This window comes from Bacillus sp. EB01, assembly GCF_000613125.1.
GTDB lineage: Bacteria > Bacillota > Bacilli > Bacillales > Cytobacillaceae > Bacillus_D.
This window is the reverse complement of sequence record NZ_HG964497.1, coordinates 3308052-3365543: the sequence shown is the minus strand read 5'-3', so window position 1 is coordinate 3365543 and position 57492 is coordinate 3308052. Positions and strand designations below refer to the sequence as shown.

Below are 57492 nucleotides of genomic sequence, written 5' to 3'. Positions count from 1 at the left end.
CAGCGTGCTGGAAAAGGAAGCGGACTTCACCTTTTATATTTTCCTTAAGGCCGCTCAAAACTTTGGCGGCTCCCAGCAGCATTGCTGTATGTCCATCATGTCCGCAGGCATGCATGACACCAGGAGATTTGGAAGCAAAGTCAAAATCGTTCTCTTCCGTAATTGGCAGTGCATCCATATCAGCACGAATTGCAAGCACCTTGCCTGGCTGGCTGCCAATCAGCCTGGCCATTACACTTGTTTTAGTCGGACGGGATAATTCCAGTCCCCCAAAAGACTCCAAAGTTTCATAAACAAACTGAGCGGTTTTTTCTTCCTGAAAAGATAACTCAGGATTGCTATGTAAATACCTTCTCCATTCAATGACCTGGCCTGTAGTGCTTTCTGCCAGCTGATTTAAATTTATCGTTGCATTTGTACCCATATATGAATCTCCTCCAACAATTATTATTTCGCTATTCTAAATACTTATACTTTACAGCAAAGCGTCTTTGTTTTAAAGCATAATCTTTTGCGAAAAAAACATTTAAAAACACCATCCGCTTCAATGAAGCTGGGATGGCGTTTTATTAGGCAGCAAGCTCCTTCCTTCGAAAAACAATGATTGAAAGAATAAGTAAAATTACAATAACAATTGCCGCGAGTATTGCTGCCATTACTGAATGTTGCGGAAAGCTGCCTTCAACAACAAAAGTTCCAGCATAGTCGGATAGCTGCGCCGGGCTCCATTCTAGCACATGGGAAAGAGTACTGCTGACAATTGTAAGTAAAATGACAGAACCAAGCGCCGCAAAGCCAGCTGCTCCGGAAACAAAGAAAATGGAGCTGAAGAAGATTGCCACAGTCACAACAAATGTCAGCCATAAACCTTCAAGGAAAAAGGCGCCAAAAAAGTTGCCCATATTAACCCAGTCGAACAATAGTCCGGTATAATACCAGGAAGCTATAAACCCTATGAAAAACGACACCCACACAAGCAGCAGCACTCCTGCCCATTTTGCAGCGATAAACGACGTATGTGAAACGGGTTTTACAAGTATCATAGCTGCTGTTCCGCTCTTTCGTTCCCCAGCGACTAGTGACATCGTTATAAGGACGACAATGAGTATTCCAAGTGTGTTAAATTGGGACATACTTGCAATTAGTACTTCTGGAGGACTAGGTTTCGGGATACTTATTTCTGCCCCCTCTGGCAAACCGCCAACGGCATTCAGAATATCTTGCATATAATAACTGACTAATGGTTCTTGGACTCCGAGCAGGATGAACGTTATTGGAACCCAAATCCACTTGAAGTTTCTCCACATCTCGAGGATTTCCTTTTCAAAAAGTGTCAGCCACTGTTTCATTTTGCCACCACCTTCATGAAAATGTCCTCTAATGTCATACTGCTCGTTTCGAACTTTGTAAGCGGCAGTTCCTGTTCTGCAGCCTCCTTTAAAAAAACTCTCCTGGCCAGATCAATATCGCTCACGTAAACATTAAGCTGGCTGCCGAGGAAATTAGAATTGTGGACAAATGGATACGAAGTAAAGGATGAGGCAAAAATTTCTGCATTATCTTTGAATTGCAGCTCAATTTTGGACTCGCTGTGGCGCTTCCTCAAATCATCCATTGTTCCTGATTCGACGATTTGCCCATTATGTAAAAAAAGCAACTCGTCACAAACCTCTTCGGCATCATTCAATATATGAGTGGAAAAAAGGATCGTTGTTTCTCTTTTCAGTTTTTCCAATAGTTCAAGGACTTCCCTCCGTCCAAATGGATCCAGGGCTGAAACAGGTTCATCAAGCATGATCAGCTTTGGGCGATGGATAAGTGCCTGTGCTATGCCCAATCTCTGTTTCATGCCCCCGGAATATTTGCCTACTGCCCTTCGGCTGGCGTCTGCTATCCCTACCAATTCCAATAATTCACTCGTCCGCTGTTTCGCTTCTTTCGTCGAGAGACCTGCAAGCCTCCCTGCATAACTAAGAAACTCTGAACCTGTCATCCAGTCATAAAATACTGGATATTGTGGCAGATACCCAATAAACTTTCGGATATCCTCGCCTTTTTGAGCATCGGTGAACACAATCGTTCCAGAAGAAGGTTCCATTAATCCAGACAGCATCCGCAGTGTTGTTGTCTTTCCGGCCCCGTTTGGACCAAGCAAAGCCGTACATTTTCCTTTTTTTAAAACAAAATCAAGGCCCTTGATGACTTCACTACCCTTGAAGTTTTTCCTCAGCCCATCAATTTGGACAAGAGGCATCAGTAATTTCTCCTTCCAAAAACAAAATAAAGAATCGGTCCGAATGTGGTAATAACCACTATAACAATTGCCCAAACCCATTTAGGACCATTCGTCCTCTCTATACGAATCAGATCAACCAACGCCACCACTAGCAACAGTAGTGAAATCAACAGCACCGGAAGCAGCAAACCCCAGCTAATTCCTTCTAAAGCTTCCATAAAACATCCCCCTATTCGTGACTTTTCACCTAATCTAAAATAAGTATATCAAGAGTTTACAAAAAATCTACTCATTATTTTCATTTTTGATAATAAAATTTTCAAAGATTTAGTAATAAGTAGATAACCAAAGTTTATTAAAGGCTCCCTGTTATTTTAGAACTAAAAAAAGAGGGGTCTTACCCCCTCTTAATGCTCTTTCGTTCTATAATGGCAAAACAGTATCTCGGCCACGGTGAGGAGGGCTGCAGCAATTCCAAACAGGAGTACTCCGAACACCTGGCTAATTCCGTCTATTGCAATTTCGAAGAACCACAGATAGGAACATAACAAAAACAGGATTGTATTCATTCCGGTAAAAAATATCCCATTCTTTACGTTTTTGTTTTTAATGCGAATGAATGAGAAAACGATGCCTGCTACAAAAAATAATGTGAGCGCACTGAAAAAAAACACGGTATCTAACATCCTTCCATTCCTCCCCTTAACCTCTATTTAAGTGGAACATAGCCAATTTCACCAACAATGTACTGACCCTCCGGACCTTGCATCCATTCGAGGAAAGGCTTTATGTTCTTATTTGGATTGTCTTTTAAAGTGACAGCGTAAAGGTTTACAACAAACGGGTACTTCCCTGAACGGATGTTTTCCTCACTCGGTTCAATTCCGTCAACAGATATCAGTTTAATCTCCTTACTTGGATTCATGCCGGTTGCGAAAAAACGGAACGAATATCCAAGCGAATTTTTATAATTGCGGTAGTTTGCCACTTCCTCTATCAGGTCCCCCATCCCCATTACTTCTTCCTTCAGCGGATTCATTAAAGGCGTATCACCCATGACCATCTGCATGACCGTTTGCGATCCTGAATCTTCTGGACGCTGAAAGGCTCTAATTTTATCATCATTTCCGCCCGCTTTGCTCCAGTTTGTTATTTTTCCGGAATAAATATCTTTGATTTGATCGATTGTCAGGTTATTTACAGGATTTTTGCTATTTACAAAAAAGACAAATGCTTCCTTGCCGATTGGAGTCGTTACCAGCTCCTTATCAAATCGCTCTGCCAACTCTTTTTGTGCCTGGGATGGCTGAGCACCAAAGAACACATCTACTTCTCCATTCACCAGCCGTTCGAACGCATAAATCGTGTTATAAAAGCTGACAATTTCTACTTGCCGTTTTTTATCATAATTTTCAGCGCTGATACCTGAATACACTTCATTTGCAAAGGCTGAATAGACTGGGAATGCTGCCTCCGCCCCGTCGAGGACGGGCATATCTTCTTTTTTCTCAATTTTAAATGTAGCTGGTGCATCAAGCCTCGGAAGCTTGTTGTCTGGATAATTTACGTAATAGGGTTCCAGGTCAACACTTGAATAGCCATTGCCATATTCAAAGCCGTATGATGGGAGAACTTCCTGGCTCCTTTGCCAGTGGACTATGCCTATCACCGAAAAACAGACTATAAAGGCCGTAGTACCAGAAAAGATAGCATCCACCCTTATAGGGCTTTTCCTTAAAAAGATCATATAGCTTACCAGGAAAGTGGAATAATAGAGGAATGGCGCCAACAATCCCGCTATATGCTGGCCGGTTAAAAAGGTAATAAAACTGTTTGGCAAGAAAGGAAAGAATCCAAAAACATAGACTCCCCACAAATCAGCTCCTAAAAATCCTTTTGTAATAATCATTAACAAAGCAGCCAGGATTGCTGCCAAAAAAGCAGGGATGGCGACCGGTATATACCTTGCAGCCTGCGATATGGATGCTTTATCGTTTTTCGCAAACTGATGCGCGGCAAAAACAGCCCCTGCAATATACAACAAAAGCACAGGGTATCCAATCTCTTTGTTCCGTACCATCATAATTCCAAGTGAACCAAATGAAAGTACAAGTGGTGCAACAACAAAGAACATTAACACTAAAACCGTTTTCCTTTTCAATTTTCCGCCCCCAAACAGTTTCTTTGGTGTAATTTTACACTAAAGGTGAGGGGGAGCGCAATACCTTCTGGCTAAATTTTCCGATAATAAAAAGAGGGCACTAGGCCCCCTTTACTAACAAAATTATAATTTGTAAACGTTTGTGTACTTGTCTTCCAGGTATTCAATCAAATAGCCGGCATTCAACTCTTCGCCAGTAGCGCTGACGATTAGTTCGCTTGGACGATAGAGTGCACCATATTGATGGATTTTTTCCTTTAGCCAGGCATCCACTGATGCAAAGTCGCCCTTTGAAATAGCCGCTTCAAATTTAGGGACATCCTTCTTAATAGCTTTCAGGATTTGGGCAGCATACAGGTTTCCAAGCGAATAAGACGGAAAGTAACCAAATCCGCCGAAGGACCAATGTACATCTTGCAGAACCCCCTCACTATCTGATGCTGGAACAACACCAAGATACTCCTCCATCTTGTTATTCCATACTTGTGGAAGATCAGCGACCTCAAGCTCTCCACCAATCAACGCCTTCTCAATTTCGTAGCGTACCATAATGTGGAGATTATAGGTCAATTCATCCGCTTCTATCCGGATCAGCGATGGCTTAACAGTATTAACAGCCTGGTAGAAATCTTCTTCCATAACATCCCGAAGCTGTTCCGGGAACATTTCAACTAGTCGTGGATAGAAATAATTCCAGAACTCCCTGCTTCGGCCCAGCATGTTCTCTAAAAACCTTGATTGTGATTCATGAATACCAAATGAAGTTCCACTGGCAAGAACGGTGTCTTCGAACTTTTTATCAATATTTTGCTCATATTTACCATGGCCCGCTTCATGGATGGTTCCGAAAAGCGCACTTAGGACGTTTTCTTCAAGATATCTTGTTGTGATTCTGACATCACCTGTATTGATTGCAAGAGCGAAAGGGTGGACTGTTTCATCGAGCCTCCCTGCTTCCAAGTCGTACCCAATAATGGGTAGAATATATCGATTGAATTCCTTTTGTTTTTCAATATCGAACCTTTGATCAAAAATATGTGCTGGTGTTTGTGTTGGCGACTCCTTGATCCGATTCAGCAATTCAACACTCGATTGCCTCAAGGCTGAGAACAGTGAATCAAGTTTTTCGACCGTAAATCCAGGCTCATATTCGTCAAGCAGTGCATCGTATGGATGCTTTTCATATCCATAGATTTCAGCAAATTTCCGTTTGAATGCAACGATTTGCTCAAGATATGGTGCAAAATGTGCAAAATCATTATTTTCTCTGGCAAACTCCCAGGCGTCATTTGCCTCGGCAGTCAAGATGGAATATTCTTTGAACATCTCCTCAGGTATAGCTTTTGAACGTTGATAAAAGTCATTCCGTTCACGCACCTGGGCAGCTGTAACCTCGTCCAGTGCCATTTGTGCCTTTTCACTGGTCAGCTCCTCCAACAATCGTCCCATTTCTTCTGAAATGGAAAGCTTAAATGCCTCAGTCCTGAGAGTCCCAATCGCTTTTGCGAACCTGGCACGCCCTTTCTTCGGAGCCATGACCTTCTGATCCCAATCAGTCAGGCCGGCAATACTTGAAAAATGAGAAATCTTTTCGTCCAGAGCTTTAAAGTGCTGAATCGTTTCCTGAAGTGAAACACTCGCCACGTTCTGTTCCATATGTATGAAATCCCCCTTTGTGCTCAACCAGCATTCTTTTTGTCTTTTTCATGCTGTTGTGGATTAATTAAACCACAACTTACAGTATAATTTCAATTTTCTGTAATTCTTTAAGGAAGAAGTTGATTTTTGAATTTAATGGTTGAGGTTTCATAAGTTTACCTATGGAAATTCCTGATTAACGTTACCTATTAGTTAATTTGGGGTAAAAATAAAGGAAATAGAGACAAGGAGGCAAACATCTATGTTCATCGTTTATGTAAGTATTGCTATTTTTCTGGCTGCAATTTGTTATCTAGGGTTTTCTGCATTTAAAACACTGAAAGCATCAAAGCCAGCCATTAACCAATTGAATGAAACGATTGCCAGGATTCAACGCAAAGTTGATACGATAAGAGTCGAAACTACGTATTTAACTGAAAGCCAGCAGGAGATCAAGGAAGATATCGACTATAAAAAAGAAGCAATTCAATTCACAACAGATGCTGGTAAAAGAACCCTCAATACCTTTAAGAAACTGGTTAAAATCAAACCGCTGTCAAAAGCATCCCAAAAAAAGAAGTCTAGAGGACCTGCATATTAAAACCCGTGGCCACTGTCTGGTTTTAAAGTTTAAATTTAAGAAATAGTGGTCTTTCCATTTAGCACAAGAAACTTACTAGGCAATTCAAAAAAATGAGCGAAGAAAAATGCTTGGAGCAGCTCCAAGCATTTTTTTATAACAATTTTTTATTGAGGATTATCAAAACTATATTGAACCAGTATTTTTTGCTTTCTTATAATCTTCATAGGCTTGTTGTACTTTATCTTTAGCTAGATAAGCTAAAGAAATTCTTTTATGAATATCGTTTAGAAGGTATAGTCCTCTAAAAATACTGCCTACAATAATTCCAAAGGCAATGATACCAGCGATTTCTGGAGGACCAATAGTAAATAAAAAGAACCCTAGGATTGCACTTAAAACAATAGATAGGAACAAAGACATCCAGACACCTCTTACTATATATACCCTACAATTACTATTCCTTCTGGATTACCAATACTCCTTCTTTCAATCATAAAGAAATAGTCCAATCCTGTTGCGAATTGGACTTTTATATGCAGAGTTAGTTGGATTAAGTTCTCTTGCTCAAGATTCAACTCTTTACCCACGGTTATGGTGTTTTTAATATTAATCACTTTGCTATCAATCGCTTTCAAAGTGATAGCAGTTTGATAATCCGCTGAATTTATCCTTTATTATCAAGCTTTTCGGCAGATTTCTTAATTAAATCTGGCAGCCACTGGTGAACGTCGGAAAATTTATATCCTCTTTCCTTCGCTTTTTCATTGCTCATTATCCAGGAGGCTCTAACTCCATATGGAGAGTGATTTTCGTCGGTTGCTTGCTTTGCAAGATGTGCCTTTTTTCCAGTGGCAACTTCAATTAAAGTAATAATTTCTTTCATTTTTACCGTTCCATTGGAACTTCCATTGATCGGGCCAGTAACATCGGATATACCCGCCCAGGCAATAAAGTGACCAGCTTCTTTTGACAGGATATAATCCATTTCTGCTTCTATATCCGGGAAAAAGATATCTTCTCCTGCCAGAACCTTTTTAATATGGAAATCAAGCCGGCCAGTATAATCCTCCGCTCCCATAACAATTGGTATTCTGACTGCAGCCACATCAAACGGGGCCCTTTGGAAGAACACTGCCTCTGCTTGACGCTTTCCTTCCCCATATTCAAGTTCATTATTGCTGTCCACTGCAAAGTTATATGTATATGGGTCAAAGTCTGATTCCACATAAGATGGCTTCGGCTCTAGACTGTCATAAACAGATTTAGTTGAAGTGAAAACATACTTTTTAGTTTTTCCTCCGAAAGTCTCTATTGCTAGAAGAGCTTCATTAGGTGTATAGCAAATTTGATCGAAAACTATATCCCATTTTGTATCATTAAAAGCATGCTTGACGCTTTCTGGTTTTGTACGGTCCACAACGATCGAATCAACTTTTTTAGAAAAGCGCGGTGTCGTGTTACCCCTTGTCGCCACTGTAACTGCAAAATCATTCTCCAGCAACGACTCCACTAAATGCACGCCAAAAAACCGCGTTCCTCCTAAAACTAATGCCTTCTTCATTCATAGTTCCCCCTTCCCCAGCTTACTTCTATTATAAAAGAATTAAGTTCCAGTGACACGAATTAGTAAGAGGAAGTTTTAAATCTTTAAGCCTTGTAAAGCTTCTAGGAAGACTGGGCTGGCCGTTTCCCTTTTTTATATAAGAACCAGCCAATTCCAAGCATCAGAATTGCAATGCCGTCAAAACTTAAATCATAAATAACCGAGTAGGGGCTATATGGCCTTACGTGGTGAATACGGAGCAAATGATGATTTACAATTCCTTCAACCAGGTTGAAGCCTCCGGCACCTAACAAAAAACTGCCCCAAAATGTATATAGGCTTCCCTTTCTCCCTGAGGTATTATCCTGCCACATTAATACACCGGCAATTAAGATGACAACCGTTACAAATAAATGAAATAGTCCATCACTGAAAATCTGGCCTTCACGGTTTGTATGCATATATATACTGTGCCATTGTAAGAGCTGGTGGAGAATAATTCCATCTAGCATACCGATGATGCCAATTCCAAATAGAAACGGTCCCCAAAATGATTTCATTAGAGCTGCCTCCTTCCTTTTTCATACTGCCATTATTGCCGGATTACCAAGGGCATAAACCCAAATTGAACTGGGTATCGGGGGCCAACCAGACCAACATTTCCCAATCAACTTTGGTACAATTTCCCGTTTTTAGTCTTCTCATGAGGGTAATAGATTCTTGTGCATTGATAGCAATCCTTGTGCTTTACCATTGAAAGGAGGAATAAATATGTTTTATCACATTAAAGAACTCCAATTTGAGGCAAAACCGGACAGGCCTGATCCGTTATTCGCAAAAAAGGTTCAGGAACTCATAGGCGGTCAGTTTGGTGAAATGACTGTTGCCATGCAGTACCTATTCCAAGGCTGGAGTACTCGAGGAAATGAAAAGTACAAAGACCTTCTTCTCGACATTGGGACTGAGGAAATCGGCCACGTGGAAATGCTAGCTACCCTGGTGGCCAGACTCCTGGATAAAGCTCCTGTAACCGCACAGGAAGATGCCGCGAAAGATCCGCTGATTGGTGCCGTTATGGGCGGAATGAATCCGCAGCATGTTATAGTATCAGGACTTGGTGCACGACCTAGTGACAGTGTCGGCAATCCATGGATGGGAAGTTACATTACATCAAGCGGAAACCTTCTTGCCGACTTCCGTTCAAATCTTCATGCAGAATCTCAAGGCCGGCTTCAGGCAGTAAGATTGTATGAAATGACCGATGATCGTGGTGTAAAGGATCTCCTGTCTGTATTGATTGCCCGCGATGCCTATCATCAAAATCAATGGATGGCAGCCATTGCCGAGCTTGAGGAGATAGAAGGCAAATTGACACCAAGCACATTCCCACGCGAGAAGGAGCGGCTTGATGTCGCCTACAATCTTTATAACTTCTCTGCAGGTGAACAAAGTGCCACAGGGCGCTGGGCCCAGGGGCCAAGTCTGGACGGCCAGGGCGAGTATCAGTATGTGAGTGAGCCAAAGCCGGAAGGAGTGAAGCCGGAGCTATCTCCTGCACCGCCAAATGTCCATAACACCCTCCCGCTTGATATGGAACAAAGAAAACTTCATAAAGAGTAAAAAAATAGGCTCCCGTCAAAAATGACGGAAGCCTTTATTGTGTTTAAAAAAAATCCAATTCCTTTAATGCTTGCTCCAGATTGCTATGGATTGCGATATTTTCAAGGTTGATTCCGAGGTTTACGAAGGTTTTACTGATTTCTCCCCTCATCCCTGTAATGACCGGTTTGACACCCAGCAAGTTTAGGGAACGGAGCAATTTGAATAACACTTCGATTCCAATCAGGTCTACCTCCACTACTCCGGATAAATCGATAACCAATGTTTCCAGCCTTTTTTTAACACATGTATCCAGAGTATCAACGATCAGGGTTTCCGAGCGCATTTCATTTATTTCACCAATCAGCGGCAAGACAGCCAGCTTTTGTGTAATAGGAACAATGGGTACCGAAATTTTTAGATAAAGATCCCGGGATTCTTTTAACAATTTTTCCGCATTGCTTGTAAAAGCAGTGCTAAAGCCATGAACCATCATATTAAAAATATGGTCTATCTCACTGATTACATGGAGCATGTCGTCAGGTTCAGCGTTAATCTTCTTGCCTTCCTCAAAAATAAACAACCATATTACATTTTTATAAACTGTAGCGCCTTTAATGGTGTTGCCCAGGTCACCATTATTTTCAACAGAATAAAAGCCTATCCCTTCTCCCCATTTAAACGCCTGCTCCTTTACATCTTCATCTTTCAGCCCTTCGGAAACCATCCTGACTAAATCATAGAAGTATCGTGTGGTACGTTCTTTTGCTTCCTCATTTACAAATTCATAATTATAGAATCGGGACATTTCTTTCATTAATGTTTCGGTGAGCGATTCATTATTCTCTTCGATTTTATCGCTAAAATGCTGTTTGAGCTCACTTAGTTTCATGGGCATTTTTTCGCTCCTACTATTGTTGGTTTTAAATCCACAGTATCATGAATAGCCTGCAATGAAAAATTTGAAGTCATTGGTCAATATATGAATATTTTTATAACTTTCTGACAATAACTGTTTATATCAATGATACTGGGAGAATTAAATGGATGCAATAGTATTTGTTAATGAAGATTGCTTGATTGGCTCAATCCAACAAAAGCAATCACTTTACGATTTCCTAAGGATAAAAGGTCTTAAGACAGTTAAATTAAACCCCTGTCAGCTATATATCCATTATACGAATTTCCATGCCCTGCTTTTTGACCTTAGGAAACATTCAAAACACGTCAACATGCTTTTAATCTATTCAAATGTGTGTGCTGAAGATTTTATAAAAACCTATCCTGCTAGATGGCTGCTAATTAAAAGCTTTTTCAAAGAAGTTGTTTTTCTGCAAGATGTTTACATCCCTTCTATCCACGACAACCTTGGATAGCATGTTTGACAGGATTTCCTTTTGGATAAAAGAGGAGGGATACACAAATGCTAGGAGGGATTTCATATGGAAAAGGACCATGCAATGCACAAAGATGGCGATTTTGATGCCTCAAAAGTAGATGAAGTCGTAGACCGCATCGATCAGGATCAAATGTATGATAAACTTCAAGATTTTAACGAATTTAAAAACTATCTTGGCAAACGTGTCGAGCTTGGCAAGCGGCTCGGGATGGATGAGGAGCAGTTAGCCGTTGGGGCCCAAAAGGTCGCAAATTATCTTGCAGATAATGCCCAGCCGCAAAACCGTGAAGAAGCACTGTTATTGGAGCTTTGGAACGCCGGGAATGAAGAAGAACGCCATATGCTTGCACATATGCTTGTAAAATGGGCGGGTAATGAATAAATTAAAACACCGGCAAATATTCGCCGGTGTTTTAATTTTTATATGTTTGGGTATGGAAAACTATCAGGCCTATGCCCTTTTTTTTTTAAAAAGCAGTTCTTGCACCCAAATAACGAGGCTTCCAATAGGAGTTAGACATATCAGTAATCATTACACCTGAGGATGAAGCATGAATGAATTTATTATTTCCTAGATAAATGCCAGCATGGGAAGGGCCTGCCTTATAGGTTGTGTAGAACACGAGATCTCCCGCTTTTAAAGAAGATACTGGTTTTGTTGCATCCCAAATTGTTGCAACTGTACGCGGAATTGTAACGCCAACCTTTGCGAACACATATTTCAGATAGCCGCTGCAGTCAAATCCAGCAGGAGTATTTCCGCCCCAAAGATATGGTGAGCCAAGATGTTTTTTCGCTTCCGCGATCAATGCATCAACAGTGGATGAAGTTTGTACAGTTGCTGTTCTAACTGGAGTATATGATGCTGTTCCAGAAACCTTCAAAGTTTGCCCAACATAAATGATATCACTCGTAAGGTTGTTGAGAGATTTAATTGCGGATACAGTCGTTTTAAAATCTACCGCGATCTCTGACAATGTATCGCCTGATTTTACTGTATACGTTGATGTTGATGTTGAAGTGCTTGTAACTGTCTGTGCTGAAGCAACTGAAGCTGTACCTTCAACTTTTAATACCTGGCCAACATAGATTGTGTCACCGGAAAGGCCATTTAGAGATTTTAACTTGCTGACAGTTGTGTTATAGTCTCTCGAAATTTCCCATAATGTATCACCAGATTTAACTGTATAAGTAGCTGGAGAGGCTTTTACAGTAGTTGATTCGGGGGCTGATACTTTAAGTGATTGATTTACATAGATTGTGTCACCCGATAGTGAATTCCACTGTTTTAATTGAGAGATTGTCAGATTATAATTTTTCGAGATTTTCCAAAGGCTGTCGCCAGATTTCACTTTATATATTTCAGAAGCGCTAGCTTGTCCACTAAATGTACTAAAAAGAATTCCGGCCGCAATGGCTGAAGTTGTAAGTTGTTTTTTCATGGTGTCATCTCCTAAATTTGTTTGTATTTCCATCTTAAAGGAATTTTAAACACCAATAACACCTCTAAAATATGGTCACATAGACAAAAAAGCCCTCTACAGGAAAATATATCCCCTTATTTTACATGGAAGAATTTCCTCAAATCCCCATTAAAACTGGATTTCCCTGCTAAATCTATCACTCTCTTGAAATATTTCTGTAACCGAAATGTAATATATAAATATTGTATTCTGCTATACTGTTTTATTTTTTGGCACAGTAATGTAGAAATATCGTAACAATCCAGTTCCTTTTTCCTTGTTTTTAACTTTTATAATTAACGTATAGAACATCATGTTTATGTTGGTTACTAGAACAGATGCATGACTAAAATTCAGAGAAGCATGGTGATGATAATGCAAGGTATGGGACATCCACAAAAAATGGGGCATCCAGGCGGCCACCCACATAGAATGGGACATCCAGGCGGACATCCGCATGGGAATATGGGCCTAGGACCGAAAATGGACTATAATGAAAACCCATTTATCGTAATCTGGGAAGTTACAAGGGCTTGCCAGCTGAAATGCGTGCATTGCCGCGCTGATGCTCAATTAACGAAGGATCCACGTGAACTGAATCATGAAGAAGGAATTAATCTGATTGACCAGATTTATAACATGGGCAACCCTATGCTCGTTTTCAGCGGCGGGGATTGTATGATGCGCGAGGATCTGATGGAGCTTGCGGATTACGCTGTCAAAAAAGGTATGCGAGTTTCAATGGTACCAAGTGCTACTGACAATGTTACAAAGGAAAAAATGAAACAGGCAAAAGATGTAGGACTTTCGCGCTGGGGCTTTAGCCTTGATGCGCCAAACGCTGAAATTCATGATGCTTTCAGGGGAGTTCCTGGCTCATTCGACATGACGATTGAAAAAATTAAATACTTGAACGAGCTTGAAATGCCATTGCAAATCAATACAGTTATTTCCCGTTATAATTATGACCATCTAGAAGAAATGTCAAAGCTGGTCGCTGAATTGGGCGCAGTTATGTGGTACATCTTCCTTCTTGTACCAACTGGACGCGGCCAGGAAGACAAGTGTATTACTCCTGCTGAGCATGAAAAAGTGTTCCGCTGGCTGTATCAGCTTAGCAAAACTGCACCATATGATATTAAAACGACTGCAGCCCAGCACTACCGCAGGGTAGTTCTTCAGGAAAAAGCCCGCGATCATGTAATTGACCGCGGCGAAATTCGCTATGAAGATACAATGACCATGGACCAGGAAGGCATCATCGACGGACTGAAGCGTGCTCCTCAAGGCGTAAATGATGGAAATGGCTTTATTTTCGTCGACCATATCGGGGATGTATTGCCAAGCGGACTTCTGCCAATTGTAGTTGGAAACGTCCGTGAGCAGCCGCTTGCGACTATTTATCGAGAATCCGAAGTATTGAAAAACCTTCGCCAGCCTGATAAATACAAAGGGAAATGCGGGGTTTGTGAGTTCAATAAAATTTGCGGCGGCTCCCGCTCGAGGACATATGCAGTCACAGGTGACTATATGGAAAGCGAACCATATTGCGTATACATTCCAAAAGCAATGCGCGGCAAAGAAGCAGTAACAGTTTAATTAATCAACATGAGAAAGACAGCCTTCAAAATAGGCTGTCTTTTTTCATTATGGCTAGGGCTACTTTGGTTTGGGTAAATCCTTCTTGAATCTTGTGTGTTCGGTGTACATGTACTCTATTTTTTCGGGCCTCAGTTTGGGCACTGATAGAGCTTCTCTGTTACCTTTTACAATCCTTGGGCCGTCATTCGGGCACAGATAGAGCTCCTCTGTTACCTTTTGCAGTGCCTCCGTTCGGGCACTGATAGAGTTCGTCTTTTACCTTTTGCAGTCCTGGTGCCTCAGTTTTGGCACAGAGAACCCTCACTGTTACCGAATAAGCATCAGGTCACCGTTTTAGGTTAATTACCATCAGAGCTGAGGCACTATTTTTTCAGAAAAGTCACGATAGTCATCAAGGTAAAAGTCCGCTTCAGCAGCCCTATTCTGAAATGAAAGTGTCCGGATACCAAGAATTCGCGCTGGTTCAAGGTCAAGCGCCCTATCACCAATTGCTAGATCAATGTGATATTTGTTGTGAAGATATCGGTATGCGGCAGGATCCGGCTTCCTCGGAAAACCATCTTCTTGTCCGACAATTTCCGTAAAGTAGCCGCTAAGTCCGTAATACTCCAGGACTTTGCCGACATCCTCTTTTTCCTTATGAGTCATGATGACGTTTATTTCAGCCTTCTTTAAGACTTCTTTCACTCCAGGAAAAGGCTTGAACTTATCTATGCCAATCAGCCTGACTTCCCTTCTCATTCGGGTGCTCTCCTCATTTGACAGCTCGAAATGAGAAAAGGCATGACCAAACGAAACCTTAAGCTGGGCAAACGCCTCCTCCTCTGAAATACGATTTCCGGTAATTTCACTAAACAATTTTGTATAAGAAGGATATGTATCAAAGATTGTTCCATCAAAATCCCATAAAAAATTCATTGTATTTTTTCTCTCCTATTAGACAGTTTCCTTTTTCCTGTTAAATATCCCGATTTATGGGTATATAAATACTAAAACAGCAAAGATGGAGGTAGCCCATGCTTAAAATTGGAAAAGCAGGCATTGCCGCACTATTCCTTATTTTTAGTGTTGCTGGCTGCGGTAATGCCGAAGATCCAGCGCCGCCTGTAGTCGATGAAGAAGGCAACAAGCAAAGTGACCGTCCGACTAATAATTCAGGTGAAAATAGCCCTTACACAGATCCCGAAAAACAGGATCGGGAAGAATTTGAAGAATAAGCCATTTCAAGGGGTGAAATAATGAATAAAGACGAGAAAGCATTAACAGACAGCGACCGCCTCGATGATGAGCAAATTGCCGAAAACATGACAGATTTGGTCAGCATTATCAATGCTAAAGGTGATACAAAGAAAATCGAAAAAATTATATCAGAAAACAAAAGCAGCTCTGATGAGAAGACGAAAGATGATTAATAAGTAACTTTGTGTAGCTTCACAAAAAAATCCCGTACCTTGCTTAAGAGGAACGGGATTTTTTGATTTTTAATAAGCCTTTGCCCAGACTACCAGGTGTTCAGCCTTGTCACGGCAGCAAACACAGTTCTCAGAGACTTTTTCCTGATCAAATGGCATGCACCTTGAAGTAGCTCCTGTTTCTTCCTTGATTTTGTCCTCGCACTCTTGCTTTCCGCACCACATTGCCTTAATCATGCCTGGATTGTCCTCAAGACGTGCTTTGAATTCATCCATGGTTGTTGCAGTAGATGTTTTCTTTTCGAGCAAATCCTTCGCCCTTGTAAATAGGTTGTTCTGAATTTCATCAAGCAATGATGTTAGCTTTTCAGCCAGACCATCGAGCGGAGTGACAATTTTTTCGCCAGTATCCCTTCTCACAAGGACCACCTGATTTTTTTCTATATCACGGGGACCTGCTTCCAGCCGGATAGGAACGCCCTTCATTTCATATTCATTGAACTTCCAGCCAGGTTGTTTATCACTCGCATCAATACCAACCCTGAAAGAAGTAGATAATTTATCCTTAAGAGTGTAAGCAAAATCCAAGACACCCTCCTTATGTTGCGCAACTGGCACGATCATAATTTGGGTTGGCGCCGCTTTAGGGGGAATAACAAGTCCCCTGTCATCACCATGAACCATGATCAGCGCCCCGATTACTCTGGTGGTAAAGCCCCAAGATGTTTGATGGACATGCTGCAGCTTCCCTTCTCTATCTAAAAATTGAATGCCAAAAGCCTTTGCAAAACCATTACCTAGATGATGGGATGTCGCTGATTGCAGTGCCTTTCCATCATGCATAAGACTTTCTACAGTATATGTGAATTTAGCGCCAGCAAACTTTTCCTTCTCGGTCTTTTGTCCTTTTATAACTGGAATTGCCAGGATATTTTCAAGTACATCCGCATACACATCAAGCATCTTCTTTGTTTCTTCATGCGCATCCTCATCGGTTTCATGCGCGGTGTGCCCCTCTTGCCATAGGAACTCCAGTGTACGCAGGAACGGTCGGGTTGTTTTTTCCCACCTTACCACGTTAGCCCACTGATTATACAGCTTAGGCAAATCCCGGTAGGAATGAATGATATTTTTGTAATGCTCGCAAAAAAGAACTTCGGAAGTCGGCCTTACAACAAGACGTTCAGCCAATTGTTCAGAACCGCCGTGTGTCACCCAGGCCACTTCAGGTGCAAAGCCCTCGACATGGTCCTTTTCCTTTTGAAGCAGACTCTCTGGTATAAAAAGAGGCATATATACATTTTCATGCCCTGTGGCTTTAATGCGTGCATCCAGTGCATCCCTGATGTTTTCCCAAAGGGCATACCCGTATGGGCGAATAATCATCGATCCTCTAACTGATGAATAATCAATCAGGTCGGCTTTTGTGACAACATCGGTATACCATTGGGCAAAATCAACATCCATTGAAGTAATACTTTGGACAAATTCTTTTTTCATGTTATATCTCTCCTTTTTAAGTGGCTGCGGCCGTTTCCGATTCCATACAAAAAAGGCCATAATCCCATAAAAAGGGACCATGGCCTGGCGGTACCACCCTAATTCGCAAGGAACTCCCTGCGCACTTATCGTATAACGGAACATTCCGCCGTATCTTCGCTAATATGCCCGATACAGAACTCCGGGGCAGGTTCAAATGTGCAGCCTGGAAACCTCTCAGCAATCGGCTTCCTCTCTGGAAAGGTGCATATCCATTTTACTATTCCCCATCACAGTTTCTTTTGTTAATTTTACAAAATTATATAAAATCCCAATATGCAAAGTCAAATTTTGAACGGAAATTTTTTCTTGCCGTCTTTCCTTTTACAAAAATTCCGTTGGCAGTCATTAAATTAGTTTATACCCAAAACTCATGGGAAAATAATTAAGTGAGTTTCGAATTAATTCTAACAGTATTTTAATTATTTCTAACAGTTTTAAAATTAATTCATCGATTTTAAAAATAATTATTAAACCGCGGAATATTCAGAAAACAAGAATACATGAATCAAGTTTTTCACTAACTCGTAAACTTTGCTATGATGTTATAAAAGCATGTAGGAGAATTACTTACTTATGATACGGACAATTTCCTTTGGAGAAAACGGCATTTTACAAGAAAATGCTCCAATAAAAGCTTTATTAAATAAGAAATCTTGGTACTGGATTGATTTTAATAACCCAACGGACGATGAAGTCACCAGGCTTGCCAGCCCGCTTAATTTCCATCCCCTTGCAATTGAGGACTGCCTGCACAGAAAGCAGCGACCGAAGCTGGATTATTATGAAGGCTACACCTTTTTCGTCGCCCATTCGATTAACCAGGTAACTCTTGAAAAAGAGGAAGTCAACATTTTCCTTGCTGAAAATTATATTGTAACCTTTCATAATCATCCATCACCGGAAATTAGTGAGATATGGCGGAGGGTTCTTACATCAAAAAACCAGGATACCTATAGCCCGTCCCTCGTTCTTTATCACATTCTGGACCAATTGGTTGATAATTATTTTCCGCCCCTTTACAGGATTGAAGACCATTTGAATGATATGGATGAGGCTTATACAGGAGGTTCTACTGAAGACTTGTTAAAGGAAGTTTTTGATATCCGGAAAGACTTGCTAGTGCTGCGTCATACTGTTGCTCCCACAAGGGACTTGGTATACAGGATGCTCAACTCTCAAAAGCTTACCGAGCTTCAGCTCAAGTCTGCCTATTTCTCTGATATTCATGACCACCTGCTGAAACTGACGGATTTAGTGGACTCCAATCGGGAATTGACAAAAGATATTAGAGATAGCGTGCTGTCGATGAATTCACATGAAACTAACCGGGTGATGAAGGTTTTAACCGTAATCACAACCATTTTCATGCCACTGACTTTTATTGCCGGTATTTATGGTATGAATTTCGAGTATATGCCTGAAACTGCATGGAAGTATGGATATTTTGCATCATTAGGGGTTATGGGTTTGATCGGCTTGTCCATGTTCCTGTTTTTCTGGAGGAAGGGCTGGTTTAAATAGCTCTAATCAACTCCTTTAACTAACCACGGGTTCCCTTAAATATTTTCGTGGATTAAACTCCTCCCTCAGCTTTACGATTAATCCACCAAAAGAGGTTTCGTGGACAAATCTCTTTCCAAAGTCACACGATTAATCCACCAAAAGGGATTTCGTGGATTAATCTCTTCCCGAAGGCACAGGATTAATCCACCAAAAAGGATTTGGTGGATTAATCCCTTCCCGCAGGTCAAGATTAATCCACCATCGTTATATGGGTCGTTCTCTTTTCCATAACCCCAATTTTATGTATTTACATATAGAAAGGGCTGCCCCCATACTCGGGTGCAGCCCTCTTTTAGTGCATCCAGCTCCAGCGCTTACGCGTGCGCAAACTTCAGGCCTCCTCCCTACGATAAGTCATCATCGAATCGCTATCGCTCTTCGTGATTCCTTTATCTCAGTCGAAGTCCCTCCATTTTGTACGGCGATGACCACTAAGGAAAGCTCCTTAGAATAATCATCGCAGGGACAGGCGTTCTTAGCCTGTCACGAAGGCGCTTGCGCTTTTGTTTTTACCAGTCTTTATATTCAACTTTCCCGCCGGTCAGGTCGAGAGTGTTTCGTTCACCTTTATATAAAAGCTTGTCGCCTTCTTTAACAATGAGATTTTCATAGGTAAAAACTTCTTTTCCATTTGGAAGATAGACGATGACTTTTCGCCCGTTATCTATTTGTGGCGCCTCTATTTTTATTGTGCTTTGCGCATATTTGCTGAATCCTAACATGAGCCCTATACAGAGTAGCAAGAAAGCAAATGTCGCAATCCACTTGTACAAATTCGTTTTTTTAGGTTGTATATGGTTCATTTCGTACCTGGTCACTTTGTCTCCCCCACTATCTTTTTAATTTGAATAGGCAAAAGCTGTACCCATTCTGTATTCACATTATTACCCCTCCTGGAATAGATTTAATCAACTTTTGGAAAAAATCTGCCACCTTTTACCGTATGCCTTCCCCTTTAAAAAATTCACGGCTGACATGAAGAATATGAAATTATTTCACACTGCCTTACTGTGGATGTATAATTGTAAGGAAATATTAGACAGAGAAAGAGGCGGTTTTGATGGAAAAAGGACATACGGATGAAATTGTAACGGTTTTGACGGAACTAGTTTCTATTCCGAGCCCAACAGGCAATACAGACAAAGCAATAGCTTTTGTGGAAAAGTTCCTCGGAGATCTTGGTTTGGAAACTAACAGGAATAGAAAAGGCGGGTTAATTGCAAGTCTCAAAGGAAAAGACGACAGCAGGCATCGAATGCTGACCGCCCACCTTGATACACTAGGAGCGATGGTTAAGGAGATCAAGCCAAGCGGCCGTCTGAAGATTGATTTGATCGGCGGCTTCACTTTCAATTCAATCGAGGGCGAATACTGTACAATTGAAACAAGCTCAGGAAAAACATATACAGGAACAATCCTTATGCACCAGCAATCCGTCCATGTCTACAAAGATGCCGGCAAAGCAGAACGCAATCAGGCTAATATTGAAATCAGGATTGATGAAAAGGTACATAGCGCCGAGGAAGTACGCGCACTTGGAATTGAAGTTGGGGATTTTGTCTCGTTTGATCCACGGGTTCAGGTTACAGAATCCGGCTATGTGAAATCCCGCCATCTGGATGATAAAGCTAGTGTAGCAATCCTCCTTGAGTTAATTAAAAAGGTGAAAACAGAAGGAATTGAACTTCCTTATACCACTCATTTCCTTTTTTCAAATAACGAAGAAATTGGGTATGGCGGCAATTCAAATATTACTCCTGAGACTGTCGAGTACCTTGCTGTCGACATGGGTGCAATGGGTGATGGCCAGCAGACAGATGAATACACTGTATCCATTTGTGTGAAAGATGCAAGTGGTCCATATCATTATGGATTACGAAAAAAACTGGTCCAACTCGCTGAAGAAAACGGGATTCCATACAAACTTGATATTTACCCATATTACGGTTCTGACGCATCAGCAGCAATCAAATCCGGGCATGACATCGTCCACGGACTAGTAGGTCCTGGAATCGACTCATCACATGCATATGAGAGGACACATCGTTCTTCACTTGAACATACCTTCTCCCTTCTAGTTGAATATGTTCAGTCGGAAATGGTTTAAACATAAAAGGGGATGGCACAAATCTGTGACAGTCCCCTCTCTCTTTTCATAATTCTTTTTACAAAAAATATACTTACTACACACATTACAGTACCAGGAAGAAGGTAAATGTATGACTTCGATTCTTAAAACCTACGCATCTTCCGTCATCCTGCTTGCAGCACTGGTTATCGGGGGTATTGTCGGAGTTGTTTTCGGAACGGATGCCGCTATTGTAAAGCCGCTTGGGGACTTATTCTTAAATCTATTATTTATGATTATCGTTCCATTAGTATTCTTCAGTATTTCATCCTCAATTGCAAATATGGAAGGAATGAAACGGCTAGGCAGGATAATGGGAAGCATTTTCCTTGTGTTTTTCCTTACTGCCGCCTTATCTGCGGTAATCGGATTTATTGGAACTTCGCTTATTAATCCGCTTGAAAACACTGATGTTGCAGCAATCGAAAAAATGATGGATAAAGCCGATCCAGCTGAAGCACAGGACATTTCGCTGGCTGACCAGCTTGTTGCTACGGTTACAGTCCCTGATTTCGTAAACCTTTTTTCAAAAAGCAATATGCTGCAATTGATTGTATTCTCTGTCCTATTTGGACTGGCAACCGCAATGACAGGTGAAAAAGGCAAGCCTGTGGCTTTGTTTCTATCATCTGCTACTGAAGTTATGATGAAAGTGGTCAAGATAGTTATGTACTATGCACCGATTGGCTTGGGAGCATATTTTGCTGCAGTCATCGGAGAACTTGGCCCGCAAATACTCGAAGGCTACCTGCGGACGTTCATACTCTATCTAGGGTTAACCGTCATCTATTATTTTGGTTTTTACACATTATATGCATTCTTGGCAGCAGGCCAGGAAGGCGTTCGTACATTCTGGAAAAATGCGCTGGCTCCTTCTGTCACCGCTATTGCAACATGTTCAAGTGCCGCCAGTATCCCAATCAATCTTGAGGCCGCAAAAAAGATGGGTGTGCCCAAGGATATTGCTGAAACTGTCATCCCGTTAGGCGCCAACACCCATAAGGATGGATCTGTTTTTGGCGGTGTCCTAAAAATTGTCTTCCTGTTTGGATTGTTTGGAAAAGAGATGACCAGCGTTTCTAGTATAGCAAGCATTCTTGCCGTGGCGTTTCTCGTGGGGGCCGTGATGGGCGCCATTCCGGGAGGCGGGATGATTGGTGAAATGCTGATTATCAGTGTATTTGGCTTTCCACCAGAAGTACTGCCAATTATCGCGGTAATTTCAACAATCATTGATGCACCTGCCACACTGCTGAACTCAACTGGCAATACTGTTTGTGCCATGCTTGTTGCACGCCTAGTTGAAGGCAGGGATTGGCTAAAGAACTCCCTTGCTCCTAAAGCCGCATCATAAACTATCAAGAACGTTAAAAATGTGCTTTTTTATATATTAGTATACCGCGATGATAGGCCTCCATTGTTTGGTCCACCTCCACTCAGGGTATAGAAAGAGTAGAGCAACAAACAAAGGAGGCAAACAACTATGAACAAACATGAATCGAAAGGTGCATTCGACAAGCTAGAAGGTGAAACGAAAAGGACTCTTGGAAAACTTTCTGGAAATGAATCACTAGAAGCAGAAGGAAATTTTGACAAGGGCAAGGGCCATGCAGAGGAAAAGCTAGGCCATGCCAAGGAAAAACTCGCTAGTAAATTCAATGACCATGCAGATAGAATGAGATAACCTTTAGTTCCTTTTAATATCGTAAGAAAGCCGCCCATCTTTGAACGTTGGGCGGCTTTTTCGTTAGATTCACCTGTTTGGATTATTGCTATATCCGCTTAATCGGTGCCTTGCTTCAAGTAGTGGTGGCATATATATATCACGAAACGAAAATTGTACTTCCCTCCAAAACATCTATGAATATCAAGAATCCTTATCCATTTTCCCCCTCACTACGATATGTCAAGGTTGAATCCGGGGCCGCCGGCCGTTGTTAAAAACCTTGTGGCAAGTCATTTCATCTCAATTTTTCTCTACCACATCTTTGAATATATCAACGTTATTCACAATCCAGACACAAATTTCACTTATCGGACTGGTACGATGTTCGGTAAAGAGAGGAACAGTCCATTCTTGAACTGGCACAAAGCGCCCTTCAGCTAACCCATAGCCGCTGTCCGAATGCACAATGAGGAAATTTTCCCAACCCTATCCACTCATCTCCATCACACTCATTAAATTCCTCATATTTCTTATTATTACAGGGTTTTCCGCTAATTCCCGTTAAGAATGCGCGTTCGCTTTGTCGAAATAATTATGACAAAAGTCCTATTGTTTAACTAGTTACTCGTGCTAGTATGTGAGAAAGGGCAAATTTTACGAAAGTAAAAGACGCAAAGCCACGGGCCTAAAACAAGACATTGTCATGGCAGCCGGGTTGCAGGTACATATACAAATAAAATGATCTTTACCTGATTTGCCTTTTAAAATGGCGAAGGGGTTCTTGCACATGAAATCAATATTAGTTGCTGATCGTTCTCTCTTTATCCGAAGCGTACTTAAACAAAAGCTTCACAGAACCCAGTACAAAATCACTGGAGAGGCCGAAGATGGGAAGCAGGCAGTCCAAAAATTTTTGGCCATAAATCCTGATATCGTCATGCTTGAATTTCTCATGCCTCAAATGAACGGATACGAAACATTGAGGGAAATTGTTAGGATCAATCCGAACGCTTCGGTCTTTATGATGTCTACATTCAAGGATGACTGCCTGGTAACCCAATCACTGGAGCAAGGGGCAAAGGGATTTATCCAAAAACCCGATTTCAATGGCCTGTTGGCCACTCTTGAACAGCTTGAGATGTCAGGTCAATGTTAACTTAAAAACTTGCGACGAAAGCTGATCCCTTTCATACATAAAACGGCGGGTCCCGATGGCCCGCCGTTTTTCATATGAATCCTATTTTTCCGCAATATTGCTTCCCGGCGGCCTCTTCCCCCACTGGAGCTCCCTTATCGATAATCCGAAGGTCATTTGAAGGTGGGGATAATCCTTAAAGTTTGGCCAATCGCCGCCCCACTCAAAACCTAGCTCCTTAGCGATTGCAACAACCTCGTTCCAATCACTTCGGCCGTTGCCGTTCATGTCATATTCCATGTCCCATATGAGCCGTTCATCCTTTGTAAGGAGTGCAAAATCAACAGCCAGTCCAAAATTATGATAAGACTCGCCGGCACGGGCGTGTGTGACAATGTTTCCTTTTTCAGTTCGTCCTTGCGCGTATAGCTCTTCCTGCTCCTGATTGCTGCGAAAGCCTTCATAAATTTGAATAGTAATGCCTTTTTCGGCTGCCCGGCTAACGAGCGTGTCCGCTTTCTGTTTTACCTCAGGGTGAAGTGCTGATGGCATTGGCGCATTTTTTCCAGGATAATAAAGTCCTGGGTATCCTATTGACCTCCAGACGAGGAACAGAACGCCGGCTACAAGGAAAAGGAAGATGAGATTTTTTGTTCTTCTGTTTTTTCGTTTTCTTCTAGAATTTTTCATTTACTCTCTCCAAAAGGCAATCTATGTTGTCTTGATACCATTTTACCATTTTACCCTTTTAACCGAGAGATTCCATCACTTATGCTTGTCGAATTGATATTCTTCGAGGATTCTTTGCTCGAGCAATTGGTACCCTTTTTCATTTAAGTGAAGTTCATCACTAAAAAACGCTTCTTTTTCTTTTCCTTTAAAAAGGTCATTAGTCGGAACGTAGGCAACCTCGTCCTTTGTGTTGACAAGTTTTATCGTGGCTTTGTTCCATTCATCGATGATTTGCTCAATTTGATCCCCGCCTTCAGGATAGGGATTGTAAAGTCCAAGTACGAGCATCGGAGCATCTTTATTTGCTTTCTTAAGGATGTCAATGATCATTTCTAAATTCCGCATGTAGGTTTTGTGGTCTTCCTGAATCTTGTCAGGATGCAGTTGATTTAGATTTCCTCCATTGCTGTTAATAAAATCATTTGTTCCTATAAACAGAATAAAGTAATCGGCGTTTTTAAGGTTCGCTGCAGTTTTTGGATTGGCAATCTCTGTTAAGACCCCGCCCGATTCGCGCCCTTTTACACCATAGTTCTCGATTTTGAAGGTTTCACCTGGGTAGCGATTATTCAATTCTTTTTCAAGCTTTTCTACATACCCCTGTTCGTCCCTGTCTCCCTGGCCATAGGTTAGCGAATCGCCAAAGGCCATTATGACAGTCTCCCCTTTCCCGGCATCCCCATTATCCGCAAATGAGATATAGGCTGCCAGCCCTGCGGCTGCCAATACTGCTATTATGATGATTCCTTTTGTCCATTTCATAGATGTTCCCCCTAGTGCTTCTCTTTGATTACACTGTTTTATACCCAAATCGGCTAATCGCAATCAATTAAACTATAGATGAATTATTATTTGAATTAACTGAAATTTCTGTTTACTAAATAGTTGTCTTTGATATATGCTTAGATTGAAGGTAAGCATCTTTTACAAAAAAAAAACGACCTCATTGACTCGGCTGCCTGGATACTAGATTGGCGGCCTTTTTGTCTCCATCAAGCACAAGAAGGTGATAAAAATGTTTTACCATCTTGCAGCTGCACTGTTATTTTGGACGATAGGATTGCTAGTACCACCCCCTAGTAAAACACTGGAGATTACCATGATTCTGATGGGCTTTGTTGCCTTTCTTTTCTTTTTGCAAGAATGTTTGGTCGAAACAAGATCTAAGCTGTTAAAGGAGGCAAGGGAGTTAGAAACAAAAACAAGAGCTGAGCTTTCTTCCTTTTCCGGAAAGTTTGTTGGTATCCGTTCTCAAGACTCCCCTTTTCCTGATTCGTTTTCCTATATTGTCTTTTTTAATGGTCAAGTAAATGTCCCTCTATTTTGCAGGAACCAGGATGTCGTAAAAAAACTTGAACAGCTGGATGAAGGTACTGTCGTTATTGTATATTACTGTGACTATATCCTCTTGGACGTAGCAGAATATGAAAATGCACGAAAGTCTTATACTTGAGCATGAACTTCCTCTTTCTATCAGAATGAGAGCTAGAGATCCACATTTCTTATTATTTCAAACATATTAAGTTCTCCTTAATATCGTGTTAATAACGGCTTATGATTGGTTTTGTCTGCTACACTTAGTAAAACAACCTATTTCAACCATCTCTATATGCCAGGGGAAAAGGATATCCAATTTAAAGGGGCTGGTAAGGATGGATTACGCTGTTCTGCATCATTTAGCTGAGGAACTAAAAGAAAATCCATATGTTCAATCCAATGTGACTCATATTTTTTCATCAGGTGAAAAAGAAGTATTAACGTTACAATATTCGAAGGAAACGGAACAATTTCAGGTTCGGCTGCTCGACTTAGGTCAAATCTCTCACTTCGATAACCCTGATCAAGCTGCCGCTGCAATCATAAAAGCTCTGGAGTCTATTAAAGGTCAACCGTCTACCTGTCAATAAAATTAATACTTAAAAAACCGGGTATTTTTTAAATATTCCGGTTTTTTTCTTTGGAAATCGGGAATAAGATAAGATGTTTAAGGATGTTAGCCATGTGAGAAATACTGGCCTGCCAATGGGCCGGAGAGGAGGAATGACTCATTAAACGGTTCTATTCTATCAGAAGCAGCAATAGCCACAGCGTCCAACGGTATTCCACTGGCATTGGCTACTCATCATTCGATCATTCACGTTATTCAAACAAGGTTGTCTGTGAGCCTGCAAGTGGCGGTTACGAACGGGATAGCTACTCTTATAAGCAGGGAGCGGGAATTATTTACAAGCAACCGTTAGAACAGTTATAAAAACAAAAGCGGGCGCCCAAATTGGCGCCCTTTAATTATTTCATCCTGTCCGCTAGTCTCTCGTTATGACTCTTGAAGAAAGCCAGCAATTCATTTAACAGAAGTCCGGCCTCTTTTGTATCACCTTTTTCAACAGCTGCATGGAGGCGAGGGTACACTGCATGGCCTTTCATAGTAGTGGCGCCATTGTGCTGCATTTTCTCGTGTGCTCTTTTCAGGAATTCTTCCCTTGTAAGTTTGCCTGCTTCAAACTGCTGCCTGAGTGCTTTGATTTCTTCGATTTTAGCTTGTCTCTCTTTCTCAAAAGCTTCACGTTTTGGTGCCATCTCGGGACTCATCCATTTATCATGAAGCTGCTTTCTTTCGGCGAGAACTGTTTTCCATTCCTCAGCCTTCTCAGGTGTGTACTTTTCCGCCCAGGACTGCAATTCGACTTCTTTCACCTCAAATGGCATCCTATGCTTCCCTTGCGATCCCATTTTGCCTTCATGAGCTTCAGTTCCCTGTTCCTGAGGTGGACTTTGAATCATTGTGTTCGCTGCTGCTACCGATGGCAGAAGCAGCATCAGGGCAATAGTTCCAGCTGCCAAACGCATTCAATCATCTCCTATGTCAAAATCAATTCTACTCGGTTACTATTTCCATTTCAGAAAAAAATTATGAAAAATTCACATCTTTTTTTAAAAAGGTATTGTGTAATTTTATGAATTGTATTAATCTAGAAATATCATAAAACATGTGAAATGTTTCACAATACTAATACATCAAAGATATTGCTATTTTTTTTAATTTTTATTTGTGAATAATTTCACAACCACATTTTCCTTTGGACAGGAGCGGACTTCGGATGCAAAAACCACATATCGTTATTTTAGGAGGCGGCTATGGCGGCCTTATCACAGATAAAAAAATTGAGAAACTTCTCCGCACGGGTGAAGCAAATGTTACGCTGATCAACAAGCATGAGTACCATTATATTACGACACAGCTGCATAAAGCCGGTGTTGGTACCGCGCGTGACCGTAAACTCGCACTATCCATTCCTGAGCTAATCAATCCCGAAAAAACTCGTTTCATGACCGGTACCGTATCTTCTGTTGACCCTTCAAGTCAGAAGGTATGCCTTGAAACTGGTGAAGTTATTTCCTACGATTATCTGGTTGTTGCTCTCGGCTTTGAAGTTGCAACGTTCGGAATTCCTGGAATCAAGGAGCATGCTTTTGAAATTCGGAGCTTCCGCAGCTCTAAAGCGATTTATTACCAAATTATTAAGCAAATGAAGCTGTATAAAGAAGATCAGGATCCATCTAGGTTGACATTTGTTGTTGCAGGCGGCGGTTTCACTGGCATTGAAATGATGGGTGAACTTGGTGAAGGATTGCCGAAGCTTTGCATGGAGCATGAAGTTCCTTTTGATAAAGTTAAAATTATTGGAATTGAAGCGGCTGATTCCCTTATTCCTTTCTTTGGCAAGGAACTTGTAGAATTCACTTACAAGGTAATGGAAAAACACGATATTGAAATCCTGACTTCAACAAAGATTACTGCCCTGACGGAAGAGAAAGTAATTCTTGAAGACGGCAGGGAAATTCCTACCCGGACGCTTGTATGGTCTTGCGGAGTTAAAGCCAATACCATCCTAGAGAAGTTCAGCCTCCCGCTTGAACGGGGCAAATTGCCTGTCGAGAAGGACCTCCGTGTAAAAGGCTATAAAAATATCTTTTGTGTTGGCGACTGTGCCCTATTCATGAAGGACGAAAAAACAGCTCTTCCTCCAACTGCGCAAGTCGCAATGCAGCAGGCTGATGTCTGCGGAGAAAATATTCTGGCGGCTATCCGTGGTGGAGAATTGAAAGCTTTTGAGTATCACCACAAAGGATCTGTCGCATCAATTGGCGATTTTGCAGCTGTCGGTAAAGTTGGCCCATTAAAAATTTCCGGCTGGTTTGCAGCCATCATGAAGCGTGTAATCGAAAACCGCTACTTGTTTGTACTTGGCGGCCCTGCGCTTGTCATTAAACAAATCTTTTTCCTTAACCAGGAGCCAATTAAAAAGACTGTAAAACAAAATTATTAACAACAGGAGACGGGAATCCCCCAATTCCTCCCTCCTTGTTATATATCTTATTAAATGGGCAGCATGGCATTCCCCCCGAAACCTTCCCTTATGCCATGCTGTATCAAACTCCCTTACCCTTCCTGGCCATGGAAGGGTTTTTCGTTTGGATTGCTGGAACCCCTTGCAATTTTTTGATTGTTCTTTATCATTGAGCAGATTAGCATACGTTCTTGATGGAGAAGCCATGAAAAATTAACTGTTTTTGCCTGCTTATCTTGTAATGCTTCATAAAGCGTATTACAATCCAATTCGTGTGATTTTAAACATGAATGGAGACGACTTATTTGAACGTTAGTAACAATGAAAAACTAAGTATATATCACGGACTGGCATCAACTGTTTCAACCACAGCAGTGAATGGATACATTCCGTTATTTGCTATAAGTGTGCTTGGTGCGAGCAACGAACAAATGGGGCTGATTACTTCCCTGCCATCCATTGTCGCGATGCTAGCGCTTATCCCTGGAGCCCTTTGGCTAAACAAAGCCAAAAGCAAAAAGAATTTTTCGGTTATATCAACACTTGCAACCCGATTAATGTTTATGCTGATCCTGTTCATCCCGTTTGTTGATCAACCCTATGCCGCATGGCTGCTTGTGTTTTTAATAGCCGCGTTAAACTTTCCCGGGGCACTTTCAGGTTTATCCTGGCAAACTCTTATTGGCGATTTGATTCCTGAGAAACGGCGCGGCGATTTCTTTAGCACTCGCAACCGCTGGATTACAATTGCCGCGATGGCAGTCACGTTCGGAACCGGCTTTTTCCTTCAGCAATTTGCCAAGGATGACGCATTCCCCTATCAGGTTCTATTCGTCATTGGATTTCTGTTCGCTTTAGTTGAAGTCTATTATTTATACAAACATCAGGATTCACCTTCAGTCGTGACTAAGACAGAGAATCCGCTGCAAAAACGGAAATTTTCGATGGATGTATTTCGCCATAAACCCTTCCTGTCATTTTTGGTTTGTGCGGTGCTCTTCAATATTGGCGCTCAAATGGCCTGGTCCCTCTTCAGCATTTACCATATCAGGGATGCAGGTGCCACAGCCCTTTGGTTCAGTTTCTTTTCGGTAACAAATCAGCTTGCCCAAATTATTAGTGTGAAGTGGTGGGCAAAGGCTGCCGACAAGCATGGAAATACAATGATTTTGTTTATCGCTGCTGCTGGTATGGCAACCGCGCCAATCTTAACCATGCTGTCAACGAACTTGTTTTATCTTACTGCACTTAATTTTTGGATTGGCCTCTTTGTTTCCGGGACAAACTTACTGCTCTTCAATCAGCTGCTTAAAGCAACACCGGAAGTTAACCGAGCTGGCTATTTGGCAAATTATCAATTCATGCTGTCTATTATCGGGTTTATCGCTCCACAGTTCGGTGTGTATTTGCTGGGCCAGGTTGGCATGTTTTCTGCGATGGCAATTTGCTCAGTTATCCGCCTGATTGCAGGCTGTTCATTCCTGCTTGTAGCCCTTAAATTCGAGCGGAAGCAGAAAACAGTTGAAGTTATATAAATAGTAAAAAAGCCAGTTAGAGGAACATATCCTCTACTGGCTTTTTTTAGTAGTATATGTCTTTTGCAAAAGTAATAGTGTTTCTATCACTTCATCCATTCTAAAAACTCGAGCCGGTTACCGAACGGGTCACTTACGAAAAACCGGTTGGCCCCGGGAAGATTGTCGTCTTCTATCACTTCGATGCCCCGCCTTTTCAAGTGCTCCTTCAATTCTTCCAACTTACCGACTTCAAATGCAGGATGGGCTTTCTTTGCCGGGACAAAAGGTTCTTCTACTCCGATATGCAGCTGAATACTGCCTGATTGAAACCAGGCGCCGCCTCTCTTTTTTAGCACAGGCGGTTTATCTACTTCTGAAAACCCGAGAATCTCACTATAAAACTTGCGCGCTTCCTGCTCGCTGCCTTTAGGTGCTGCCAGCTGTATATGGTCAATTGCCTTAAATTCATATGCCACTCTCATCGCCACCCCTTCAAAACCAAGTATAGTTTGAAAAGACTCATAAGGAAATTACCATTTGTTTATTTAAGACTATAAGGAAAGCTTATTGTTAAAGAACATATCTACTTCAGCTTTGAAAATGTGGAAAAGCTCAGGAACTTCATCCGGCTCAAGACCGACAAATACGTTCGTGGCAATGCTTGTATAATACCATCGCTGCTTTTCCTTTCCCCTTTTAAAAAAGGACCATACCTCATCCCCAAATGTTTCATGGTCCCGAATGAGTGCTTTTAGGTTATCCAGCTTATCTGCCACAATCACAGCCCTGACATTGAGCGGGGCTTCGGCAACGAAGTCTATGGTATGCTGCTTCCTTTCCTCCCAGCTTAACAGCTTGTTTTCTGTATTCGCCATAACCAGATCAGTGACATCCGGACCAAATTCAGAAAGGAGTTCCTCCCTAGTAACCGCCGTATCTTCAACTGTGTCGTGCAGGTAGCCGACCATCACCACTTCATCGGAAAAGCCCGATTCGTCAAGAATGTGTCCTACAGCAACAGGATGCATAATATAGGGATACCCAGTTCCTTTCCTCGTCTGGCCTTCATGGGCCTTACTTGCGAATAGAAGAGCTTTTTCCTTCGTCATCGATTTCAACCTTTCTACATGTAATACGCGTCTACGACCATTCCGCTATTTGCATCGATAAAGATTTCTTCCCCATCGCCCTCAAATATATGTGCCAGGACGTATCCGCCAGCAAGTGGGGAATAAATCACTTGGGTTGCTTTATATTTAACCTGTTTTCCGGCGTCCTTTGTAGCAATTTGTTCCGCCTTATCCTTCTTTATTTTCTCCTCAGGCTTAAATGAGAAAAATTCGGGCCCTACCGGGATTGAACTTGCCCTTAACTCGGAAAATTCCCCAGTTTTATGATTCAATACAACCGTATTCTTCAGGTCATATTGAAAAAAGAATTCGTACCCATCCACGACAGGAATAAAGTCAAAATAGCTTTGATCCTGAATGCCATTAAATCCCTCCCGGTAATCAAGTTGGAAATCTGCATCCTCACCATATTGCCGCTCCAAAATGTCCCTCGCATTTTCTTCCAACTCATTATAATCGATACTATCCAAATTTTCCTGTACAGTTTCACTATGTGAAGAAGCATCAATGATATACCCTGTAAAACTGTTAATTTCCCCATTGATTGTAAGACCCTTATTCTCCAGTTTGAAACCGTACATGACAGGCTGGTCTATCTTTTGTTTAAGTTCAAGTTTTCCATTGTTAAAACCAAGAACATCTCTAATCCTTTTTTCAAGTTCGTCCTCGCTTAGCAACTCAGCTTCTGCTGAAGTCAGGTGATGCCGGGTATAAAAATATATGGTTTTATTGATTTTTGCTATCTCGTTTGCAAATTTTTCCACATCCACCAATTCAAGATATGAACTATAACCGTGGTGGAAAAGGCGATACTGAGCTTGAATCTCTTTATGAAGACTATCAAGATTTGTTTTAAGCTCTGCCAATGCCTGCCTATCCGTTTCATCCTGCAGGCCAAGCTCCTGCCTTTTCACGAGAGTATTGATCATTTTCTCAAGACCGCCGCTTTCTACATTTAGCCAGCTGTTCTGAAGCTTCCTCTTCTCCAGCCAATTCAAGTTTTCAGTAAAATCATTCAGTTTTTCCTGTGAATAGCTTAGCTGATAGGATGTGAAAGCATTCATCTCTTGTGGATGTTGAGCTAGGAAAGTTAGGTCTTCACTATACCGGTATACGTCATTAAAGCGGTCCGCTATTAACCGCCTATTGTCAATATAGTTATTAATGGCCGATACGAGGATGATTAACACAAGGCCGACAGCCACTATTCGCATCCAAATGAGCTTGATTTTCAGGCGGATTTTGTCATCGAGTGAATCGGGTACGTTCTCTTCCTGATAGCCACCTCCCGCAAATTCACCGGTAAAACCTGCTCCCTCTTCATAAATCCTGCTGCAGTTAGGACAACTTTCGAGATGCTTTTTGATGGCAACCCGGGTTTCCTGCTTAACTTCATTTTCCATAAATAAAGGATAAAGGTCCTCAACTACCGCGCAATCTAATTTCAATCAAGTCACCTCCCCATCATAATATAACTTCCTGAATTTCTTTTTTGCCCGGTGAAGTCCTACCTTGATGCTCCCTTCTGTCATGCCAAGAACCACAGCAATCTCGGCCACCGAAAACCCGTGAGACCGGAGTGTCAGGAGTGATCTCTCCTGCTCGGACAGCTGGAGGAGCGTTTCCCTAACCGCCATTTGCGCATCGGCGTTTTCATACCTGCCTGCTGCTTCAAGTTCAGGTTCAGCAAATGACCGCTCGTATCTCGTAGAAGCTTTTTTCGCATTGTTTAAATATGTATTGCGGGCTATCCTGAACAGCCATGTTTTAAGCGAGGCATCCCCCCGATAACTCTTCAAGCCCTTGAAAGCCTTAATGAACGTATCATGGGTCAATTCTTCGGCGACTGAACGGTTATGGCACAACGCGCAAAGGAAAGTGTATACCGGCTTTTTGTATTGTTCATAGAGCTCCTCTAACGGATCCGCCATCCTTTTCTCCCCTCTCAACGACTACAGACAAACGAGAACCAAAAAGGTTACAAGCAAACTATTATTTTTAAAAAAATGTGCAGCCCATTGCCTGGACTGCACTTCATACGATCATGGTACCCGCTGCCCAACTTCCTCAGATGCCAAAGCGAGAGCTGCTTTTGAAATCAGCTCAAAAATTGAGTAGCCCGGCATAAGGTTGAGCTCCACAAGAATTGGATTCATTTTTTCAAGAGGTGCCTGTCCTAGAATTGCTTCAAAGTCAGCTTTGTTAAAATCTACAAAACCATGACCGCTGACCCCTTGGTGACGAAGGTCGAGGAACTTGCTAAAGGCTGGATCTTTAAAGAAAAGATATACCCTCGCAAAAAATTCATCCCTTCCAGTAAGCTTTTCGATACCAATGGAGGCGCCAGGGCGAATCATGACTCCGGGGCGGCCATTAAGACGGTAAATTTCATTCTCTAGTACCCTCATATACCGATGAAAATGTTTTGAAAGCCTTTCATTTGCTGGTATCTTAAGAAAATAGGTGGCCCCTTTTCGGATTATGAACTGCTTGTGATCTTCGTATACCGCCCAATTAATATCCCATCCCAGTGCATACAGGAGCGTCTCCTCTGCAAGCCGGTAATATAGAACCACAAAATCTATTAAGTTATTATCCTTATAAAGCAGTTCCGCATAGTTGTGGAGAAAGGCAATAAATGCACGCTGGTCCCTTCTTGCCACCTTCCTGAACTCTGTTATAAAAGCAGTTTCGCTTTTTGCTTCTTTGGGATCTATTTCAGCAAGAGTTTCGCTGAGATTATTCCAGTAGCTTTCTGTTTTCAGCTCATGGGATGTAAAATCAAACTGACGCAATCCCTGTGCCAAGTCAAGCAACTGGACAATTTTACGGTTTTGGAACCGGTTTGACGCAAGTTTTTTGGCTGCCCGGAAATTTCCTGATTCAACTAGCTGATGTAAATGGTGATAAACGTTCATCTCTTTCGCTGCGTTACCATCTTTCTTTTTTGAAAAAGAAGGATTCAATGCTGTTCTGTTTGGAAACCTCTGCACTACCTTTAACGTGAGCATATAGGCAAGAACCTTGTCGGAATAAAAGTCAGTATGTATCTCAATAGTTTCAAAATTAGTTGTTATCAAATCAGCAAAGTTTTCAGTCCAGTGCCGTGCCTCGTGGACCGATTTGAATTTGGGAATAGGAATTCTGCCAGTCGTGCCAGCTTTTATCTCCGCTGGCTGCAGTAACCATGTTTCCGTGTTGCTCGCTGCGGAAGGAAGCCTGGGATTTGGATGATCACTTAAAACGATTCGTAAATTTTTCATAGCGAAACAGCACCCTTCCCGGTCAATTTCTCGCTTAACTGCAGCAAAGCCAAATTAATCTTTTCTACATTATTATCCATTTCAAGCCCGAATTCCCTTAGCATGATGTTTGAATCCATCAAGAACCTCTTCTTGGCCCGGGAAAGGGTTGTCCTCGATGTCCCGAAATACGACTGCCAGGCAACATCATTGTCAATGCCGCTCCTGCCATGGCCAATGAAACTCTGATTTCTCCCCTGCAGAAGTTTTGCGACATTCAAGCTCTTCAAGTAAAAATAAGCCCCGAAATGGCTATTAATTTCCCGCTTATCATACATTTCTTCAATTTTTTCGATCAACTGGTAAATGGATGAATAGGTCTCCTTCTTGAAGCCTAAGCCCTCTATCTGTTTATGCTCAATTAAATATAGAAGTATCGCCTCACGCGCCCGATAAAATCGAATCAGGAACGAAACCATATCATCAAGGTCCAGATACATTTCCAGATGGCGATACAACTCCATAATTCTCGCCAAATCACGAATCGCTGCATCTTTGGATAGCAAATTTTTTAATATAACGTCTGTTTCAATAAAAAGCTCAGTTTCGCCTGCAATCGACCTCGCCTCATCCAGCGCGATGCGTGCGTCCTCAAAATCGAAATTCATCCGATGAATCATCAGCCTTAACAGGGATGCCGCCGCCTGTTTTTCAACCGAATCCTCCAATTCATCAAGAAGCTCATATGCAGCCATATAGTCATGATCCATAATGAATGACTGAAATTCTCCCAGCCAATCGGAAGCAAGCGGAACGATTTCAGCTTTTTCCACCACAGCTTCCCCGTTTGCAAAAAATACTGCGGCATAACGGTTTTCAGACTGCCTAATCCCTTCCCGGAAGACCAAGTCATACAGTTTTCCATGCCCAATTCCGGGTAGTTGTGCGACTATCTCGAACGGATATCGCTTGGAAATGGTATGCACGATTCTGCTTACATCACTCGGATCCGTTCCGTTTATGCCTGCCCTTGGCGTAACAGCCTCAACTTCCCATTCATCCGGAAAAAATGGATGGATCAACTTTTCCAGCTCCTGCTGAATTTGATACATTTCAAACTGCGAAAAGCGGCTGTCGATTTCCTGCCAGACAACGATTGTACCTGACTTTTGATTAAGTAGTGACAGACATTCCACTTCTTTTTTTACTGAGTATGTAATGGTATCTGAAGATAATGACCACGGGACACGCTTTGTGTTGCCCGCTTGTTTTAATATTTTCCCGTCCAGAATCACTTGCGGAACGAGCAGTTCATCCGCCACTCCTACCAACTCCCAATGCAACACTATTTTGAAAAAATTATACCATATTAATACAGAGTGGTTTTGGAAAGGACGATAGAACTATCTTATATTTATAACTAGTTCCATCTTTCAAGAGGAGTAGGTTAATTTAATCGAGTTTGCAGCGTGGTTGGACTGCCGAACCCTCTTACTAGTAATTAAGCTTTTGAATAGTTGCTCTCTTCTCTTGGGTGTACTCAGTTTATCGGGGAGGAATAGAGTTTGTCCTGAAAAACTAAAAAACTGTCCTGAATCGTTTGGGAAATGTCCTGTATTATTCGGGAAATGTCCTTTATTTCATAAAATCTGTCCTGTATTTTTTAAAATGTGTCCTGATTCACGGACTGTAAAATTGTACGACTTTTATTAAGTCTGCTCGGTCGGGTGTACTCGGTTTAGTGAGGTGAAATAGAGTTTGTCCTGAAAAATTGAAAAACTGTCCTGAAAAGTTTGGGAAATGACCTGTATTTTTCGGGAAATGTCCTGTATTTCGTTAAATCTGTCCTGTATTTTTTAAAACGTGTCCTAAGCTTTCGTTCACGTAAGGGGTGATTGAATTAAGCTTTCTGTAGTGAAAAAAATCGACCATATAAAAATCCATCCCCTTCTGCAACAGATGGGGATGGGTTTTAATTTAAACGCTTAAAATGTCCTTGCCAGGTCTTTCGCACGGTTGATAGCGTCTTGTTTAATTTCTTCTGCCCTGTCAGGATATTGGTTGTGTCCTTCGACAAATAAACCTTCAAAGTTATTGATTCCAAAGAATTGCATGATGATCCCAATGTAGCGGTGTCCCATTTCCAGAGCCGCAGCAGGTCCTTCGGAATACACTCCGCCCCGGGCCTGGATATGCAGTGCCTTTTTATCGCCAAGGAGCCCGATTGGTCCTTGTTCGGTGTATTTGAACGTTTTGCCTGCTACGCAAATAGAATCAATATACGCCTTCATGACAGGCGGGAAAGAGAAGTTCCAGAGTGGTGTGACAAATACATATTTGTCTGCTGCGACAAACTGATCAGATAGTTCACCGAGCCTTGTGACTTTTCGTTTTTCTTCTTCAGACAATTCGTCAAATGACGAACCTGATTGAAGTTTACCCCAGCCGCTGAATACGTCTACATCGATTTGCGGAATGTCTTCCTTATACAAGTCGAGATAAATCACTTCATCATTAGGATTCGCTTCTCTGTACTGTTCGATGAATGCTTTTCCGACCGCCATACTGTATGATACGGTATCGTCATGTGGATGTGCCGTGATGTATAAAACCTGTGCCATTTGCTATACCTACCCTTCAAATAAGTTCTGACCTGGTTATCATTCCTCAAATTTTGAATGATAAACATTGAATGGTAGGAGATTCAATACACATCCTTATTCATAAACACATAAAACGATACAAATAGAGCGGCGGCCCACCATGCAAGCAAAACACCAAGCGAGAACGATAGCGTCATTCCTTCTATCGGCGGGGCTGTCCCATTCATATAATCAGTCAGGCGCAGATTCACCATAAAAAAGTACTTGGCCGATTCCCATGAAGAAACCATATTGCTCAAAATCGCTCCGGAAATTAGGGCTGCCAGCATGATACCCATTCCGGCAGCAGTGCTTCTGATCAGCACTGACAGCATGAAAGAAAGCGTCCCGACCACGATTGCCACAAACCAGACAAGGCCAAACTCCATTAATAAATATTGCCATTGATCAATAAGCTTTACACCCGATGTATCAAGCGTCGAGCCCGATGCCGTAAAACCAGTCAGGACCGGTGCCTTCCAGCCGCCGAAACCGAATACAGTGCCGGAAATAACATATGACAGGATACCCATGAACGCTACAATCATTGACACTGATAGGCAAAGGGTGATGTACTTGCTGAGCAGCACACGCCATCGCCGTACCGGCCTTGTCAGCAGCAGCTTAATCGAGCCCTGGCTATGTTCAGAAGAAACAAGGTCGCTGGCGATGACCATGACCATCAGCGGCAGAAACAAGTCAATTGAGTTTTCAATGAACATCCTCATGAAGGTTGGAGCACCCGGTTCGGACGGATTGATATCATGGTCAAGATAGTATTGCTGCTGCTGAAGCCTGATTTGCAGCTCACTTTTCCATTCCTCGCTTAATCGGTTTGAGGACAGCCTGTTTTGAATATCTATAATTTGCTGCTGAAGGATGGTCTTCCAGTCTGTCGTCCCCATCCGTTCGCGCTGTGTTTCAACCTCTTTCATCTGGGCATAGGTGAACATTGCGACGAGGATTCCGATGATGGCGGCAATTATCAGCAGCCTTCTCTTGGCAAGAAGCTTGAGCATTTCGTTATAGACAAGCTCAATCAATTGTGTCACCCCCGGTCAGCTCAAGGAACAGGTCCTCAAGCACAGGCATTTTCCGGTTCATTTCCGAAACCTCAACACCAGACTGGACAAGCTTCCGATTCCAATCCGCTGCTTTTTCAGCACTATATTCGGTTAAAATAGCTCCATCATCCCGAATCTCGATTTCCGTTAAGCCGCCAAGGATTCTTTTCCCTTCCTCAAGCGGTGAAAGCCTCCAGACAATCCGTTCACGGTTTCCAAGCAGGACATCAACTGAATCGGTCTTGATAACTGAGCCTTTGGAAATGATGGCGACACGGTCACAGAGCAACTGAATTTCACTCAATAGATGGCTTGAGACAAGGACACTCAATCCTTCCTGTTCTGCTAGAAAGCGAATAAATTGCCGCATCTCGCGGATTCCCGCAGGATCAAGGCCATTCGTCGGCTCGTCCAATATGAGTACACTTGGACTTCCGAGAAGTGCCTGTGCAATCCCTAACCGCTGGCGCATTCCAAGTGAGTAAGTTTTAACCTTGTCATAAATCCGTTCTTTAAGACCGACAAGCTCGGTAACCTCAGCTATCCTTTTTTCACCGATTCCATCGAGCATTCTTGCAAAATGGGCAAGATTATCATAACCGGAAAGATACGAGTAAAGCTCGGGATTTTCGACGATACAGCCCAAATTACGCATTGCCTTTGAAAAATCCTTCTGGATATCATAGCCGCATACCGAAATAGCACCCGATGTCGGCTTAATCAGACCAACAAGCATCCGGATTGTGGTTGTTTTCCCGGCTCCATTCGGGCCGAGAAAACCGAAAACTTCCCCTTTGTGCAGTTCAAATGAAATTCCCTTTATGATTTCCTTTTTACCGATTCTCTTTTTCAAATCTTTGACTGAAAGTGTCACTGTATCCATCATTTTTCCCCCTCCCACGTGACTAGCGCCGCAACACGCTCGGCAATCAGCTTATATCCTTCTGTGTTCGGGTGGAATTTATCAGTATACAAATAATCATTTACATTTAATTCAAACAAGTCAAAAGTTGGCACAAAAACAACCTTATCAAACTGCGCTGCAAGCTCGGCAGTTGCAAAGTTCCAGCCCCGGACAATCGCTGACATTTGCTTGCCTTCCTCAAACTCTATAAACGGATTGTACAGTCCGATAAAAAAGACGGTCGCATCCTTATTTGCCGTTCTAATTTGCGTGAGAATTGATTTTACATTGGCCAGGTAGTCCTTCTGGATTTTTTCAGGGTTCCCCGAATCAAAATCCACAAGACCCTGTCCGCCTCGAAACAAATCATTGCCGCCAATTGTAATCAGGACAATATCGGCCTGTGACAGCTGCCGCTGGACTTCAGCCTGCTTTACCTGCTCGGCAAGCTGTTTTGAGCGCTGGCCATTGATTCCAAGGTTTACAAGCTTTACATCCTTATCCGAGCGCTCATTCAAACTGTCAATTAAATATCCAACATAGCCTCTTCCTGCTGCATCTCCAGTCCCCCTCGTTAGAGAGTCACCCATTGCCACGACCTGAAGCCCGTCCACATCCTTCGCAGGGGCTTTTTCTGTTGGTTCCTGAACCAATGACTTTCCGCTGGCTCCATAATAATCGGCAACTGCCCATACGAGACCGCCGAACCATAGCACCAGAAATAGTGCTGAAGCTACAGTCCAAATCCATACCGTCCGTTTTCCCAAGAAAACCATTCCTTTCTAAAAACTTCCTATTTTAATTTAACCATAGAAGGAAGGTGATTCAAACTGCGGAAGCTTGGTGGCGATTGGTTTGAGATGGTTTTTTTGCCTCGTCGGCCAATTTTTCAAAAAAAAAGGCTTTCCGAAGTTTCGGAAGCCGTTTCTATCTTATTAGGTTCATTAATTTGCGTCGCAGTCTCCAGCCCCATCCGGAGATTCGGGTGCTTGATTTACCTGCGAGGTATGCTGCGGCCAACAGGATTAGCAAGACTATGCTGGTGCTGAGCATAAATTTCTTAATTTCTTCATTATAGAGTTCCCAGCCTGGGCCGGCGAGGTTGCCTATTAAAATGTAGGCTGATGACCATATGAATGCGCCGGTAGCGGTGCATATGCAATAAAGCTTGGGCGGGAATTTGGTAATGCCGGCGAAGAAGCCGATGGCATGCCTTGCTCCGGGTATAAAGAAAATCAAGATTAATAGTTTGTTTCCGTATTTGTTAAACCATTTTGCGATTTTTTCAATGGTTGAGATTTTAATGTATACATAATGGCCGTATTTAGCTATGAATTCATAGCCAAGCTTTTTTCCGATCCAGTAATTTGCGATCATTCCGGTGAATGTCCCGATAGTGGCGATTGCGATGGTTGCCAGCCACTGAAGTTCCCCTGTATAGGATAAATAGCCGGAATAACCGAGAAGGGCTTCTAAAGGAACAGGCAGGATAATCATTCCTAGTGCCATTGAAATGAATAGGAACATATAGCCGTATTCATTCATGAAAGATACTGCGTGCTGCACAAGTCCTTTCCCCCTCCAAAATTAGACAATTTTGTCTTTAGGACAACAGTTCAACTATAGTGTTCGGTTGTTTATTTGGCAATGGAAAAAATTTCTTGCTGGTGGTAAGATGGACAGGACTAACTTGTACATTATATGCTCGGCATTGCCAGTATAGGCGTGAAAGTTGGCATTGGCAACAAGAAGCGTCAGGTGTGTGTTTAATTCACCAGTTTCAGAGGGAAGATAGACGTATATACCAACTGTGTTAGGAGTGGCATGAATGAAAAAAGGATTTATGGGAGTTGGGCTGGTCATCATCGGCATCATTGTCGTACTTGGCATTATGCTCGCATCGAGTTACAACGGGTTTGTCAATGCTGAGGAAAATGTTGACCAATCCTATGCACAAATCGAGAACCAGCTGCAGCGGCGACTGGATTTAATACCGAATTTGGTAAATACGGTTAAAGGTTATGCGGCTCATGAGAAGGAAACAATCCAAGCAATTTCTGATGCCCGTGCGAGGCTGGCGGGAGCTCGCAGCCCAGAGGAAGAAGCGACAGCGAACGCCGAGCTTTCGGGTGCACTTAGCCGCCTCCTCGTTGTTGTGGAAAATTATCCGAACCTGAAGGCGGACGCTCAGTTCCGGCAGCTGATGGATGAGTTGGCTGGAACCGAGAACAGGATTGCGGTTGCCAGAAAGGATTACAATGACGTGGTTGCTGTTTACAATAAAAAGGTAAAGCAGTTCCCTGGTGCAATTGTCGCCGGAATTACCGGTTTTGATGAGAAGGAATATTTCCGCGCCGACCCTCGTTCCCAGGAAGCACCTGAGGTTGACTTCGGAGGCAACGGATAATGAAACGCTGGAAGGCCGCAAGCGTTTTTGCGCTGCTAGTCCTTCTCCTGGTTGGAAGCGCGAATGTGTTTGCAGCTGCTGGGGATATTCCGTCACCACGTGGAGATATTTATGTCCAGGATTTTGCCGAAATCCTCAGCCAGGCCGAAGAGCAGCAGATTCGCGGCTGGGGCAGGCAAATTCAAAGTGGTGCGGCTGGAGCCCAAGTTGCGGTCCTGACAGTCGATACAATTGGCGACCGCGATATTGAAGGATATGCGAACGAGGCGTTCAGAACATACAAGCTTGGCCAGGCTGGCGAGGATAATGGTGTCCTGCTGGTGCTCGCTTTACAGGAAAAGCGAATTCGGATCGAGGTTGGTTACGGCCTTGAAGGAATCATTCCGGATGGGAAAGCCGGAAGAATCCTGAATTCGTATGCGATTCCTTCCCTTCAGGCTGGCCGCCCCAATGAAGCGGTGATTAATACGTATCAGGCGCTCGGCAATGAAGTAATGAGCGGCTTTGATGCGAGCGGTAATCCGATACCGCAGCCAAATGCTGTCGGTCAGGGCCAGGATACTGGCATTCCTAACTGGCTGTTCATTTTGATCGTTGCTGGTTTAATTATCCTTGATATGGTGTTTTTCCGAGGCACCTTCACCTTCCTAATCCTGTCGATGATCGGACGTGGAGGCGGTGGAGGCGGCGGCTCGATTGGCGGCGGTGGAGGCTCGTCCGGTGGAGGCGGTGCCAGCCGTGGGTGGTAAGTTTAATGGTGGGCTGTCCAGTTCGTTGGGCAGCCCTTTGATTTGAATGAATGAACAATATCAAGAAAGCCGAAAAACGGGCTGCCATCAATAGGCAGCCCGTTTTCGTGGTGTGGTAGTGGGTTTCGTTTTTTCGAATATGGTGCTGTATGTTAATTACTGAAAATTCTCGTTGTCGTAATCCTGCTCTTTCAGGATTCCCATTTCCCTGATGTGCTGGCGTGCTTCGGCATCGCCAAACCGGTAGATCATTGCGTAAATCGTCTCCATCGTAGAATCGTATTCGGCATTTTCGTTTTCCGAGAAGGTATGGTATTCCTGAGCAGGTTTATGCGTTCTTGCATACCCTTTTAAGTCCGCCTTGTAATTCTCCTCAAACAGTTCTCTCAAATCCTGGATCTCGTCCTCATTTGCCATTATCGTGAACGTATTTTCTGCGGTCGGCTCTTTTGTAATCTCTCCTGTTTTAATATCGACAAAAAACATTTGCTTGTCCAGCATTCTCTCAGCTCCTATTCCACTTCTTCTATGATGTACATTTACCACTATGTTGGGATTTCTAACCTTTTTGGGGCATTACAGATTGGTTTTTGTCAGGGAGTGTAAGTGGGATGTAAGAGGGATGTTGGTAGATGCGGCCTTTCTTGGTGCCGATGAATGGGAGGTTCATGGCATTGAGAATTAAATACATCATTTTGTTATCTCGGACTTGCAGAAATTTTCTTGCCTGTTGATTAGTAATTTGCGCAGAAATAAGTAGGAAGTAATCTTCTACTGCCTGCTTGTAGGCTTCTTTTGAAAAGTTTTTACATGAATTGCAAAACCATTTTCGATGGCATTTGTTCATGGGGATATGATTACAAAACGGGCATTGTACACCAGATGGTATATCTTGATGAGTGAGCGAAAACATTTTGAGGACATTCGGCCATTGTGGAGTATGTTCAGCAAGCACTTTTTCTTTCAGTTTCTTTAAGTTAAACTCATCAAAAACAAGCTGCTTGTACCTTTTCTCAATCTCTTCAACTTTTTCGTTTAAACGAATTGAATGAATTACCTTTTGAAAGGCTTCAGTGTAGCCAGGGTCAGATTTAAGTCTTGTATTCGAATTGCTCATTACTACAAGAAAATCAATTGGAATATGTACAAAATGGTTTTGTTTACACCATTCCTTCAACTGAATAACTTGAAGCTTGGCTTGAGATATCGGGTTGGCATAGGTATTTATTTTACCATCTTTCTCTTGAGTAACTTGGCAGAAATTTTTTTTAAATGAAATTTCTCCTGCCCAATTCTTTATTTCAAGGTTTAAAGCGAAGTAAGGACTCACGAGGAGAGTATCAATTTGAAAATAAACCCCATTCACTTTTAATCTAATCCCTTAATGATATACCTCCCTTCTTTGAGATAATTAAGGAAAAAGTCTACTGCTTTCTCCCCATTATAACCTGCCAAATGTGTTCTAAGAGCCTCTTCAATCTCACTTCTCTTATGGTGCGTAGGTGAAATTCTTCTTAATAAAGCTGTTAACATTAACACAATCATTGGAACCGCTCTTTCCAGAACAACCATATTCACACCTCCTTTTTTGAAGATTAATTTCTATATTGACAGCCCAAACACCTGCCACAATTAGCTTGAATTGTTACAAAATTAGACATATTTTTTAGGGATTAAAATTATATCGGTCACTGTCACAACTTTATCCCCTGGTTATTCACGTTTTTATCCCTTGTTCACAATTTTTTATCCCCTTCTCACCGATATATCGGAAATTACCACAAATCCGACACATATCCCGATCCCATTACCACTACCAAGTGAATGAAAAGCCGGTTATAAAAAGCAAATCCCCGCTCTCCGGATCCGTACTAGCGTTTCGACTTAGACCAATATTTATATCGGTCACTGTCACAACTTTATCCCCTGGTTTTTCACGTTTTTATCCCTTGTTCACAATTATTTATCCCTTTCCCACCGATATATAGGAAATTACCACAAATCCGACACATATCCCGAACCCATTACCACTACCAAGTGAATGAAAAGCCGGTTATAAGCAAATTCCCGCTCTCCGGATCCGTAATAGCGTTACGACGTAGTCCCAATTTTTATATCGGTTACTGTCGCACCTTTATCCCCTGGTTTTTCACTTTTATATCCCTTGTTCACAATTATTTATCCCCTTCCCACCGATATATCGGAAATTACCACAAAGTCCGACACAACTAGAACCAACCACAACAAACCACCAAGTGGACGTAACCCCACCCTATCAAAAACCGCCGCACCCAGTACCTGGCGCGGCGGCAAAAACTTCTACTCTATTAATTCTCTTTGCCCATAAACGGCCACCAGTTGGCTTTGCCAAACATTTTGACCATTACCGGTACAAACAAAGGCAATATAAACAGTGCATATAGAATCAAGCCAATTAAAAGGATTGTCGCAATCTGAAGCAGAGAAAGAACTCCCGATGGCATCATCGCGGCAAAGGTTCCGCCCAGGATGACGGCAGCGGAAATGATGACTGTCCCCATCTTTTTCATTGCCTCCAAAATTGCGTCTTCAACGCGCATGGCCTTGAACTCATTAAAACGGTCCATCAGGAAGATGCTGTAGTCGATTCCAAGCGCAATCAGAATAACGAATGCGAAGAACGGAACCGCCCAGCTGATACCGGAGTATCCAAGCACGTTAACGAAGATGGATTCGGAAATTGCCATTGATGTGTAATAGGTCAAAATCAGTGAACCAATCAAATAGATCGGCATGATGATTGATCGGAACAAAATCATCAGGATCAGGAAAATGCCGCTTAGCATAAAGATTACAGTTCGGGAATAATCCTGTGCGGAGATTATATTCAAATCATTATGCATACTCGTTACGCCGCCTATAGCAACATCGGCATTCTCAAGGCCGGTGTCCTTAACCGCGCGCTCTACCGCTTGTTCCAATGGTTCAACAGAATTAATAGCGTCATTGGAATATGGATTAATCTCAAAGACAACATCCATCGTCATCACTTTGCGGTCTGAATTCATATAGGCATCCAATGCTTCGTCAAACTCGCCGCTAGCAAGTGCTTCCTCAGGTACATAGAAGCCATTCCGCTCGTTGGCTGCAACCTCATTCAAATATCCCTGTGCATCCTCAAGCCCGTCGGCAACCTGATTTAAACCATCGGTCCCCTGTTCCAAGCCATCTGTCAGTTCGCCAAGCTGGCCACCGATTTGTTCAAAACCGTTCAAAAGCTGCTGCTGTCCATTGTTAATGCTGGTCAATCCGCCAGTAAATTTCGGAAGGTTTCCGACAATTTGTCCCTGGCCATTTGCCAGTTGATCGAGTCCAGCCTGCTGCTTGGAAATGCCTTCAATCAGCTGCTCCATGCCGCCAATAAGTTTTTCTTCACCGTCAATCAGCTGTATGAGGCCAGCATTCGCCTCAGAGATTCCACCCTGGACCTTTGCAAACTCACTGTTCAATTGGTTCAATCCTGATTTCAAGCCGCGTTCTGGATCATTTATATAACCTAATGCGGTCAGTACATTGGTTTTCAAATCAGCATAGTTCTTATCAGCCAGTGCCCCCATTGCAGCCGGGTTTTTCTCAAGCTCAGACATATTATTGTTTGCAGCAACTAGTAAGCCCTCAACATCCTGCAGGCCTCCAGCGACCCCCTGGTAGCCCTTATGCAGCTCCCCAACGCCTGACGAAAGGGACTTATATCCCTCTAGCAATCTCTTATATTCAGCCAGCATTTTTTCAGAGCTTGCCTTCGCTTCAGCAAGGCCGCTGCGGATCTGCTCAGATCCAGCCGACCCCGCCCTGATCCCATCTTCAATTTTCGCAAGATTAGTCTGGACCACTCCCATATTGCTCTTTAATTCATTCGTACCCTTAATCAGTTCAGAGATACCATCTGAAGTCTCTTTAAGCTTCGGTGCTGAAGCAGAAAGCTTTTCTTCTGCCTCAGACAAACCGCCGCTGATTTGCTTGATGCCGTCATTTCCTTCGCCTAGGCCTTCACTCAGTGTCTTGGCCTGGCCAGAAACGTACAACTCATCAATGGGTTCACCAGTCGGGCGCGTGACCGAGCGTACCGTTTTTACATTGTCAACCTTGGCAATTTCTTCACTGATTTTTTCAGCTACCGCCAAATATTCGGGCTTATCAAGCGGTTCATCATTCTTAATGACAATTTGGGATGGCATCGATTCGCCAGGGCCAAAACCATCGGAAATGATATCGAATGCTTTGATCGAATTGAACTCGTCGCCAATTTCCTCTAGAGAATTGAAGGAAAGCTCCCCTTCATACGTGAACAAAAACGGAAGTGATACGGCCAAAACAATCAGCAGCGCAATCAATGGACGTGCCAGCGCGAACGAACCGACAACCTTCCAAAGCCCGCTATCCTTATGTTCGAGCGTACCTTTAGCAGGCCAGAACAGCTTACGTCCAAATACCGCCATGAAAAACGGAACGACTGTCACAAGCGCGAGCATCAGTACACCGACACCGACCGCTACTGCAGCAGCAGACTGGTACAAAACAAATTCAGAGAAACCGATAGAAGCAAACCCTACCATAACGGCAAGTGCACTGAAGAATACAGTTTTCCCTGCTGTTCGATACGTTGCAACAACGGCGTCCCCAATAGATTCGTGATTCTGCATTTCTTCTTTAAAACGGCTCATCAGTAAAATGCAATAGTCAGTACCAATCCCGAACAGGACGGCGACTAGAAATATCTGCGTAAATGTCGACAGCGGGAAATCCACCTTATCTACAAGAATCGCAACAATCGATTGAGAGGTGAGATAACTTAATCCTACCGCAATTAGCGGAATGACCGGTGCCATCACTGAACGGAAAACAAGTAATAACACGACCAGGATGAACACAACTGTAATCCCCTCTGTCTTTTTCAAGCCTTCCTGTGAATTCGTGACCAGGTCATCGGCAACCATCCAGCTTGACGTATAATAGTGATCCAATTTCACACCATCAAGTGCTTCATAAAGGCCATTTGTAACCTCTTTTGCTTCGCGGCCAGCCATATCAACCTTGACTGAGACAAGAATGGTCATGCCATCCTTGGAAACGAGCTGGTCCTTAAGAGAACTTTCATTGAAGTGGGACATTACTTCTGTAATCCCAAGCTTTTCCTTTTGTGCCTCGAGTGCGTTTACACCCTTCTCGGCTTCAGCAAAATCACTGTCTGTAAGCTTTTTATCACTATGGAAAACAAGCGCTACCTGAGATTCATTACCTGCTGAATCCTCTTTCTGGGCTTCGCTTAAAATCTCTTGTGCCAGTGTGGAGGAATATCCATCTGGAACGGATATCTGCCCTTTTTCACGGACAAGTTCCTCCATGTTCGGTGCAACCATAACAAGAACAGCAATAATCGCAACCCATGCTGCCATGACCAGCCATTTAAATTTAAGTATATGTTTCATGTTATTACTCCCCCAGGTGATTACTTTCCATCTCTGTCAATATCCCGGATAATTTTTCATACGTATTAATAAATGCCCGAATTTCTTCCCGATCGAATTTAGTTATGAACGATTCAACGAGACTGTAAATACGCTGCTCAGTTTCTTCAAAAAGCTTAACACCTTCTTCAGTCAAGGTAAGATAAATTACCCTTCTGTCCTCTTCATTGCGGGTCCGCTTTACAAGTCCTTTATCAGTAAGCCGAGTGATAATTGCCGTGATTGCACTTTTGTTAACACCAAAGATTTCGGCAAGCTCAGAAGAAGTGCATTCGCCTCTTTGGCGGATGTATCTAAGTGTATAATGCTGATCCTGTGTCAGGTCACTGCCAATTTCACTCTTTATCATCATTTCAGCCTTCTTACTAACTGAAAACGAAACTGCGATATAGCGGTCAATCAGTTCCTTAAGCGCTTTTTGATCCAATTGGAAGCACCTCCTTTAAAAGTAGTTAAACTGTTTAACTATTCACCTGTATAACTATATTCACTCAGCCCAAAAATGTCAATCTGGCAAAAAAGAATTTTTTAAAAACAAAAAGCTGCCCAACGGGGACAGCTTGTTTGTTAAAACTTCTTATTCATTCGTTCTCTTTCGAACGTGCTAAAAACAATCGGTTTGCCTTTCTCCATCATCTTCCGTCCTTTTGCGAAGACATCTTGAATCTCGAGTGTATGCGGGTCCACAATAACAAGGTCCGCATCACGCCCCTTCTCGATGTATCCCTTCGTTTTCAGCTGAAGGATGTCAGCTGGATTGGCTGTAATAACCCGGAGTGCTTTCTCGATTGGTACATCTTCCTCGAGAATCGCATCCTTCACTTCCTCATACAGATACTTTTGAAGTCCGAGCTTATACCCATTCTGGTTGCCTTCCTCATCATAAGTGGGCAGCGAAATCATGCCGTCCGAAGTGAATGTAACGTTTTCGAGAGGGACTCCTTCATCTACTACCTCCTTCAGCCCCTTAGAACATTTAATTTCAGTCGTTTTGAGAGATTTATAATCCGTGCTCGTTGTAAAATCAATATAACCGCCTTTACGGGCGTAGTCCTTTGCTTCCTCAAAAAGCTCACGGTTTCGGTTAACATGGGTAACCTGAAACTGGGTGATTGGGATATTGGTTTTGTCGATTACCTGGTTAATCAAAGATAGTTTATCCGGACCAGTGCCAACATGGATATTCAAAATTCCCGCCTTGCCAATCATCTTTCCGCCAGTCATTGCTGCTGCTGCAATTTTCGAAATATCCTCTACAGTAGGCTGGGATGACCGTTCATCCGCAATCGCTATTTCCCCAACTCCAATGATTTTCGCTACCAGAATGATGTCATCTTCAATTTTCCCCATCAGAGTCCGCACCGGAACCTGATAGGATCCTGTATGAATGTAGGTGCTCAGTCCTTCTTCCTCCAGCGCATTTGCTTTGCCAAGCAGGCTGGCCATTGACCGCGTGGTTGAATCATCGCCGATAACCCCAACGACAGTCGTTATTCCCGCAACTGTAGCATCAGTGACCATTAATTCAGGAGTTCTTAGCCTGAAGCCCCCTTCCCCGCCGGCACCCATGATATGTACATGTGAATCTATGAAACCTGGAAATATATATTTTCCCGCAGCATCTACTACGTCAATTTCAACAAAGCCTTCAGGTACCGCTATCTCTTCATCTATGAAACCAATCTTATCTCGAACAACCAATATATCTTTCTTCCCTAAAAAATCGGGAGCATAGACAAGCCCATTTTTTATCAGAGTCAACATTCCTTGTATCCCCTGCCTTAACTGTTAATTAATGGATTATGTACCCAAAATTAATTCGACAAAACCTCCCATTAACAGACTTCAAAACGGGGTCCGGTTTAAGTTTCCGATAAATGGATAAATTAACTAGGACTAAACTTCAAAGGAGGAAACAGCAGTGGAAAATGTGAATCACGCTAAAGCACTTGCAATCAAGGCAGCAATGATTCTCGCCGTCATGTGGATTGTATTATCAATGTTGAACGATGTTTCGTTCCTGGATTCTACGCTAATTGCAATCGTACTAACCTTAATAGCTTACTTTACTGGCGATATGGTCGTCCTCCCGAGAATGGGAAATGTTGCAGCAACAATTGGTGACTTTGTCATCAGCTTTCTTGTTGTCTGGGCTGGACTTGCCCTGTTGGGATATAACGAAGCGGCTGGCGAGGCATTTCTTGCTTCCCTGATTGTCGCAGCCGGTGAATGGTTTTATCATAAGTGGCTTGCTAAAGAAGGGCACCTTACAACTGGCCACTCTGGAAACACCGAAGTTTAAAAGCACAACAACGCTGCCTCTTTTTAAAGGGGCAGCTTTTATTGTTTACAGATGGATTGAAAGAGGGAACATTCAGGTAAGAAAGAAATTCCGGAGGATTGCCAATGTGGATCAATAAACCATTTTTTAGATATGCAACAGCCATAATTCTTTTATTAATCATCATCTTGCTTTTAGGGAAAATCGATTATTTCGTCTGGCCCTTCCAAAAACTTATCGCCAGTGTCTTTTTCCCGCTTCTGCTTTCAGGTTTTCTTTACTATATTCTCCGTCCATCCGTCCGCCTGCTGTCCAGATATATGCCGAGAACTCCAAGCATTTTGGCAGTGTTTCTGATTCTTTTTGGGCTGGGATACGCATTTGTCCACTTTGCAGGGCCATCCATCGCCGGACAGGTTAAGCAGATAAGCAGTAACTTCCCATCAAAAGTCCAAGAGCTGACCGACGAATCAAAGAAAATGGTTGAAGACAGCCCGAAAGCGAAAGAATCTGTCGACAAAATCAAAAGCCAGGCAGATAGCTTTTCCGGGATGTTTTTCAAGGCTGCCGAAAAGAATATTGGCAAGGTAGTCGCTTCCCTGACCGGAATTGTTACTGTCCTTGCTGTCGTGCCATTTATCGTCTTTTACCTCCTTAGGGACGGGGAGCGCCTACAGCCAGCTTTGCTGCGGATTATTCCTAATGACCGTCAGGAAGAGGGCAGGACAATTCTCAAGGACATCGACAATACCCTTTCATCCTACATTGTCGGCCAATTTATCATTGCAGTTGCTGATGGCATCCTGCTTTACGCTGGCTATTTGATGATTGGCCTGGGCAACGCTCTCCTTCTCGCACTTTTTGCAATGAGCGTCGCCGTCGTCCCGTTTATTGGCCCAATACTCGGCATCATCCCAGCTGTTTTCATTGCTCTGATGGACAGCCCCTCAATGGTAGTCAAGGTCCTTCTGGTCATGTTCGTCGTCCAGCAGCTGGAAGGTAACCTGATAACACCTAAAGTAATGGGCAAAAAACTTGATCTACATCCGCTCACAGTCATATTCGTACTGCTAATTGCCGGTTCCGTCTATGGATTTATCGGCATCCTGATCGCCATTCCTGTTTTCGCAGTGGTCAAAGTAACTTTCAACAATATAAGGGAATTCTTCAACCTGAAGAAAATCAAAAAGGCCATCTAGGTAACCTGGACGTGAAAAAAATAGTTTGTTATTAATTCCGAACTCAGTTCGGACACTGAGAACGGCTCTATGTTACCCTTTTATCGTTTCTAGACTTGGTTCGAGCACATAGAGATGCTCCTATGTTACCTGTTTATCGCTTCTCAACTCGGTTCGGGCACATAGAGATGCTCCTATGTTACCTATTTATCGTTTCTCGATTCCTTTCGGGCACATAGAGGCGATCCAAATCCAAAAACAACTAATTCCAGCTACTATAAAAAGCCCGTCCAAAAAATCCAGGACGGGCTTAATGCTATTTTTGCCAGATTCGTTTGTTTTCTACCCGTTTGGTCAAGCCGATTGAATCGAGTCTTTCCAAAAACGGTATCATGTACTTCCGCGATAGGCCAAGTGCGGTTTTGGCGTCACCGACTTCAAACTCGGAGCCTGTTTCCGACTTAAGTGTACTTACCGCATTTTTGAAGACCTCGCCATGGTAGTAATACTGATCGTCCAGCGGAACAATTTGTCCTGTTTCTTCCAGGAACCGCTTCAGATCGGCGGAGAGAGTGTCTGGAATGCCAGCGCTTGAAAAATAGTCTGCCAGATAACGTGACTGCAGGCCGTCTTTTTTCATATTCTCCACGATGGACTCTGCGCGCTTCTGCCAGCTTTTCGGCACGTGCGGCTCGAAACCGGATAGTGAAACAAATTGGCCCTTTCTCGCAAACGTTCCCTGTTTGATTCCGAGTTCTACGGTAAAGTCTAGTAAGTTTCGAGGGAAGGAGCGAATCATCGTCTGCAGAAGCTCGGCCTTATTCAGTCCCTGTTTCATGGAATGCTCGGCGTGATAGCTCTGGAGGCGGTCATACATATCCTCTTCAATTGAATGGATGATGGTCCGCATTGTATATTCCTTGCCGTTGAAGAGCAGGAAGGCCTCATCCTTCAACTCCTCAGACAGTGTTTCATCGTCAAGAGCGGTCTGCTTAACCAACTCGTTAAAATCGAGGCTTTTCGCTTCATAGAGTGCAGCAGTAATACGCTCTTTCGGATTGCCGACCTTCTTCTTCTCAAGCTCATCGATCGTTTCATTGCCAAAGCGGTACTTATTGCCGCGCGGATCGATGACCCAGCCGCCGCCGATTGTTTCCTGCGGGCTGGGGCGCCTTAGAATAAAGCGGTCGCCGCGTTTGGTCAATACTTCTTCTTCAAGCCGAAGCTGGCATAAGATTTCATCCGATTCTTCCTTCAGCTCGTTTCTGTCGAAAAAGACGATTCGGCCCATTACCTCGGCCGTTCCGATATGAAGCTTAATCGGCATACGCTGCTTGACGAGGTAGTCGAGGTCCTCGACGACCTTGAGTGCCACATCAAGCGTCTTTGAGACGATAAAGTGTTCGGAAGATACGAGGACATCGCCGCGTTCCAAATCATCTTTTGCAACGTTTGAAAGATTGATGGCGACGCGTTGTCCAGCATAGGCTTTGGCTGCCTGTTTGTGGTGGACTTGCATTTGCCTCGCCCTGACCTCAGTTCCCTTCGGCATGATTTTCAAGGCCTGTCCTTCTTCAACCGTCCCTTCATAGACGGTGCCGCGCACAACTGTACCTTGGCCCTTTACGGTAAATACCTGGTCGATTGGCAAGCGGAACGCTCCCCTGGCGTCGCGCATTTCCTGTTCTTTCAAGGTTGTTATGACTAGCTGTTTCAACTCTTCGATGCCTTTTTTCGAAAGGCTGTCAACCAGAACAAACGGCGCTTCCTCAAAAACAGTTCCTTCAAGTTCACCAAGAATATCGTCCTTGACCAAATCGATGAATTCTTCTTCGACGCGGTCTATTTTTGTAATCGCAACGATTCCGTTTCTGATTCCTAAAAATCCGAGGATATCGAGATGCTCCCTGGTCTGTGGCATAACGCCCTCATCGGCTGCGACTACGAGCACGACAAGGTCGATGCCGGCAACACCGGCAATCATCTGGCGTATGAACCGCTCGTGGCCAGGGACGTCAATAACGGAAATTTGTATTTCTTTATCTTCATATAACGGTGCAAATCCCAATTCAATTGAAATTTGCCGTTCTTTTTCTTCCTTTAGCCTATCGGTATCGACATTCGTCAATGCCTTTGTTAGCGATGTTTTTCCATGGTCGATGTGTCCGGCCATACCAATTGTGAAAAATCTTTTATCCAAAACAGCACCTTCTTCAATCGTTCTATCTATTATTGTGAATGAAACTTCTGTTTTCTTCAAGGCGAAAAGCTGGACTTCATCTTTCGCTTAGCAACATCGCTCCCACTGCCCCACAATATCCCCCTTTTTCCAGGAAAACAGGTTGTAGTCCGGCCATATCCAAATACAGCCCGAGATTTTCTTTGAGCAGGCTATTTGCAGATAAAGCACCCCCTGCAAAAACAACCTTTCTTATCTTATGGACGGCCGCAAACTGGGAAACGAGCAGATAAATGTTTTCTGCAACCATGTTGAAAAGAGCCGCGACATGATCTTCCTTGCTGGCAGAATTATTTTTCGCAAAATTGGAAGCTGTCATCTCACCAAGCAGCGGTTCATTGCCATCGCCGTATATATCTTTAACAAGCACGTCAGCATTTGTTCTATCCCCCGCCAGGCCAAGTTCGGCAAGTTCAGAAAAAACGGCACTGCCAGTAAGAAGCCGGCCAAGCCCGACAAGAGTGCCGCCGCCTAAACCGGTTCCGCCAAGGCGGTCACACTTTCCATCACCTGAGAGGAAAATGGATGTACCGGTTCCCACGTTAACTAATAAAAATGTTCCAAGTGCCTCGCTATTTTTCAGCGAGAAAAGATGGCCTGCTCCCTCGCTGACAGCATGGAATTCCGAAATAATCTCAGCTTCAGGGAAGAAATTCTTCTTCACCCATTCTCCCCTTCCTCCAGTCACAGCTATCCGGGCACCTGGCGACATAAGCTTTAGCCACTGAAATACAGACTCAGCGTCTTCATAGCCAGATTTTCGGTAGTGGAAGCGGCCCCCTTCATCAAAAACAATTTTTACCAAAGTACCTCCAGCATCAATGCCTATCAATTTATCCATGATTTCCCCTCCGTACACTTCTTCCATTCCAATTATTATATAGGATTTTGCTTGCTGCCTGTTAAATCTTTGCTGTATATGTCACGATTCTTCCATAAACAAGACAGAATCCGGTGCTACTTTTATGCTATTGTGAAGGAAAGTAGCAAACACACTCTATGACAAAAGGGAAGACAACCATGAAAAAAACGACCATAATCCTAAGCTTAACACTAGCATTACTAGTTGGATGCCAGGATGCAAACCTTGAAAAAAACCTTCCAAAGGCCAAATTTTCTGTAGGAAGCTTACAGATTGATGCTGTGACAGGCACCTATACATGGGCGGAGGATGGCGACACAGATCAGGCCGATAAGGGAAAACCGGCCGAACTTGCGAAAAAAAGCAAAACGGTCGAGGTCGCAGAGGCTGATTCCATTAAATTAACTTTTAGCAAAGAGCCGACGTCCCTCAAGGCAGGATTTGTTGATGAAGCTTCCGGCAAGACAGAGCTACAGGAATTAACAGAAGGTGTGCTGGCCGTTCCCGCATTGCCCGAAGGAGAACATATAGTTGTCGTAAAAGCGAACTTCCAGAATGGAAATGCTGATTATGTATTCAAAGTCAGTGCTGTTGAAATTGAAGAAGTTGTCACCGACTTTGCTTATCCACAACTCCTCCCTCAAGAGCGCCATACTTACTCCATGCTGGCGGTTGGCCCACAGGATGAAAAAGCGCCGCTTGAAAACAATAAAAAAATTATTCAACACGTAAATGAGATTCTTAGCCTTCCAACCGTGAAACAAGTAAAGCTGATTTATCCTGAGCTCGACTTAAAATCGGATCCTAGCTATATCCTGTTTGACCAGAAAGGGCCTGTATTCCAATCAGCAAACCTTGAAGAGTTAATCAGTTTTATTGATTCAAATAACCCTTAAACGCCGGAGCCTTCCTCCAGCGTTTTTTTCTATAGGGCTCATCAATACAAAGAATAATTTTTTCCAATTGAGGGATTCTATACTTGGTGTAAACAAACTAAAAAGGAAGTGTACATTCGAGATGGGTATCTTAAGTGGAAATCCGCAAAAAGAGCCGCTTCACTACGGAGAAGTATATGGAATGTGGTCGTTTGTTGCTGGCAGCAAGGCTATGACAGCTGGATACCAAACATTCCTCAACCATATTGGGGACGAGGATTTAAAGAAGCTGGTGCAAGAAAATATTGAGTCCTGCAAGCAGCATGAAAAACGCGTTGAAGAAATTCTTAAGGAGCATGGTGTCGCCCTGCCGCCAACCCCGCCGGAAAGGCCGCTTGCCGATTTGGAAACCATTCCTCCAGGCGCGCGTTTGATGGACAATGAAATTGCGATGGCTTCATCTGCCGACCTCGCTGCTGGACTTGTAGCTTGCAGCGGAATGATAGGAAACTCGATTCGTGAAGATATCGCTATGATGTTTGCCGAATTCCACGCTTCCAAAATGCAGCTTGCCGGACGTTTCTTAAGGCTCAACAAGGACAAAGGCTGGCTGGTCCCGCCTCCACTTCATATGTTGAAGCCTCTTGAAGAATAAAAAACGTTATATCCATAAATGTAAAAAGGATGGCGCTTTGCCATCCTTTTCGTTTTTTCCCTCAACCAGTCAAATTTTGCCTGTAAACTGGCTCACACTCAAGGCAAACTTCGACATCATCAATAATCACAATGTCATCGGAACTGTATTCAATCCCACACTGGCTGCATTCAACCATTTCATCCGTGAGCGGTACAATCTGCTCGGGGGATGCATCATTTATTTCTATTCTTTCAACCCAGATCCCAGTGGAATGTGGCAATGAATTGGCTAAGTAGTCGCTTGCGGCTTCCTCAGTTTCCCAGACCCCTAAATCATGCAGGAGTTCATTGCCGCTTCCTGTGTCTGCCATTAATCCATATACTATTTTCATATGGAAGTCTCCTCTCTTTGTATGAAGCAGAATGTTGTACTATCTGTTTGATACTATACTTAGCCAGATTTTACGTTTGTCAAACCACGTGCTAAAACCAAGAGGAGTTTTATGGAAAAAAGAGAACTAGTTATGAGGGGGGATTTTAATGATAACTATTAAACTAGTAGATAAACTAGAGGAAGAGATTCTGCACCATTTAATGCAATTCTATATTTATGAATTTGCATTCTTTAAGCCAGAAATCAAGCTTGAAGCAACGGGAATGTATAAACACTTTAATCTGAAGGAGTATTGGTCCAATTCTCACAAACATCCTTTTTTTATCAAAAAAGATGATGAATTAATCGGGTTTGCACTCGTCTCCTCTGAGCATGATGGCAACCCTAACCAGGTGGATGAGTTTCACATCATCCGAAAATATACCGGGCGCGGCTACGGAAAGGTTGCGGCACATAAACTATTTGAAGAGTTTCGGGGTCCATGGCGGATTACGCAAATCCATGAAAACAAACCGGCACAAGCCTTTTGGAGAAAAGTCATCGGAAGCTATACAAACGGAAAGTATAAAGAGTTTACCAATGAAAAAAACAAGCTTATTCAGGAATTTCACCTGGAATAACTTAACTACCAGGCTGTTTCAGAAGATCGTTGAATAACGACTTTTTGGAGCAGCTCTTTAAATTTTATAATGAATTTTCCGCTAATCCCAAAGCATCTAATTTGTAAGCCCATTACTAAGACATTTTCCTATCCCTGAAGCATTAAAGGGGTATCCCGAATTTGTACTGGGATACCCTTTGCTTATTTTGCGATTACCTCTTTGTTTTCTTGCTGAGCCGCTTTTCCATGGGATCCTGTTGGAAAAATTAAGGAAAAAGTTGTTCCGGCGCCGAGCTTGCTTTTAATTTCCATTTTGCCGTTGTGCTGCTCTACGATACGGCGGGACATCATCAAGCCCAGGCCATGACCTCCGGTTTTTGATGTAAAAAAAGGCTGTCCTATCTTTTCGAGCATGTCTTCTGGAATCCCAACACCTTCATCTATAAAATCGATTTGAACTTCCAGGGGATTTGGCTGCTCTACTCGTATGGTAAGGTTTCCGCCAGCTGGCAT

The 57492-nt window shown here is 42.9% G+C and carries 62 protein-coding genes, 1 riboswitch and 1 other annotated feature (1 of these 64 cut by a window edge); of the genes, 23 read left to right on the top strand and 39 right to left on the bottom strand.

The window, feature by feature from the left end:
• The 7 genes from TY16_RS15415 to TY16_RS15385 all read right to left on the bottom strand — a co-directional run.
• A protein-coding gene (locus TY16_RS15415; protein ID WP_043932741.1) for a M20 family metallopeptidase crosses the window boundary here: on the bottom strand, window positions 1–424 show its 5' portion. The gene continues 761 nt to the left of window position 1, outside the view; only the first 424 of its 1185 coding nucleotides appear in the window; its start codon is at window positions 422–424; the stop codon falls past the left edge of the window.
• 145 nt (window positions 425–569) lie between these two features.
• The gene (locus tag TY16_RS15410; protein ID WP_043932740.1) at window positions 570–1349 is read right to left on the bottom strand and encodes an ABC transporter permease; all 780 of its coding nucleotides are present in this window, start codon (window positions 1347–1349) and stop codon (window positions 570–572) included.
• Complete coding sequence (locus TY16_RS15405; protein WP_043932739.1) at window positions 1346–2254, bottom strand: ABC transporter ATP-binding protein; 909 nt, start codon at window positions 2252–2254, stop codon at window positions 1346–1348. Before TY16_RS15405 ends, TY16_RS15410 begins: the two co-directional genes overlap by 4 nt.
• On the bottom strand, window positions 2254–2454 hold the full coding sequence (locus TY16_RS15400) for a PLD nuclease N-terminal domain-containing protein (protein WP_043932738.1): 201 nt from the start codon (window positions 2452–2454) through the stop codon (window positions 2254–2256). Before TY16_RS15400 ends, TY16_RS15405 begins: the two co-directional genes overlap by 1 nt.
• A 189-nt stretch (window positions 2455–2643) precedes the next feature.
• Window positions 2644–2922 carry a hypothetical protein gene (locus TY16_RS15395; RefSeq protein WP_043932737.1) on the bottom strand — a complete coding sequence of 93 codons (279 nt, stop codon included), beginning with the start codon at window positions 2920–2922 and terminating at the stop codon, window positions 2644–2646.
• Window positions 2923–2945: 23 nt separating this feature from the next.
• Window positions 2946–4397: a PstS family phosphate ABC transporter substrate-binding protein gene (locus TY16_RS15390; RefSeq protein ID WP_043932736.1), complete on the bottom strand. Its 1452-nt coding sequence runs from the start codon at window positions 4395–4397 to the stop codon at window positions 2946–2948.
• Between the two features lie 123 nt (window positions 4398–4520).
• On the bottom strand, window positions 4521–6053 hold the full coding sequence (locus tag TY16_RS15385) for a carboxypeptidase M32 (RefSeq protein ID WP_081773007.1): 1533 nt from the start codon (window positions 6051–6053) through the stop codon (window positions 4521–4523).
• 244 nt (window positions 6054–6297) lie between these two features.
• Between TY16_RS15385 and TY16_RS15380 the strand changes: the two genes are divergently transcribed.
• Entirely contained in the window at window positions 6298–6636 is a 339-nt protein-coding gene (locus tag TY16_RS15380; protein WP_043932735.1) for a DUF948 domain-containing protein, read from the top strand.
• A gap of 165 nt (window positions 6637–6801) precedes the next feature.
• Here TY16_RS15380 and TY16_RS15375 read toward each other — a convergent pair whose 3' ends face one another.
• The 3 genes from TY16_RS15375 to TY16_RS15360 all read right to left on the bottom strand — a co-directional run bounded on the left by TY16_RS15375 (window position 6802) and on the right by TY16_RS15360 (window position 8721).
• On the bottom strand, window positions 6802–7038 hold the full coding sequence (locus TY16_RS15375) for a hypothetical protein (RefSeq protein ID WP_043932734.1): 237 nt from the start codon (window positions 7036–7038) through the stop codon (window positions 6802–6804).
• A 244-nt stretch (window positions 7039–7282) separates the two neighbouring features.
• A complete protein-coding gene (locus tag TY16_RS15365; protein ID WP_043932732.1) occupies window positions 7283–8179 on the bottom strand; it encodes an NAD-dependent epimerase/dehydratase family protein in 897 nt (298 codons plus the stop codon).
• A gap of 104 nt (window positions 8180–8283) precedes the next feature.
• Window positions 8284–8721, bottom strand: a complete 438-nt coding sequence (locus TY16_RS15360) for a DUF2243 domain-containing protein (protein WP_043932731.1) — start codon at window positions 8719–8721, stop codon at window positions 8284–8286.
• Between the two features lie 211 nt (window positions 8722–8932).
• Between TY16_RS15360 and TY16_RS15355 the strand changes: the two genes are divergently transcribed.
• Window positions 8933–9781 carry a manganese catalase family protein gene (locus TY16_RS15355; protein WP_043932730.1) on the top strand — a complete coding sequence of 283 codons (849 nt, stop codon included), beginning with the start codon at window positions 8933–8935 and terminating at the stop codon, window positions 9779–9781.
• 43 nt (window positions 9782–9824) lie between these two features.
• On the opposite strand, the gene TY16_RS15350 is transcribed toward TY16_RS15355, so the two are convergent.
• Window positions 9825–10658: an STAS domain-containing protein gene (locus TY16_RS15350; RefSeq protein ID WP_043932729.1), complete on the bottom strand. Its 834-nt coding sequence runs from the start codon at window positions 10656–10658 to the stop codon at window positions 9825–9827.
• 145 nt (window positions 10659–10803) lie between these two features.
• Here TY16_RS15350 and TY16_RS15345 point away from each other — a divergent pair, with 145 nt between their 5' ends.
• Window positions 10804–11136, top strand: a complete 333-nt coding sequence (locus TY16_RS15345) for a hypothetical protein (protein ID WP_043932728.1) — start codon at window positions 10804–10806, stop codon at window positions 11134–11136.
• Between the two features lie 66 nt (window positions 11137–11202).
• Window positions 11203–11541, top strand: a complete 339-nt coding sequence (locus TY16_RS15340) for a DUF3243 domain-containing protein (protein WP_043932727.1) — start codon at window positions 11203–11205, stop codon at window positions 11539–11541.
• Window positions 11542–11626: 85 nt separating this feature from the next.
• Here the strand turns inward: TY16_RS15340 and TY16_RS15335 are convergent, their stop codons facing one another.
• Entirely contained in the window at window positions 11627–12601 is a 975-nt protein-coding gene (locus TY16_RS15335; protein ID WP_043932726.1) for a C40 family peptidase, read from the bottom strand.
• Between the two features lie 453 nt (window positions 12602–13054).
• Between TY16_RS15335 and TY16_RS15330 the strand changes: the two genes are divergently transcribed.
• The gene (locus TY16_RS15330; RefSeq protein WP_155922344.1) at window positions 13055–14221 is read left to right on the top strand and encodes a TIGR04053 family radical SAM/SPASM domain-containing protein; all 1167 of its coding nucleotides are present in this window, start codon (window positions 13055–13057) and stop codon (window positions 14219–14221) included.
• A 351-nt stretch (window positions 14222–14572) separates the two neighbouring features.
• Here TY16_RS15330 and TY16_RS15325 read toward each other — a convergent pair whose 3' ends face one another.
• The gene (locus TY16_RS15325; protein WP_043932724.1) at window positions 14573–15142 is read right to left on the bottom strand and encodes an HAD-IA family hydrolase; all 570 of its coding nucleotides are present in this window, start codon (window positions 15140–15142) and stop codon (window positions 14573–14575) included.
• A gap of 98 nt (window positions 15143–15240) precedes the next feature.
• Here TY16_RS15325 and TY16_RS15320 point away from each other — a divergent pair, with 98 nt between their 5' ends.
• Both TY16_RS15320 and TY16_RS26315 read left to right on the top strand, forming a co-directional pair.
• Complete coding sequence (locus TY16_RS15320) at window positions 15241–15441, top strand: hypothetical protein (protein WP_043932723.1); 201 nt, start codon at window positions 15241–15243, stop codon at window positions 15439–15441.
• A gap of 21 nt (window positions 15442–15462) precedes the next feature.
• Window positions 15463–15636 (top strand): hypothetical protein, encoded by a 174-nt coding sequence (locus TY16_RS26315; protein WP_155922262.1) that lies wholly within the window; start codon window positions 15463–15465, stop codon window positions 15634–15636.
• Between the two features lie 69 nt (window positions 15637–15705).
• On the opposite strand, the gene proS is transcribed toward TY16_RS26315, so the two are convergent.
• Window positions 15706–17136, bottom strand: a complete 1431-nt coding sequence (gene proS / locus TY16_RS15315) for a proline--tRNA ligase (protein WP_043934772.1) — start codon at window positions 17134–17136, stop codon at window positions 15706–15708.
• A gap of 69 nt (window positions 17137–17205) precedes the next feature.
• Window positions 17206–17418 (bottom strand) — a binding site (T-box leader).
• A 333-nt stretch (window positions 17419–17751) separates the two neighbouring features.
• Here proS and corA point away from each other — a divergent pair.
• Window positions 17752–18699 carry a magnesium/cobalt transporter CorA gene (gene corA, locus TY16_RS15305; RefSeq protein WP_043932721.1) on the top strand — a complete coding sequence of 316 codons (948 nt, stop codon included), beginning with the start codon at window positions 17752–17754 and terminating at the stop codon, window positions 18697–18699.
• A gap of 551 nt (window positions 18700–19250) precedes the next feature.
• Here corA and TY16_RS15300 read toward each other — a convergent pair.
• Window positions 19251–19559, bottom strand: coding sequence for a hypothetical protein (locus tag TY16_RS15300; RefSeq protein WP_043932720.1), 309 nt, complete (start codon window positions 19557–19559; stop codon window positions 19251–19253).
• Window positions 19560–19801: 242 nt separating this feature from the next.
• Between TY16_RS15300 and TY16_RS15295 the strand changes: the two genes are divergently transcribed.
• From TY16_RS15295 to TY16_RS15280, 4 genes are all read left to right on the top strand, one after another.
• Entirely contained in the window at window positions 19802–20848 is a 1047-nt protein-coding gene (locus TY16_RS15295; protein ID WP_043932719.1) for a M42 family metallopeptidase, read from the top strand.
• A 112-nt stretch (window positions 20849–20960) separates the two neighbouring features.
• Entirely contained in the window at window positions 20961–22223 is a 1263-nt protein-coding gene (locus tag TY16_RS15290; protein WP_043932718.1) for a dicarboxylate/amino acid:cation symporter, read from the top strand.
• 129 nt (window positions 22224–22352) lie between these two features.
• A complete protein-coding gene (locus tag TY16_RS15285) occupies window positions 22353–22553 on the top strand; it encodes a CsbD family protein (protein WP_043932717.1) in 201 nt (66 codons plus the stop codon).
• Between the two features lie 618 nt (window positions 22554–23171).
• Window positions 23172–23258, top strand: a riboswitch (cyclic di-GMP riboswitch).
• Between the two features lie 64 nt (window positions 23259–23322).
• Window positions 23323–23691 carry a response regulator gene (locus TY16_RS15280; protein WP_043932716.1) on the top strand — a complete coding sequence of 123 codons (369 nt, stop codon included), beginning with the start codon at window positions 23323–23325 and terminating at the stop codon, window positions 23689–23691.
• Between the two features lie 81 nt (window positions 23692–23772).
• Here TY16_RS15280 and TY16_RS15275 read toward each other — a convergent pair whose 3' ends face one another.
• Both TY16_RS15275 and TY16_RS15270 read right to left on the bottom strand, forming a co-directional pair.
• On the bottom strand, window positions 23773–24360 hold the full coding sequence (locus TY16_RS15275; protein WP_052342754.1) for a M15 family metallopeptidase: 588 nt from the start codon (window positions 24358–24360) through the stop codon (window positions 23773–23775).
• Between the two features lie 75 nt (window positions 24361–24435).
• Window positions 24436–25164, bottom strand: a complete 729-nt coding sequence (locus TY16_RS15270) for a GDSL-type esterase/lipase family protein (RefSeq protein ID WP_043932715.1) — start codon at window positions 25162–25164, stop codon at window positions 24436–24438.
• A 253-nt stretch (window positions 25165–25417) separates the two neighbouring features.
• Here TY16_RS15270 and TY16_RS15265 point away from each other — a divergent pair, with 253 nt between their 5' ends.
• Complete coding sequence (locus tag TY16_RS15265) at window positions 25418–25855, top strand: hypothetical protein (RefSeq protein WP_155922260.1); 438 nt, start codon at window positions 25418–25420, stop codon at window positions 25853–25855.
• Window positions 25856–26054: 199 nt separating this feature from the next.
• On the top strand, window positions 26055–26309 hold the full coding sequence (locus tag TY16_RS15260) for a hypothetical protein (protein WP_043932713.1): 255 nt from the start codon (window positions 26055–26057) through the stop codon (window positions 26307–26309).
• A gap of 379 nt (window positions 26310–26688) precedes the next feature.
• Here the strand turns inward: TY16_RS15260 and TY16_RS15255 are convergent, their stop codons facing one another.
• Window positions 26689–27249 carry a hypothetical protein gene (locus tag TY16_RS15255; protein WP_043932712.1) on the bottom strand — a complete coding sequence of 187 codons (561 nt, stop codon included), beginning with the start codon at window positions 27247–27249 and terminating at the stop codon, window positions 26689–26691.
• 251 nt (window positions 27250–27500) lie between these two features.
• Between TY16_RS15255 and TY16_RS15250 the strand changes: the two genes are divergently transcribed.
• Window positions 27501–28730, top strand: a complete 1230-nt coding sequence (locus tag TY16_RS15250; protein WP_043932711.1) for an NAD(P)/FAD-dependent oxidoreductase — start codon at window positions 27501–27503, stop codon at window positions 28728–28730.
• A 326-nt stretch (window positions 28731–29056) separates the two neighbouring features.
• Complete coding sequence (locus TY16_RS15245; RefSeq protein ID WP_155922259.1) at window positions 29057–30286, top strand: MFS transporter; 1230 nt, start codon at window positions 29057–29059, stop codon at window positions 30284–30286.
• Between the two features lie 86 nt (window positions 30287–30372).
• Here TY16_RS15245 and TY16_RS15240 read toward each other — a convergent pair whose 3' ends face one another.
• The 11 genes from TY16_RS15240 to TY16_RS15190 form a co-directional block, all read right to left on the bottom strand.
• Window positions 30373–30744 (bottom strand): VOC family protein, encoded by a 372-nt coding sequence (locus TY16_RS15240; protein WP_043932709.1) that lies wholly within the window; start codon window positions 30742–30744, stop codon window positions 30373–30375.
• A gap of 75 nt (window positions 30745–30819) precedes the next feature.
• Window positions 30820–31377, bottom strand: coding sequence for an HD domain-containing protein (locus TY16_RS15235; protein WP_043932708.1), 558 nt, complete (start codon window positions 31375–31377; stop codon window positions 30820–30822).
• A 14-nt stretch (window positions 31378–31391) separates the two neighbouring features.
• Window positions 31392–32846 (bottom strand): zf-HC2 domain-containing protein, encoded by a 1455-nt coding sequence (locus tag TY16_RS15230; RefSeq protein WP_043932707.1) that lies wholly within the window; start codon window positions 32844–32846, stop codon window positions 31392–31394.
• Entirely contained in the window at window positions 32847–33329 is a 483-nt protein-coding gene (locus tag TY16_RS15225; RefSeq protein ID WP_043932706.1) for an RNA polymerase sigma factor, read from the bottom strand.
• Between the two features lie 111 nt (window positions 33330–33440).
• Window positions 33441–34661, bottom strand: a complete 1221-nt coding sequence (locus TY16_RS15220) for a hypothetical protein (protein WP_043932705.1) — start codon at window positions 34659–34661, stop codon at window positions 33441–33443.
• Window positions 34658–35962, bottom strand: coding sequence for a hypothetical protein (locus TY16_RS15215; RefSeq protein ID WP_043932704.1), 1305 nt, complete (start codon window positions 35960–35962; stop codon window positions 34658–34660). Before TY16_RS15215 ends, TY16_RS15220 begins: the two co-directional genes overlap by 4 nt.
• 663 nt (window positions 35963–36625) lie before the next feature.
• Window positions 36626–37261: an FMN-dependent NADH-azoreductase gene (locus tag TY16_RS15210; protein ID WP_043932703.1), complete on the bottom strand. Its 636-nt coding sequence runs from the start codon at window positions 37259–37261 to the stop codon at window positions 36626–36628.
• 83 nt (window positions 37262–37344) lie between these two features.
• Window positions 37345–38325 carry an ABC transporter permease gene (locus TY16_RS15205; protein ID WP_043932702.1) on the bottom strand — a complete coding sequence of 327 codons (981 nt, stop codon included), beginning with the start codon at window positions 38323–38325 and terminating at the stop codon, window positions 37345–37347.
• Window positions 38318–39232 (bottom strand): ABC transporter ATP-binding protein, encoded by a 915-nt coding sequence (locus TY16_RS15200; RefSeq protein ID WP_043932701.1) that lies wholly within the window; start codon window positions 39230–39232, stop codon window positions 38318–38320. Before TY16_RS15200 ends, TY16_RS15205 begins: the two co-directional genes overlap by 8 nt.
• Window positions 39229–40017, bottom strand: coding sequence for an SGNH/GDSL hydrolase family protein (locus tag TY16_RS15195; protein ID WP_043934770.1), 789 nt, complete (start codon window positions 40015–40017; stop codon window positions 39229–39231). The genes TY16_RS15200 and TY16_RS15195 overlap by 4 nt, the downstream gene beginning before the upstream one ends.
• Window positions 40018–40177: 160 nt before the next feature.
• Window positions 40178–40816, bottom strand: a complete 639-nt coding sequence (locus tag TY16_RS15190) for a DedA family protein (RefSeq protein ID WP_052342753.1) — start codon at window positions 40814–40816, stop codon at window positions 40178–40180.
• Window positions 40817–41078: 262 nt separating this feature from the next.
• Between TY16_RS15190 and TY16_RS15185 the strand changes: the two genes are divergently transcribed.
• Window positions 41079–41657 (top strand): LemA family protein, encoded by a 579-nt coding sequence (locus tag TY16_RS15185; RefSeq protein WP_043932700.1) that lies wholly within the window; start codon window positions 41079–41081, stop codon window positions 41655–41657.
• Entirely contained in the window at window positions 41657–42406 is a 750-nt protein-coding gene (locus tag TY16_RS15180) for a TPM domain-containing protein (protein WP_155922258.1), read from the top strand. The genes TY16_RS15185 and TY16_RS15180 overlap by 1 nt, the downstream gene beginning before the upstream one ends.
• A 156-nt stretch (window positions 42407–42562) precedes the next feature.
• Here TY16_RS15180 and TY16_RS15175 read toward each other — a convergent pair whose 3' ends face one another.
• The 6 genes from TY16_RS15175 to iadA form a co-directional block, all read right to left on the bottom strand.
• Window positions 42563–42907, bottom strand: coding sequence for a hypothetical protein (locus tag TY16_RS15175; protein ID WP_043932698.1), 345 nt, complete (start codon window positions 42905–42907; stop codon window positions 42563–42565).
• Window positions 42908–42965: 58 nt separating this feature from the next.
• Window positions 42966–43772, bottom strand: coding sequence for a nuclease-related domain-containing protein (locus TY16_RS15170; RefSeq protein WP_043932697.1), 807 nt, complete (start codon window positions 43770–43772; stop codon window positions 42966–42968).
• A 2-nt stretch (window positions 43773–43774) separates the two neighbouring features.
• A complete protein-coding gene (locus TY16_RS15165) occupies window positions 43775–43978 on the bottom strand; it encodes a hypothetical protein (protein WP_043932696.1) in 204 nt (67 codons plus the stop codon).
• Between the two features lie 755 nt (window positions 43979–44733).
• Entirely contained in the window at window positions 44734–47874 is a 3141-nt protein-coding gene (locus TY16_RS15160; RefSeq protein WP_043932695.1) for an MMPL family transporter, read from the bottom strand.
• Between the two features lie 4 nt (window positions 47875–47878).
• Entirely contained in the window at window positions 47879–48340 is a 462-nt protein-coding gene (locus TY16_RS15155; protein ID WP_043932694.1) for a MarR family winged helix-turn-helix transcriptional regulator, read from the bottom strand.
• Window positions 48341–48480: 140 nt separating this feature from the next.
• On the bottom strand, window positions 48481–49677 hold the full coding sequence (iadA, locus tag TY16_RS15150) for a beta-aspartyl-peptidase (RefSeq protein ID WP_043932693.1): 1197 nt from the start codon (window positions 49675–49677) through the stop codon (window positions 48481–48483).
• Window positions 49678–49834: 157 nt separating this feature from the next.
• Here iadA and TY16_RS15145 point away from each other — a divergent pair, with 157 nt between their 5' ends.
• The gene (locus TY16_RS15145) at window positions 49835–50215 is read left to right on the top strand and encodes a DUF2512 family protein (RefSeq protein ID WP_231505631.1); all 381 of its coding nucleotides are present in this window, start codon (window positions 49835–49837) and stop codon (window positions 50213–50215) included.
• Between the two features lie 104 nt (window positions 50216–50319).
• The gene (locus TY16_RS15140; RefSeq protein ID WP_043932692.1) at window positions 50320–51393 is read left to right on the top strand and encodes an AI-2E family transporter; all 1074 of its coding nucleotides are present in this window, start codon (window positions 50320–50322) and stop codon (window positions 51391–51393) included.
• Window positions 51394–51688: 295 nt separating this feature from the next.
• Here the strand turns inward: TY16_RS15140 and selB are convergent, their stop codons facing one another.
• A complete protein-coding gene (selB, locus tag TY16_RS15135; RefSeq protein WP_081773002.1) occupies window positions 51689–53572 on the bottom strand; it encodes a selenocysteine-specific translation elongation factor in 1884 nt (627 codons plus the stop codon).
• Between the two features lie 76 nt (window positions 53573–53648).
• Window positions 53649–54452 carry a hypothetical protein gene (locus TY16_RS15130; protein ID WP_043932691.1) on the bottom strand — a complete coding sequence of 268 codons (804 nt, stop codon included), beginning with the start codon at window positions 54450–54452 and terminating at the stop codon, window positions 53649–53651.
• Between the two features lie 179 nt (window positions 54453–54631).
• Here TY16_RS15130 and TY16_RS15125 point away from each other — a divergent pair, with 179 nt between their 5' ends.
• Window positions 54632–55369, top strand: a complete 738-nt coding sequence (locus tag TY16_RS15125; protein WP_043932690.1) for a hypothetical protein — start codon at window positions 54632–54634, stop codon at window positions 55367–55369.
• 121 nt (window positions 55370–55490) lie between these two features.
• The gene (locus TY16_RS15120; protein WP_043932689.1) at window positions 55491–56003 is read left to right on the top strand and encodes a DUF3231 family protein; all 513 of its coding nucleotides are present in this window, start codon (window positions 55491–55493) and stop codon (window positions 56001–56003) included.
• 61 nt (window positions 56004–56064) lie between these two features.
• Here the strand turns inward: TY16_RS15120 and TY16_RS15115 are convergent, their stop codons facing one another.
• Window positions 56065–56376, bottom strand: coding sequence for a hypothetical protein (locus TY16_RS15115; RefSeq protein WP_043932688.1), 312 nt, complete (start codon window positions 56374–56376; stop codon window positions 56065–56067).
• Between the two features lie 148 nt (window positions 56377–56524).
• On the opposite strand from TY16_RS15115, the gene TY16_RS15110 reads away from it, so the two are divergent.
• Complete coding sequence (locus TY16_RS15110; protein WP_043932687.1) at window positions 56525–56998, top strand: GNAT family N-acetyltransferase; 474 nt, start codon at window positions 56525–56527, stop codon at window positions 56996–56998.
• Between the two features lie 182 nt (window positions 56999–57180).
• Here TY16_RS15110 and TY16_RS15105 read toward each other — a convergent pair.
• On the bottom strand, window positions 57181–57492 hold a 312-nt coding region (locus tag TY16_RS15105; RefSeq protein WP_043932686.1), incomplete at its 5' end, for an ATP-binding protein.

Coding starts and splice junctions, on each gene's coding strand:
- TY16_RS15280 (WP_043932716.1), top strand. CDS start 23,323: ATGAAATCAATATTAGTTGCTGATCGTTCTCTCTTTATCCGAAGCGTA.
- corA (WP_043932721.1), top strand. CDS start 17,752: ATGATACGGACAATTTCCTTTGGAGAAAACGGCATTTTACAAGAAAAT.
- TY16_RS15250 (WP_043932711.1), top strand. CDS start 27,501: ATGCAAAAACCACATATCGTTATTTTAGGAGGCGGCTATGGCGGCCTT.
- TY16_RS15200 (WP_043932701.1), bottom strand. CDS start 39,232: ATGATGGATACAGTGACACTTTCAGTCAAAGATTTGAAAAAGAGAATC.
- TY16_RS15365 (WP_043932732.1), bottom strand. CDS start 8,179: ATGAAGAAGGCATTAGTTTTAGGAGGAACGCGGTTTTTTGGCGTGCAT.
- TY16_RS15345 (WP_043932728.1), top strand. CDS start 10,804: ATGGATGCAATAGTATTTGTTAATGAAGATTGCTTGATTGGCTCAATC.
- TY16_RS15180 (WP_155922258.1), top strand. CDS start 41,657: ATGAAACGCTGGAAGGCCGCAAGCGTTTTTGCGCTGCTAGTCCTTCTC.
- TY16_RS15175 (WP_043932698.1), bottom strand. CDS start 42,907: ATGCTGGACAAGCAAATGTTTTTTGTCGATATTAAAACAGGAGAGATT.
- TY16_RS15235 (WP_043932708.1), bottom strand. CDS start 31,377: ATGACGAAGGAAAAAGCTCTTCTATTCGCAAGTAAGGCCCATGAAGGC.
- TY16_RS15330 (WP_155922344.1), top strand. CDS start 13,055: ATGGGACATCCAGGCGGACATCCGCATGGGAATATGGGCCTAGGACCG.
- TY16_RS15355 (WP_043932730.1), top strand. CDS start 8,933: ATGTTTTATCACATTAAAGAACTCCAATTTGAGGCAAAACCGGACAGG.
- TY16_RS15320 (WP_043932723.1), top strand. CDS start 15,241: ATGCTTAAAATTGGAAAAGCAGGCATTGCCGCACTATTCCTTATTTTT.
- TY16_RS15270 (WP_043932715.1), bottom strand. CDS start 25,164: ATGAAATGGACAAAAGGAATCATCATAATAGCAGTATTGGCAGCCGCA.
- TY16_RS15285 (WP_043932717.1), top strand. CDS start 22,353: ATGAACAAACATGAATCGAAAGGTGCATTCGACAAGCTAGAAGGTGAA.
- TY16_RS15385 (WP_081773007.1), bottom strand. CDS start 6,053: ATGGAACAGAACGTGGCGAGTGTTTCACTTCAGGAAACGATTCAGCAC.
- TY16_RS15400 (WP_043932738.1), bottom strand. CDS start 2,454: ATGGAAGCTTTAGAAGGAATTAGCTGGGGTTTGCTGCTTCCGGTGCTG.
- TY16_RS15380 (WP_043932735.1), top strand. CDS start 6,298: ATGTTCATCGTTTATGTAAGTATTGCTATTTTTCTGGCTGCAATTTGT.
- TY16_RS15335 (WP_043932726.1), bottom strand. CDS start 12,601: ATGAAAAAACAACTTACAACTTCAGCCATTGCGGCCGGAATTCTTTTT.
- TY16_RS15125 (WP_043932690.1), top strand. CDS start 54,632: ATGAAAAAAACGACCATAATCCTAAGCTTAACACTAGCATTACTAGTT.
- TY16_RS15275 (WP_052342754.1), bottom strand. CDS start 24,360: ATGAAAAATTCTAGAAGAAAACGAAAAAACAGAAGAACAAAAAATCTC.
- TY16_RS15210 (WP_043932703.1), bottom strand. CDS start 37,261: ATGGCACAGGTTTTATACATCACGGCACATCCACATGACGATACCGTA.
- proS (WP_043934772.1), bottom strand. CDS start 17,136: ATGAAAAAAGAATTTGTCCAAAGTATTACTTCAATGGATGTTGATTTT.
- TY16_RS15260 (WP_043932713.1), top strand. CDS start 26,055: ATGGATTACGCTGTTCTGCATCATTTAGCTGAGGAACTAAAAGAAAAT.
- TY16_RS15120 (WP_043932689.1), top strand. CDS start 55,491: ATGGGTATCTTAAGTGGAAATCCGCAAAAAGAGCCGCTTCACTACGGA.
- TY16_RS15325 (WP_043932724.1), bottom strand. CDS start 15,142: ATGAATTTTTTATGGGATTTTGATGGAACAATCTTTGATACATATCCT.
- TY16_RS15295 (WP_043932719.1), top strand. CDS start 19,802: ATGGAAAAAGGACATACGGATGAAATTGTAACGGTTTTGACGGAACTA.
- TY16_RS15340 (WP_043932727.1), top strand. CDS start 11,203: ATGGAAAAGGACCATGCAATGCACAAAGATGGCGATTTTGATGCCTCA.
- TY16_RS15350 (WP_043932729.1), bottom strand. CDS start 10,658: ATGCCCATGAAACTAAGTGAGCTCAAACAGCATTTTAGCGATAAAATC.
- TY16_RS15265 (WP_155922260.1), top strand. CDS start 25,418: ATGTTTTACCATCTTGCAGCTGCACTGTTATTTTGGACGATAGGATTG.
- TY16_RS15110 (WP_043932687.1), top strand. CDS start 56,525: ATGATAACTATTAAACTAGTAGATAAACTAGAGGAAGAGATTCTGCAC.
- iadA (WP_043932693.1), bottom strand. CDS start 49,677: ATGTTGACTCTGATAAAAAATGGGCTTGTCTATGCTCCCGATTTTTTA.
- TY16_RS15360 (WP_043932731.1), bottom strand. CDS start 8,721: ATGAAATCATTTTGGGGACCGTTTCTATTTGGAATTGGCATCATCGGT.
- TY16_RS15115 (WP_043932688.1), bottom strand. CDS start 56,376: ATGAAAATAGTATATGGATTAATGGCAGACACAGGAAGCGGCAATGAA.
- TY16_RS15160 (WP_043932695.1), bottom strand. CDS start 47,874: ATGAAACATATACTTAAATTTAAATGGCTGGTCATGGCAGCATGGGTT.
- TY16_RS15220 (WP_043932705.1), bottom strand. CDS start 34,661: ATGAAAAATTTACGAATCGTTTTAAGTGATCATCCAAATCCCAGGCTT.
- TY16_RS15130 (WP_043932691.1), bottom strand. CDS start 54,452: ATGGATAAATTGATAGGCATTGATGCTGGAGGTACTTTGGTAAAAATT.
- TY16_RS15405 (WP_043932739.1), bottom strand. CDS start 2,254: ATGCCTCTTGTCCAAATTGATGGGCTGAGGAAAAACTTCAAGGGTAGT.
- TY16_RS15165 (WP_043932696.1), bottom strand. CDS start 43,978: ATGGTTGTTCTGGAAAGAGCGGTTCCAATGATTGTGTTAATGTTAACA.
- TY16_RS15185 (WP_043932700.1), top strand. CDS start 41,079: ATGAAAAAAGGATTTATGGGAGTTGGGCTGGTCATCATCGGCATCATT.
- TY16_RS15255 (WP_043932712.1), bottom strand. CDS start 27,249: ATGCGTTTGGCAGCTGGAACTATTGCCCTGATGCTGCTTCTGCCATCG.
- TY16_RS15395 (WP_043932737.1), bottom strand. CDS start 2,922: ATGTTAGATACCGTGTTTTTTTTCAGTGCGCTCACATTATTTTTTGTA.
- TY16_RS15225 (WP_043932706.1), bottom strand. CDS start 33,329: ATGGCGGATCCGTTAGAGGAGCTCTATGAACAATACAAAAAGCCGGTA.
- TY16_RS15140 (WP_043932692.1), top strand. CDS start 50,320: ATGTGGATCAATAAACCATTTTTTAGATATGCAACAGCCATAATTCTT.
- TY16_RS15375 (WP_043932734.1), bottom strand. CDS start 7,038: ATGTCTTTGTTCCTATCTATTGTTTTAAGTGCAATCCTAGGGTTCTTT.
- TY16_RS26315 (WP_155922262.1), top strand. CDS start 15,463: ATGAATAAAGACGAGAAAGCATTAACAGACAGCGACCGCCTCGATGAT.
- TY16_RS15410 (WP_043932740.1), bottom strand. CDS start 1,349: ATGAAACAGTGGCTGACACTTTTTGAAAAGGAAATCCTCGAGATGTGG.
- TY16_RS15290 (WP_043932718.1), top strand. CDS start 20,961: ATGACTTCGATTCTTAAAACCTACGCATCTTCCGTCATCCTGCTTGCA.